Annotated in this window: 48 protein-coding genes and 6 tRNA genes (1 of these 54 only partly in view); 15 read left to right on the plus strand and 39 right to left on the minus strand. The window is 66.4% G+C overall.

Features of this window, described 5'->3' with window-relative positions:
* The 4 genes from DA1_RS16310 to DA1_RS16325 form a co-directional block, all read right to left on the minus strand.
* Window positions 1-768 carry the beginning of an acyl-CoA dehydrogenase gene (locus DA1_RS16310; protein WP_034391788.1) on the minus strand. Its footprint begins 1023 nt before the window's first position, so the window shows 768 of its 1791 coding nt (coding positions 1-768); the start codon lies at window positions 766-768; its stop codon lies beyond the left edge, outside the window.
* Window positions 765-2135 (minus strand): spinster family MFS transporter, encoded by a 1371-nt coding sequence (locus DA1_RS16315; protein ID WP_013803239.1) that lies wholly within the window; start codon window positions 2133-2135, stop codon window positions 765-767. Before DA1_RS16315 ends, DA1_RS16310 begins: the two co-directional genes overlap by 4 nt.
* A gap of 106 nt (window positions 2136-2241) precedes the next feature.
* Window positions 2242-4422, minus strand: a complete 2181-nt coding sequence (locus DA1_RS16320; RefSeq protein WP_034391786.1) for an acetate--CoA ligase family protein — start codon at window positions 4420-4422, stop codon at window positions 2242-2244.
* Window positions 4423-4492: 70 nt separating this feature from the next.
* Window positions 4493-5332 (minus strand): p-hydroxycinnamoyl CoA hydratase/lyase, encoded by an 840-nt coding sequence (locus tag DA1_RS16325; RefSeq protein ID WP_034391784.1) that lies wholly within the window; start codon window positions 5330-5332, stop codon window positions 4493-4495.
* 263 nt (window positions 5333-5595) lie between these two features.
* On the opposite strand from DA1_RS16325, the gene bfr reads away from it, so the two are divergent.
* Window positions 5596-6072 carry a bacterioferritin gene (gene bfr, locus DA1_RS16330; protein WP_013803242.1) on the plus strand — a complete coding sequence of 159 codons (477 nt, stop codon included), beginning with the start codon at window positions 5596-5598 and terminating at the stop codon, window positions 6070-6072.
* Between the two features lie 192 nt (window positions 6073-6264).
* On the opposite strand, the gene ilvD is transcribed toward bfr, so the two are convergent.
* Both ilvD and DA1_RS16340 read right to left on the minus strand, forming a co-directional pair.
* Window positions 6265-8124, minus strand: a complete 1860-nt coding sequence (gene ilvD, locus DA1_RS16335) for a dihydroxy-acid dehydratase (RefSeq protein WP_013803243.1) — start codon at window positions 8122-8124, stop codon at window positions 6265-6267.
* 189 nt (window positions 8125-8313) lie between these two features.
* Window positions 8314-8556: a TIGR04438 family Trp-rich protein gene (locus DA1_RS16340; RefSeq protein WP_034391781.1), complete on the minus strand. Its 243-nt coding sequence runs from the start codon at window positions 8554-8556 to the stop codon at window positions 8314-8316.
* Window positions 8557-8662: 106 nt separating this feature from the next.
* Between DA1_RS16340 and DA1_RS16345 the strand changes: the two genes are divergently transcribed.
* On the plus strand, window positions 8663-8968 hold the full coding sequence (locus tag DA1_RS16345) for a c-type cytochrome (protein WP_034398318.1): 306 nt from the start codon (window positions 8663-8665) through the stop codon (window positions 8966-8968).
* Between the two features lie 103 nt (window positions 8969-9071).
* On the opposite strand, the gene DA1_RS16350 is transcribed toward DA1_RS16345, so the two are convergent.
* Both DA1_RS16350 and acs read right to left on the minus strand, forming a co-directional pair.
* The gene (locus tag DA1_RS16350; RefSeq protein WP_034391779.1) at window positions 9072-9554 is read right to left on the minus strand and encodes a hypothetical protein; all 483 of its coding nucleotides are present in this window, start codon (window positions 9552-9554) and stop codon (window positions 9072-9074) included.
* Between the two features lie 175 nt (window positions 9555-9729).
* Complete coding sequence (acs, locus tag DA1_RS16355; RefSeq protein WP_013803247.1) at window positions 9730-11730, minus strand: acetate--CoA ligase; 2001 nt, start codon at window positions 11728-11730, stop codon at window positions 9730-9732.
* 231 nt (window positions 11731-11961) lie between these two features.
* On the opposite strand from acs, the gene DA1_RS16360 reads away from it, so the two are divergent.
* The 4 genes from DA1_RS16360 (at window position 11962) to proX (ending at window position 17001) form a co-directional block, all read left to right on the plus strand.
* Window positions 11962-12570 carry a TIGR00645 family protein gene (locus DA1_RS16360; RefSeq protein ID WP_012204594.1) on the plus strand — a complete coding sequence of 203 codons (609 nt, stop codon included), beginning with the start codon at window positions 11962-11964 and terminating at the stop codon, window positions 12568-12570.
* 743 nt (window positions 12571-13313) lie between these two features.
* Window positions 13314-14648, plus strand: coding sequence for a glycine betaine/L-proline ABC transporter ATP-binding protein ProV (proV, locus tag DA1_RS16365; RefSeq protein WP_155294342.1), 1335 nt, complete (start codon window positions 13314-13316; stop codon window positions 14646-14648).
* On the plus strand, window positions 14645-15844 hold the full coding sequence (gene proW, locus DA1_RS16370; protein ID WP_034391775.1) for a glycine betaine/L-proline ABC transporter permease ProW: 1200 nt from the start codon (window positions 14645-14647) through the stop codon (window positions 15842-15844). Before proV ends, proW begins: the two co-directional genes overlap by 4 nt.
* A 110-nt stretch (window positions 15845-15954) precedes the next feature.
* Window positions 15955-17001 carry a glycine betaine/L-proline ABC transporter substrate-binding protein ProX gene (proX, locus tag DA1_RS16375; RefSeq protein ID WP_012204550.1) on the plus strand — a complete coding sequence of 349 codons (1047 nt, stop codon included), beginning with the start codon at window positions 15955-15957 and terminating at the stop codon, window positions 16999-17001.
* Between the two features lie 58 nt (window positions 17002-17059).
* Here the strand turns inward: proX and DA1_RS16380 are convergent, their stop codons facing one another.
* From DA1_RS16380 to ptsP, 3 genes are read right to left on the minus strand one after another with little or no spacing between them, the layout of a single operon-like run.
* Window positions 17060-18787, minus strand: coding sequence for a PTS fructose transporter subunit IIC (locus DA1_RS16380; protein WP_034391773.1), 1728 nt, complete (start codon window positions 18785-18787; stop codon window positions 17060-17062).
* 23 nt (window positions 18788-18810) lie between these two features.
* A complete protein-coding gene (locus tag DA1_RS16385; RefSeq protein WP_034391771.1) occupies window positions 18811-19776 on the minus strand; it encodes a 1-phosphofructokinase family hexose kinase in 966 nt (321 codons plus the stop codon).
* Complete coding sequence (gene ptsP, locus DA1_RS16390; protein ID WP_034391769.1) at window positions 19773-22316, minus strand: phosphoenolpyruvate--protein phosphotransferase; 2544 nt, start codon at window positions 22314-22316, stop codon at window positions 19773-19775. Before ptsP ends, DA1_RS16385 begins: the two co-directional genes overlap by 4 nt.
* Window positions 22317-22450: 134 nt before the next feature.
* Here ptsP and DA1_RS16395 point away from each other — a divergent pair, with 134 nt between their 5' ends.
* Window positions 22451-23437: a LacI family DNA-binding transcriptional regulator gene (locus tag DA1_RS16395; protein WP_034391767.1), complete on the plus strand. Its 987-nt coding sequence runs from the start codon at window positions 22451-22453 to the stop codon at window positions 23435-23437.
* A gap of 53 nt (window positions 23438-23490) precedes the next feature.
* Here DA1_RS16395 and DA1_RS16400 read toward each other — a convergent pair whose 3' ends face one another.
* Window positions 23491-25116: a SulP family inorganic anion transporter gene (locus DA1_RS16400; protein WP_034391765.1), complete on the minus strand. Its 1626-nt coding sequence runs from the start codon at window positions 25114-25116 to the stop codon at window positions 23491-23493.
* Entirely contained in the window at window positions 25116-25754 is a 639-nt protein-coding gene (locus DA1_RS16405; protein ID WP_034391762.1) for a ParB-like protein, read from the minus strand. Before DA1_RS16405 ends, DA1_RS16400 begins: the two co-directional genes overlap by 1 nt.
* Window positions 25755-25894: 140 nt before the next feature.
* On the opposite strand from DA1_RS16405, the gene DA1_RS16410 reads away from it, so the two are divergent.
* The 4 genes from DA1_RS16410 (at window position 25895) to DA1_RS16425 (ending at window position 29515) form a co-directional block, all read left to right on the plus strand.
* On the plus strand, window positions 25895-26581 hold the full coding sequence (locus DA1_RS16410) for a DUF3334 family protein (RefSeq protein WP_012204543.1): 687 nt from the start codon (window positions 25895-25897) through the stop codon (window positions 26579-26581).
* A 150-nt stretch (window positions 26582-26731) separates the two neighbouring features.
* A complete protein-coding gene (locus tag DA1_RS16415) occupies window positions 26732-27241 on the plus strand; it encodes a MarR family winged helix-turn-helix transcriptional regulator (protein WP_034391761.1) in 510 nt (169 codons plus the stop codon).
* A gap of 1 nt (window position 27242) precedes the next feature.
* Complete coding sequence (locus DA1_RS16420) at window positions 27243-28469, plus strand: multidrug effflux MFS transporter (protein WP_034391759.1); 1227 nt, start codon at window positions 27243-27245, stop codon at window positions 28467-28469.
* 146 nt (window positions 28470-28615) lie between these two features.
* On the plus strand, window positions 28616-29515 hold the full coding sequence (locus tag DA1_RS16425) for an alpha/beta hydrolase (RefSeq protein WP_034391756.1): 900 nt from the start codon (window positions 28616-28618) through the stop codon (window positions 29513-29515).
* 64 nt (window positions 29516-29579) lie between these two features.
* On the opposite strand, the gene fumC is transcribed toward DA1_RS16425, so the two are convergent.
* Window positions 29580-30971 carry a class II fumarate hydratase gene (gene fumC, locus DA1_RS16430; protein ID WP_013803259.1) on the minus strand — a complete coding sequence of 464 codons (1392 nt, stop codon included), beginning with the start codon at window positions 30969-30971 and terminating at the stop codon, window positions 29580-29582.
* A gap of 313 nt (window positions 30972-31284) precedes the next feature.
* On the opposite strand from fumC, the gene DA1_RS16435 reads away from it, so the two are divergent.
* The 4 genes from DA1_RS16435 (at window position 31285) to murI (ending at window position 35104) form a co-directional block, all read left to right on the plus strand.
* On the plus strand, window positions 31285-32838 hold the full coding sequence (locus tag DA1_RS16435; RefSeq protein WP_034391754.1) for a fumarate hydratase: 1554 nt from the start codon (window positions 31285-31287) through the stop codon (window positions 32836-32838).
* A gap of 100 nt (window positions 32839-32938) precedes the next feature.
* The gene (locus DA1_RS16440; protein WP_034391752.1) at window positions 32939-33571 is read left to right on the plus strand and encodes a class I SAM-dependent methyltransferase; all 633 of its coding nucleotides are present in this window, start codon (window positions 32939-32941) and stop codon (window positions 33569-33571) included.
* The gene (locus DA1_RS16445; protein ID WP_034391750.1) at window positions 33568-34155 is read left to right on the plus strand and encodes a GNAT family N-acetyltransferase; all 588 of its coding nucleotides are present in this window, start codon (window positions 33568-33570) and stop codon (window positions 34153-34155) included. The genes DA1_RS16440 and DA1_RS16445 overlap by 4 nt, the downstream gene beginning before the upstream one ends.
* A 58-nt stretch (window positions 34156-34213) precedes the next feature.
* Window positions 34214-35104: a glutamate racemase gene (gene murI, locus DA1_RS16450; protein WP_034391748.1), complete on the plus strand. Its 891-nt coding sequence runs from the start codon at window positions 34214-34216 to the stop codon at window positions 35102-35104.
* 1 nt (window position 35105) lies between these two features.
* On the opposite strand, the gene DA1_RS16455 is transcribed toward murI, so the two are convergent.
* From DA1_RS16455 to DA1_RS16570, 25 genes are all read right to left on the minus strand, one after another.
* A complete protein-coding gene (locus DA1_RS16455; RefSeq protein WP_034391746.1) occupies window positions 35106-35717 on the minus strand; it encodes a M48 metallopeptidase family protein in 612 nt (203 codons plus the stop codon).
* Between the two features lie 32 nt (window positions 35718-35749).
* Window positions 35750-36376 (minus strand): DUF6806 family protein, encoded by a 627-nt coding sequence (locus DA1_RS16460; protein ID WP_013803265.1) that lies wholly within the window; start codon window positions 36374-36376, stop codon window positions 35750-35752.
* A gap of 329 nt (window positions 36377-36705) precedes the next feature.
* Window positions 36706-36796, minus strand: a tRNA-Leu gene (locus tag DA1_RS16465).
* Window positions 36797-36894: 98 nt separating this feature from the next.
* Window positions 36895-36970 (minus strand) — tRNA-Gly (locus tag DA1_RS16470).
* A 149-nt stretch (window positions 36971-37119) separates the two neighbouring features.
* Entirely contained in the window at window positions 37120-37884 is a 765-nt protein-coding gene (loiP, locus tag DA1_RS16475) for a metalloprotease LoiP (RefSeq protein ID WP_034391743.1), read from the minus strand.
* A 48-nt stretch (window positions 37885-37932) separates the two neighbouring features.
* The gene (locus DA1_RS30465) at window positions 37933-38121 is read right to left on the minus strand and encodes a hypothetical protein (RefSeq protein ID WP_155294197.1); all 189 of its coding nucleotides are present in this window, start codon (window positions 38119-38121) and stop codon (window positions 37933-37935) included.
* A 146-nt stretch (window positions 38122-38267) separates the two neighbouring features.
* Window positions 38268-38341, minus strand: a tRNA-Cys gene (locus DA1_RS16480).
* A gap of 43 nt (window positions 38342-38384) precedes the next feature.
* Window positions 38385-38460 (minus strand) — tRNA-Gly (locus DA1_RS16485).
* Between the two features lie 59 nt (window positions 38461-38519).
* Window positions 38520-38595, minus strand: a tRNA-Gly gene (locus tag DA1_RS16490).
* A gap of 67 nt (window positions 38596-38662) precedes the next feature.
* A tRNA-Gly gene (locus tag DA1_RS16495) sits at window positions 38663-38738 on the minus strand.
* 103 nt (window positions 38739-38841) lie between these two features.
* The gene (gene lon, locus DA1_RS16500) at window positions 38842-41256 is read right to left on the minus strand and encodes an endopeptidase La (RefSeq protein ID WP_012204531.1); all 2415 of its coding nucleotides are present in this window, start codon (window positions 41254-41256) and stop codon (window positions 38842-38844) included.
* 120 nt (window positions 41257-41376) lie between these two features.
* A complete protein-coding gene (gene clpX, locus DA1_RS16505) occupies window positions 41377-42639 on the minus strand; it encodes an ATP-dependent Clp protease ATP-binding subunit ClpX (protein ID WP_012204530.1) in 1263 nt (420 codons plus the stop codon).
* A 107-nt stretch (window positions 42640-42746) separates the two neighbouring features.
* Window positions 42747-43355, minus strand: a complete 609-nt coding sequence (clpP, locus tag DA1_RS16510; RefSeq protein ID WP_012204529.1) for an ATP-dependent Clp endopeptidase proteolytic subunit ClpP — start codon at window positions 43353-43355, stop codon at window positions 42747-42749.
* Between the two features lie 135 nt (window positions 43356-43490).
* Window positions 43491-44801 carry a trigger factor gene (gene tig / locus DA1_RS16515; RefSeq protein WP_012204528.1) on the minus strand — a complete coding sequence of 437 codons (1311 nt, stop codon included), beginning with the start codon at window positions 44799-44801 and terminating at the stop codon, window positions 43491-43493.
* A gap of 339 nt (window positions 44802-45140) precedes the next feature.
* Window positions 45141-45377: a hypothetical protein gene (locus DA1_RS16520; RefSeq protein WP_034391739.1), complete on the minus strand. Its 237-nt coding sequence runs from the start codon at window positions 45375-45377 to the stop codon at window positions 45141-45143.
* Window positions 45374-47278 (minus strand): hypothetical protein, encoded by a 1905-nt coding sequence (locus tag DA1_RS16525; protein ID WP_034391737.1) that lies wholly within the window; start codon window positions 47276-47278, stop codon window positions 45374-45376. Before DA1_RS16525 ends, DA1_RS16520 begins: the two co-directional genes overlap by 4 nt.
* A 4-nt stretch (window positions 47279-47282) precedes the next feature.
* The gene (locus DA1_RS16530; RefSeq protein WP_034391735.1) at window positions 47283-47702 is read right to left on the minus strand and encodes a hypothetical protein; all 420 of its coding nucleotides are present in this window, start codon (window positions 47700-47702) and stop codon (window positions 47283-47285) included.
* On the minus strand, window positions 47699-48001 hold the full coding sequence (locus DA1_RS16535) for a hypothetical protein (protein ID WP_230590746.1): 303 nt from the start codon (window positions 47999-48001) through the stop codon (window positions 47699-47701). The genes DA1_RS16530 and DA1_RS16535 overlap by 4 nt, the downstream gene beginning before the upstream one ends.
* Before the next feature lie 98 nt (window positions 48002-48099).
* Window positions 48100-49287 (minus strand): hypothetical protein, encoded by a 1188-nt coding sequence (locus DA1_RS16540; RefSeq protein WP_034391732.1) that lies wholly within the window; start codon window positions 49285-49287, stop codon window positions 48100-48102.
* Between the two features lie 17 nt (window positions 49288-49304).
* Window positions 49305-51209 (minus strand): hypothetical protein, encoded by a 1905-nt coding sequence (locus DA1_RS16545; RefSeq protein WP_034391730.1) that lies wholly within the window; start codon window positions 51207-51209, stop codon window positions 49305-49307.
* 20 nt (window positions 51210-51229) lie between these two features.
* Entirely contained in the window at window positions 51230-53092 is a 1863-nt protein-coding gene (locus DA1_RS16550) for a hypothetical protein (RefSeq protein ID WP_034391728.1), read from the minus strand.
* A gap of 12 nt (window positions 53093-53104) precedes the next feature.
* Window positions 53105-53494 carry a hypothetical protein gene (locus tag DA1_RS16555; RefSeq protein WP_013803271.1) on the minus strand — a complete coding sequence of 130 codons (390 nt, stop codon included), beginning with the start codon at window positions 53492-53494 and terminating at the stop codon, window positions 53105-53107.
* Between the two features lie 2 nt (window positions 53495-53496).
* Window positions 53497-56295: a phage tail tape measure protein gene (locus DA1_RS16560; RefSeq protein ID WP_034391725.1), complete on the minus strand. Its 2799-nt coding sequence runs from the start codon at window positions 56293-56295 to the stop codon at window positions 53497-53499.
* Between the two features lie 98 nt (window positions 56296-56393).
* A complete protein-coding gene (locus DA1_RS16565) occupies window positions 56394-57185 on the minus strand; it encodes a phage tail tube protein (protein WP_034391723.1) in 792 nt (263 codons plus the stop codon).
* A gap of 27 nt (window positions 57186-57212) precedes the next feature.
* Entirely contained in the window at window positions 57213-57665 is a 453-nt protein-coding gene (locus tag DA1_RS16570) for a hypothetical protein (protein WP_232625584.1), read from the minus strand.
* Window positions 57666-57671: the final 6 nt, after the last annotated feature.

A 57671-nucleotide genomic window follows, 5' to 3' on the forward strand; every position in this document is an offset into this window, starting at 1 on the left:
GTGAATGGCGTTGGGCAGGAACCCGCCGCCGTCCTGGGGAATGCCGCGCGGCGCCAGGAAGAGCGACAGCCCGCGCGTGCCTGCGGGCGCATCGGGCAGGCGCGCCAGTACCAGGTGGACGATGTTCTCGCTCATGTCCTGGTCGCCGCCCGAGATGAAGATCTTGCTGCCGTCCAGGCGGTAGCTGCCATCGCCCCGGGGCCGGGCCTGGCTGCGCAGCAGGCCCAGGTCGGAGCCGGCCTGGGGCTCGGTCAGGCACATGGTGGCCAGCCAGCGGCCGCTGACGATGTGGGGCAGGTAGGTGGCGCGCAGGTGCTCGTCGCCATGCGCATGCAGGCAGGCATAGGCGCCGTGCAGGATGCCCGGGTACATGGTCCAGCCATGGTTGGCCGAGGCCAGCATTTCGTGCAGCGCGGCATCCAGCAGCTGGGGCAGGCCTTGGCCGCCGGCCTCGGGCGCGCAGGCCAGGGCCGGCCAGCCGGCTTCCACGAAAGCCGCATAGGCCTCGGGAAAGCCGTCGGGCGTGCGCACCCTGCCCTCTTCCAGGCGGCAGCCCTGCAGGTCGGCCGGGCCGTTGAGCGGCGCCAGCACGTCGGCGCAAAAGCGCCCGGCCGCCTCGACCACCATGTCGGCCGTCTCCTGGTCCAGGGCTTCATGGGCCGGCATGCGGCGCCAGTCGGCCTCTGCGCCCAGCCAGTGCTGCTGAACGAAGCGGATGTCCTGCAGCGGCGGCTGGTAATGCGAGCAAATTGATGCCTGCGCGCTCATGCCCGACCCTCCATGGCCGCGACCAGGCGGCGGTAGGGGCCGATGGCGCTGGCCAGGCACAGCACGGACAGCAGCGCGGCCAGGGCGGACACCAGGCCCAGCGACAGGCCCACGAGCTTTTCGTCGTGGAAGACGAAGTCGGTGAAAAAGGCCACTAGGAAGGGACCGAGGCCCAGCCCGATCAGGTTGATCAGCAGCAGGTAGATGGAAGTCACCTGGCCGCGCAGCTGGTTGGGCGTGACCGCCTGCAGGATGGGCGGCGCCAGCGCCACCGGCATGCCCAGGAAGAAGGTGGTGGCCGCCACGGCCACCAGGGCCACCGTGGGCGAAGGCGCAAAGGCCAGCACCAGGCCGGTGATGATGAGCACGCCGGTGGCCACCAGCGAGATGACGATCGAGCCCACCTGCTTGCCACGCGCCGTGAGGTAGTCGGCCAGGAAGCCGCTGAGCAGCATGCCGCCAATGCCGAAGGTCAGGATGATGACGCCGTAGGCCGGGCCGATCTCGCCGGGCGTCCAGCCCCACTGGCGGATGAAGGTGGCCGGCAGCCAGGCCGTGACACCGAAGGTGATCATGGCCGTGATGCCCGGCGCCAGCAGCAGCGGCAGGAAGGCGCGCTTGTTGCGGAACACATGGGACAGATCGGGCGCGGGGCCTGCTGCAGCGGCGGCCCTGGCGGAGGCGCCTGCCGCCTGCAGGCCGCGGCGCACCGGCTCGCGCACGGTGTACATCAGCGCCACCAGCGGAATGCCGGGCAGGGCCACGAAGATGAAGGCCGCCTGCCAGGGCTTGAAGCTGCCCAGCAGCGGGAACACCACTTCTCCCGCCTGGCTGGTGGCCTGGATGACCAGGCCGCCCACGATGAAGGCCGTGGCCGAGCCGATGTACACGCCCGAGGTGTAGATGCTCATGGCGCGCGCGCGGCGCTCGGGCGGGAAGTAGTCGGCCAGCATGGAATAGGCAGCCGGCGACAGCGCCGCCTCGCCCACGCCCACGAACATGCGCGCCACGAACAGCGAGACAAAGCCCGTGACATAGCCACCGGCCGCCGTGGCCACCACCCAGATCGCCATGCCGATGACGATGAGGTTGCGGCGGTTCCAGCGGTCGGCCAGGCGCCCCAGGAAGATGCCGACGAAGGTGTAGAAGATGGCGAAGGCAAAGCCGTGGACGATGCTGAACACCCAGTCCGACAGCTGCAGATCCTTCTTGATGGGCTGCACCAGCAGGCCCAGGATCTGCCGGTCCACGAAGGACAGGGTGTAGGCCAGCAGCAGGATGATGGTGACGTAGTAGGCATAGCCGAGTCCGTTTGACTCGGCCGGCGCGGGCGTGGACACGCGGCCCGGCGGGTAAGGCAGGCTCATGGAGACCTCCTGTGGAGGAAGGGAAAGCGGAAAAAAGAAAGCGGGAAAGCGAGAAAGGGATGCGCATGAAAAGGGCCGGCGCACCGCGCCAGCCCTTGCGCGGGCATCAGCCGGCGCTGTGCTCGACCAGCATCAGCGCATCGAGCGCGACCACGCCCAGCCCTTCGGGCAGCACGATGACCGGGTTCAGGTCGATCTCGCGGATGGCCGGCGTGCCGCGCAGCACCTGGCCCAGGCGCACGATGAGTTCGGCCAGCGCCTGGCGGTCCAGCGCCGGGGCGCCACGGTAGCCGTGCAGCAGCGGCGCGCCCTGCAGGCGGTCCAGTTCGCGCAGCACCTCGCCGGTGGACAGGTCGGCGTCCAGCAGGCGCGCATCGCGCATGATCTCGGCCGTCACGCCGCCCAGGCCGGCCAGGATCACCGGGCCCCACTGCGGATCGTTGCGCGCGCCGATGATCATCTCCAGGCCACGTTGGCCCATGGCCTCGATCAGCACGCCGTCCAGCGCAATGGCGCTGTCATAGGCCGCCACGTTGGCATGCAGCCGGCCCCAGGCCTCGCCCATGGCCTGCGCATCGGCAATGTTCAGGATCACGCCGCCCGCATCGCTCTTGTGGCTGAGGTCGGCGGACTGCGCCTTGAGCGCCACGGGCCAGCCGATCTCCGACGCAATCGCCACGGCCTGCTCGGCCGAGGTGGCCAGCCGGCCGCGCGCAAAGGGTATGCCGGCCTGTGCCAGCACGGCCTTGGATTCGTACTCGGGCACCACCGTGCGGCCTGCGGGCAGGGTCAGGGCGACGGGCTGGGCATCGGTGCGCTCGAAACTGCGCTGGCTGAAGGCGGTCAGGCGCTGCACGGCGCGCAGGGCACGCTCGGTGCTGGGGAAGTACGGCACGCCCAGCGCACGCATCTCGGCGATGAACTCGGCAGGCACGGCCGCGCCCTCGTCCAGGCCCGCCACGATGACGGGCTTGGCCGGCCGCAGCTCGCGCACGGCGCGCAGCACGGGCGGCATCTTGATGCCGCAGGTCACCGGATCGCCCTGGATCAGGCCGACCAGGACGGTGGAAAAGCGCGCATCGCCAAACAGCGCATCCAGCGTGCGGAAATACAGATCCGGCTCCACCAGGCCCTGGGCCGTGAGGTCCAGCGGGTTGCTCACGCCCACGAACTCGGGCAGTGCCGCACGCAGCGCGGGCGAGTCGTCGTCGCCGATGGCGGGCAGGGCCAGGCCCAGTTCCTCGGCCCAGTCCAGCGTCAGCGCCTTGAAGGCGCCGGACTCGCCCAGCACGGCAACTCCCGCTGCAGCGGCTGCACCGGCTGCAGCGGCCGCACCAGCCGATGGCAGCACGGGGCAGCGGATGGCGATCTCGGCGATGTCGCCCAGCTCCTCCAGTGTCTCGGCAAACACGGCGCCTGCGCGTTCCAGCTTGGTGCGCATCAGCGCATAGTCGCCGGCCATGGCGCCGGTGTGCGTGGCGGCCGAGGCGCGCGCCGCGCTGCTCTTGCCCGGATGCAGCAGCACCACCGACTTGCCCAGGCTGCGCGCACGGGCCACGGCGGCCAGGATGCGCGCGGGCTGGCGGAACTGCTCGACGATCATGGCGACCACGCGCGTGGAAGGCTGCTCCAGCAGGAAGTCCACATAGTCCTCGGCATGGCTGGCGGCCTCGTTGCCCGTGGAGATGGCGTGCGACAGCGGCAGCGCGCGGCTGGCCAGCGTGGTGCACAGCACGGTCATCATGGCGCCGCTTTGCGAGACCACGCCAATGGCAGGCCGCGTGGCATCGGCCTGCTGCGCGTCGATGTTCACTTCGACAAAGGTCAGCGGCACGCGCTGTAGGTAGTTGATGCAGCCCAGGCAGTTGGGGCCTTCCACCACCATGCCGGCCTCGGCGGCAATGCGTGCGATCTCGCGCTGCTCGGCCATGCCGCGCTCGCCCGCCTCGGCAAAGCCTGCCGAGAAGATCACCGCCGCGCCCACGCGGCGCGCCGCCAGTGCGCGCACCGTGTCCAGCACAAAGGGCTGAGGGATGGCCAGCACGGCCACATCCACGCCTTCGGGCAGCTGATCGACCGAGGCCAGGCAGGCCCGCCCGGCGATCTCGCTGCGCTTGGGATTGATCAGGTGGATGTCGCCGGCAAAGCCGTTGCGCTCCAGGTTGCCCAGCACCGATGCGCCCAGCGCACCCGGCGTGGCCGAGGCGCCGACGATGGCGATGGAACGCGGCCTCAGCAGCCTGCCGATGTCGGGCCGCGGGGCGGCCGCCATCTCTGTCGTTGTCATTCTTGTCTCCAATGGGTTGGCGGCAGGCGCCCTAGCAGCGAGGGCGCGGCCACTCAGGATGTGCGGGTCTTCAGGACTTTTGCTTCGAGAGGTCGTAGGTGCCCAGGCCGGGCTTGTAGGTCTTGTCGTCGAGGAACTGGCGCATGCCTTCCTTGCGGCCTTCGTTGTCGTAGCTGTTGGCGGCTTCCTGGGCGCGCACCAGGTAGTCCTCGGCGTTGTCGTAGCTCATGTCGCGCACGCGGCGGATGGCGTCCTTGGTGGCCTTCAGGGCGCTGGGGTTCTTCTGCAGCAGGGCCTCGGCCACTTCGGTGACGCGGGTCTGCAGGCGATCGGCCGGCAGCGACTCGTTGACCAGGCCCCACTCGGCGGCCGTGCGGCCGTCGATGTTCTCGCCCAGCATGGCGTGGTACATGGCACGGCGGAAGGACAGCAGTTCCACCGCCACCTTGGAGGCGCCGCCACCGGGCAGGATGCCCCAGTTGATTTCGGACAGGCCGAACTTGGCGTCATCCGAGGCAAAGGCCAGGTCGCAGGCGAACAGCGGGCCGTAGCCGCCGCCGAAGCACCAGCCGTTGACCATGGCAATGGTCGGCTTCTGGAACCAGCGCAGGCGGCGCCACCAGCCATAGCTCTCGCGCTGGGCCTTGCGGGTTCCGGCCAGGCCGGTGGCCTCGGTCTCGCGGAAGTATTCCTTCAGGTCCATGCCGGCCGTCCAGGCCGTGCCTTCGCCTGCAAGCACGACCACGCCCACGTCGTCACGGAACTCCAGGTCGTCGAGCACACGCATCATCTGGCGGTTGAGCTGGGGGCTCATGGCGTTGCGCTTTTCAGGGCGGTTGAATTTCACCCAGGCCACGCGGCCTGTGACGGTGCAGGACACGGTCTGTTCTTCGGTACGTTCGGTGCTCATTGCGCTTCCTTGTGCAAAGGGGAAATGGGGTTTTGGACACCGATGCTTCGGCTCCATAATCGTTATGATAAATAACTATTATTGAAGCCCGCAATACAGCGTTTACCCTAGCCCCATCCCCCCGCCAGCCTGCCGCGATGCGAATGCTTCTGCGTCGCGCATGCATGCAATGCGCCGTCCACGGGGAATTGCAGCGCGCGCTTTGGCCCAAGGGCCGGTTCACGCGATACTTGCGGCGTTCACACAGTCAGGAGAAGAAGAACATGCAAGGCCAACCAGAAGTCATCGAATGCCTCATAGAGTTGCTGCGCGGCGAGCTTGCCGCGCGCGACCAGTACTTCATCCACTCGCGCCAGTACGAAGACCAGGGCCTGCTGCGCCTGTTCGAGCGCATCGGCCATGAGATGGAAGAGGAAACCCAGCACGCCGACGCCATCCTGCGCCGCATCCTGTTCCTGGGCGGCCGCCCCGACATGCGCCCGCACGAGTTCACGCCCGGCGAGACCGTCGAAGAGATGCTGCGCAAGGACCTGGCCACCGAATACCGCGTGCGTGACAGCCTGCGCTCGGCCATGGCCCTGTGCGAGCGCCACAGCGACTTCAACAGCCGTGACCTGCTGCTGGCCCAGCTGCGCGATACCGAGGAAGACCACGCCTACTGGCTGGAGAAGCAACTGGGCCTGATTGAAAAAATAGGCCTGCCCAACTACCTGCAAAGCAAGATGGGCGAGCCGGCCTGAAGACAAGTCGCCCCACGATGAAAAGCAAACCGGCAGCCACGATGAAACGGCAAGCCGGTCGCCCCGCGATGAAACAAGAGCCCTCAAGGGCCTGAGAGAAGAGAAAAGAAAAAGGGATGGAAAGCCGCAAGGCCTTCCATCCCTTTTCATTTTCATCGGGTGCGCACCGCCGGGCGGCGGTGCTGCCCGGTGTCAGTCGTCCAGCAGGGACAGGTCGCGCACGGCGCCCTTGTCGGCCGACATCACCAGCTTGGCATAGGCCTTGAGCGCAGCCGAGACCTTGCGCGGGCGCGGCTCGGCGGGCTTCCAGCCCTTGGCATCCTGCTCCGCACGGCGGCGGGCCAGCTCCTCGTCGGAGACCAGCACGTTGATGCTGCGGTTGGGAATGTCGATGCGGATGCGGTCGCCGTTGCGCACCAGGCCGATGGCGCCGCCAGCGGCAGCTTCCGGCGAGCAGTGGCCGATGGACAAGCCCGAGGTGCCGCCCGAGAAGCGTCCGTCGGTCAGCAGTGCGCACTCCTTGCCCAGGCCCTTGGACTTGATGTAGCTGGTCGGGTAGAGCATTTCCTGCATGCCGGGGCCGCCCTTGGGACCTTCATAGCGCACGACGACGATGTCGCCGGCCTTGACCTTGTCGTCCAGGATGTTCTGCACGGCCTCGTCCTGCGACTCGGTCACGTGGGCCGTGCCTTCGAACACATGGATGCTTTCGTCCACGCCGGCCGACTTGACCACGCAGCCGTCCAGGGCGATGTTGCCCGTCAGCACGGCCAGGCCACCTTCCTTGGAGAAGGCGTGCTCGTAGGAGCGGATGCAGCCTTCTGCACGGTCCAGGTCCAGGCTGGGCCAACGCGTGTTCTGGCTGAAGGCCACCTGGGTGGGAATGCCGGCCGGGCCTGCCAGGTAGAAGTGCCTGACGGCCTCGTCCTGGGTGGTGGTGATGTCCCACTGCGCCAGGCCTTCGCCCAGGGTCTTGGCGTGCACGGTGGGCACGTCGGTGTGCAGCTTGCCCGCGCGGGCCAGCTCGCCGAGGATGGCGAAGATGCCGCCGGCGCGGTGCACATCCTCGATGTGGTATTTCTGCGTGTTGGGCGCCACCTTGCACAGCTGGGGCACGGAGCGCGAGAGGCGGTCGATGTCGGCCATGGTGAAGTCGATCTCGGCTTCACGGGCAATGGCCAGCAGGTGCAGGATGGTGTTGGTGGAGCCGCCCATGGCGATGTCCAGCGTCATTGCGTTCTCGAAGGCCTTGAAGCCCACGGAGCGCGGCAGCACGGAGGCGTCTTCCTGCTCGTAGTACTCGCGGGCCAGCTCGACGATGCGGCGGCCGGCGCGCTTGAACAGTTCCTCGCGGTCGGCATGCGTGGCCAGCACCGTGCCGTTGCCGGGCAGGGACAGGCCCAGCGCCTCGGTCAGGCAGTTCATGGAGTTGGCGGTGAACATGCCCGAGCAGGAACCGCAGGTCGGGCAGGCCGAGCGCTCGACCTGGGCGACCTGCTCGTCGGTGTAGTTGGAGTCGGCCGCGATCACCATGGCATCGACCAGGTCCAGCTTCTTGAACTCCAGCTTGTGCGTGTTGGGATTGGCCAGCTTGGTCTTGCCCGCTTCCATGGGGCCGCCGGAGACGAAGATCACCGGAATGTTCAGCCGCATGGCGGCCATCAGCATGCCGGGGGTGATCTTGTCGCAGTTGGAGATGCACACCAGCGCGTCGGCGCAGTGGGCGTTGACCATGTACTCCACCGAGTCCGCGATGATGTCGCGGCTGGGCAGCGAATACAGCATGCCGTCGTGGCCCATGGCGATGCCGTCGTCCACGGCGATGGTGTTGAATTCCTTGGCCACGCCGCCTGCGGCCTCGATCTCGCGCGCCACCAGCTGGCCCAGGTCCTTGAGGTGGACGTGGCCCGGAACGAACTGCGTGAAGGAGTTGGCGATGGCGATGATGGGCTTGTCGAAGTCGCCATCCTTCATGCCGGTGGCACGCCACAGGGCGCGCGCACCGGCCATGTTGCGGCCGCCGGTGGAAGTCTTGGAACGGTATGCGGGCATGGGGAATCCAGTTGTCTGTCGTCTCGGTCCATCCCTGGTCCTGTGGGGAAGGCCAGGGTCTGGGCGAAGATTATGGCGCAGCGCCCGCCGCACCGCTGGGGCACAGGAATGCCCCGGCCGGCATGGGCTGCCCCTTTGCAGACCCCAGGCATCGCCTGCGGCGAAGCCTGCGCCGCCGTTCAAGGCCCCTCAGCGGCGCGAACGCGTGCCCGTGCCCATGGCTTCCTTGTTCTTTTCGATGCGCTTCAAGCGCCGCTGCTCGATCTTGTCGGCCGCGCGCCGCTTGGTGTAGCCAGAGGTGTCGGCCCAGGCCCACCAGGCTGCCGTCACGCCATAGGCGCCCAGGATGACGTACCAGGACCAGGAGGCCACAGGCTCGATATCGGCCAACTTCAGCAGGGTGAGCAGGACCGCGATTCCCAACAGATACATAACTTCTCCTTCACCAGACGGTGCTTCACACGAGGTAACGCATCAGGCATGCGCGCCCACTACAATGTTTCGCATAATTATTCCCGACAACCCCCAGGAACTCATGATGAAGCAGACATTGATCGCATTGGCCTTGACCGTCGTCACCGTGGCTCCCGCCATGGCCGACCAGGCTCTTGCCGCCTCCAAGAACTGCATGGCCTGCCACGCCGTGGACAAGAAGCTGGTGGGCCCGTCCTATAAGGATGTGGCCTCCAAGTACGCGGGCCAGAAGGACGCGGTGGACAAGCTGGCCGCCAAGATCATGAAGGGCGGCAGCGGCGTCTGGGGCCCGGTTCCCATGCCCGCCAACCCCCAGGTCAACGATGCCGACGCCAAGAAGCTGGCCGCCTGGGTGCTGTCGCTGAAGTAAGTTCCGCCGGCCTCCCGCCTCGGGGCCCGCAACGAAAAAAACCGCGCAACGCAAGTCGCGCGGTTTTTTTCATGGTCCGCCCATAAATCCGGGCGCGGGCCGCCTACCTGTAGTCCGGAGCGCCTGCGCCGGGCTGCTGGTACAGGCGAACCTGCTGCTCCAGCTGCCCCACATAGGCGGCCGTGCTGTTGTCCGACTCCTGGGCACGCTGCACCAGATGGGCCTCCAGCCCGTCCAGCCGCGCCATCAGCACTTCCTTGTCACGCGCATGCAGGTCCTCCAGCACGGTGCGCAGCTCGGTAAAACGCGAGGCCTCGGCCTTGTCGGCCAGGTCCCGCTGGGCCTGCATTTCCTTGGCGTGGCGGCGCGCCTCCATCAGTACCGAGCCCTGCAGCCACAGCACATAGGCGACGAAGAACACGCCCAGCAGGCAGGTCAGGGCCAGCATCAGCACGCCCAGCGGCGCCTGGACGTCGGTTACGCCCAGCGACACGACGGACGGCGCGGCCAGCGTGTTCCAGTTGAATGCCGCCAGCAGCGCAATCAGGGCCACGGTGATCAGCAGCGACAGGGTTCTCAGATTCATGGTGAAAGGCCTCCCTCGGCAGTGGTGAAAGCAACAGCTTCGGTTGTACTGCAACCATCATGCCTGAGCTGTCGGCCCACACAAAATAGGACTGCAAGACAGGGCGCCGCCCGCAGTCCAGCCAAGAAAAAACCGGAGCCAGGGCTCCGGTTCTTCATGGCGGTCGTGTCGGACCTCAGTTCGTCTCGGCCAACTGGTCGAGGATGGCCGGGTTCTCCAGCGTGCTCGTGTCCTGGGTGATGGCCTCGCCCTTGGCAATCGAGCGCAGCAGGCGGCGCATGATCTTGCCGCTGCGCGTCTTGGGCAGGTTGTCGCCAAAGCGGATGTCCTTGGGCTTGGCGATGGGGCCGATTTCCTTGGCCACCCAGTCGCGCAGCTCCTTTGCGATCTGCTTGGCCTCCTCGCCCGTGGGACGCGAGCGCTTGAGCACCACGAAGGCGCAGATGGCCTCGCCCGTCAGGTCATCGGGGCGGCCCACCACGGCGGCCTCGGCCACCAGGTCGGTCTTGGACACCAGGGCCGACTCGATCTCCATCGTGCCCATGCGGTGGCCCGAAACATTGAGCACATCGTCGATGCGGCCCGTGATGCGGAAGTAGCCACGGTCCTCGCTGCGCACCGCGCCGTCGCCGGCCAGGTAGGTCTGCCCGCCCAGCTCGGCCGGGAAATAGCTCTTCTTGAAGCGCTCGGGGTCGCCCCAGATGGTGCGGATCATGCTCGGCCAGGGCTTGGTGACGACCAGCAGGCCGCCCGCGCCGTTGGGCAGTTCGTGGCCTGTCTCGTCGACGATGGCGGCCATGATGCCCGGCAGCGGCAGCGTGCATGAACCCGGCACCAGCGGCGTGGCACCCGGCATGGGGGCGATCACGTGGCCGCCGTTCTCGGTCTGCCAGAAGGTGTCCACGATGGGGCAGCGCTCGCCGCCCACATTGCGGTGGTACCACATCCAGGCCTCGGGATTGATGGGCTCGCCCACGCTGCCCAGCAGGCGCAGGCTGGACAGGTCCGAGTTCTTCGGATGCACGGCGGCATCGCCGTCGGCGGCCTTGATCAGCGAGCGGATGGCCGTGGGCGCCGTGTAGAAGATGGTGCAGCCGTGGCGCTCGATCATCTGCCAGAAGCGGCCCGCGTTGGGGAAGGTGGGCACGCCCTCGAACACGATCTGCGTGGCGCCAGCGGCCAGCGGACCATAGGCCACGTAGGTGTGGCCGGTGATCCAGCCGATGTCGGCCGTGCACCAGAACACGTCGCTGGGCTTGAGGTCGAAGGTCCACTCCATGGTCTGCTTGGCCCACAGCACATAGCCGCCCGTGCAGTGCTGCACGCCCTTGGGCTTGCCCGTGGAGCCGCTGGTGTAGAGGATGAACAGCGGGTGCTCGGAATCCACGGCCACGGGCGCGCACTCGGTGCTCTGGCCGGCCAGGATCTCGCCGAAGGTCTTGTCGCGGCCGGCCGTCATGGCACAGGCCGTGGCCGTGCGCTCGTAGACGAAGACATGGCGCACGGCCTCGCAGCCGCCCAGCGCCAGCGCATCGTCCACGATGGCCTTGAGCGGCAGCTCCTTGCCGCCGCGCATCTGGTAGTTGGCGGTGATCACGGCCACGGCGCCCACGTCCACGATGCGCTCCTGCACCGCCTTGGCCGAGAAGCCGCCGAACACCACGCTGTGCGTGGCGCCGATGCGCGCGCAGGCCTGCATGGCGATCACGCCCTCGATGGTCATGGGCATGTAGATCAGGACACGGTCGCCCTTTTGCACACCCTGCGCCTTGAGCGCGTTGGCGAACTGCGAGACGCGCTCCAGCAGTTCGCGGTAGCTGACCTTGGTGACCTCGCCGCCATCGGCCTCGAAGATGATGGCCGTCTTGTGCTCGACGTCCGTGCCCATGTGCTTGTCCAGGCAATTGGCGCTGGCGTTGAGTTCGCCGTCGGCGAACCAGCGGAAGAACGGGGGATTGCTGTCGTCCAGCACCTGGGTGAAGGGCTTGGACCAGACCACGTTCTCGCGCGCCAGGCGGGCCCAGAAGCCCTGGTAGTCATTCTCTGCCTCGGCGCACAGCGCCTTGTACTGCTCCATGCCGGAGATGCGGGCCTTGGCGGCGAAGTCTGCCGGCGGCGGGAAGACCCGGTTCTCCACCAGTACCGATTCAATGGGGGATGCTGTTGCGGTGCTCATGCTTGCTTGTCTCCTGGGCTGGCCAAATAAAAATTGTGGTGTGACTGTCGGGGGCCGGTCTTACATGCCACTGACTGAAACCCCCTTGGGCGCGTCTACCTGGGGATTCCCCGCAGTTCCCGGCTGTCACTGGCAATGGCCTGTTTCGCCGCTAAAATCGCGCGCCCGTTTTCCACGGCCATTGTCCCCTCCCATCCACGCTCCCACACCAGACAAGCGCGACCGACCACCATGGCCCGCCAGCAAAACTCCAATCGAGCCCCCGGCTCCCCCCTGCGTCCCCTGCCTTCCCTGATCTTCGCCAGCCGCTGGCTGCAGCTGCCGCTGTACCTGGGCCTGATTGCCGCCCAGGGCGTCTATGTATGGCACTTCCTGCTCGAGTTGTGGCACCTGATCGAGGCCGCCTTCGGCAACCAGGAAGCGCTGCAGGCGCTGATCACCAGCATCGGCTACAAGCACGATGCGCCCATCGGCGCGCTCAACGAAACCATCATCATGCTGGTGGTCCTGGCGCTGATCGACGTGGTGATGATCTCCAACCTGCTGATCATGGTCATCGTGGGCGGCTACGAGACCTTCGTCAGCCGCCTGGGCCTGGACAGCCACCCCGACCAGCCCGAGTGGCTGGGCCACGTGAACGCCTCCATCCTCAAGGTCAAGCTGGCCCTGTCCATCATCGGCATCAGCTCCATCCACCTGCTCAAGACCTTCATCAACGCGGGCAGCTACGACGTCAAGGTGCTGATGTGGCAGACCATCATCCACGTCACCTTCCTGGCCAGCGCCCTGGCCATCGCCTATACCGACAAGCTGATTAACAGCACGGCCAGCAACCACTGAGCCCGTCGGCATCCCGCACCGAAGCCCCGCAGCGCCAGCCGCTGCGGGGCTTTTTTCATGGACGGAAGCGGACGACGGGTCGGACACCTGCTGGCGCCCGGCCGGCCAGCGCCCCAGGCACGCTTTTTGCCGCAGATCGGACCTGAAGCTTTCCTCAAGCTGACGCTTGACCGATTTTATTCATCGATGACAGCATATGCCTTGTGAATAATGGCTCATCCGCTCTCATTAAGTGAGCAAATACTGACCGGATTCCAGCCCCCAAGGGCTTGAAACAGCCCAAAACAGGCCTTCTTCGGCTCATGCGTTTTGACGCAGTAAAACCTGTTTTATATAATTTCGGCTTCTTTACAACCTGCCAAGCAGGTCATCGGCACCGTCTTCACGGCCTGCCGATACACCCCGGCGGATCGTTGTGCTCCCGGCACAGCCCCGTCAACCGGGCCGAAACTCGGTCCTGATGTTGTGGGGCATCGCGCTGGCTGATCTTCAGCCACGATGCCCGACTGAGACACCGCGCGCCTCGCCGCCGGCTGCTCTCGACTTCTGGCTCTTGCGCACCGCTTCGCGTGCCATCCGAGCCGCCTCGGGTGCTTTCGCACCTGTTTGAATCCCAGCAACGGGGGACGGCAGTCCTCTGCAGCGAACGGCATCAGGGCTTCATTTTTGGCTTGCGCGCCAGCGTCTTCGCTCGTCGAGGACGCTGGACTGTGTTCCATCTCACCCAAAAGGAGAACGCCACAGTGGCCAAGCAGATCATCATCGATCATGTGTTCAAGGTGTTCGGGGACGACCCCAAGACCGCACTCGACCTCGTCCAACAGGGCCTGAGCAAACAGGAGATCCTGGAGCGCACGGGCCAGTCCATCGGCGTGTTCGACGCCAATTTCACCATCGAGGCCGGCGAGATCTTCGTCGTCATGGGCCTGTCGGGCTCGGGCAAGTCCACCCTGGTGCGCATGCTCAATCGCCTCATCGAGCCCACGGCCGGGCGCATCGTGGTCGATGGCCAGGACATCAACGCCCTGAGCGAGCGCGATCTGCGCGCGCTGCGCCGCAAGGACATTTCCATGGTGTTCCAGTCCTTTGCGCTGATGCCGCACATGACGGTGCTGGACAACACGGCCTTCGGCCTGGAGCTGGCCGGCGCAGACAAGGCCGAGCGCCAGACACAGGCCCAGGCCGCGCTGGAGCAGGTGGGCCTGGGCGCCTGGGGCGCCAGCTACCCCGACGAGCTGTCGGGCGGCATGCAGCAGCGCGTGGGCCTGGCCCGGGCGCTGGCGTCCGATCCGTCCATCCTGCTGATGGACGAGGCCTTCTCGGCCCTGGACCCCATCATCCGCACGGAGATGCAGTCCGAGCTGCTGCGCCTGCAGCAGATCCAGCGCCGCACCATCGTCTTCATCTCGCATGACCTGGACGAGGCCATGCGCATCGGCGACCGCATCGCCATCATGAAGGACGGCCAGGTGATCCAGGTCGGCACGCCCGACGAGATCCTGCGCAGCCCTGCCGACGACTATGTGCGCAGCTTCGTGCGCGGTGTGGACGCGGCCTCGGTCTTCAAGGCCGGCGACATCGCACGTCAGGCGCTGACCGTGGTGTCCGAGCACAGCGACCGCGGCTGCCGCGCAGCCCAGCGCCTGCTGGAAGACTCCGACCGCGACTACGCCTATGTGGTCAACGCGCGCCGCCGCTTCCTGGGCGTGGTCTCCTCGCAGTCGCTGCGCGACGCACTGCATGGCCGCCCGGGCATGCTGGGCCTGAGCCACGCCTTCCTGCCCAACGTGCAGCCGCTGTCCGCAGGCACGCCGGTGGCCGAGCTGTTCGGCCCCGTGGCCGCCGCGCCCTGCGCGCTGCCGGTGACCAGCGACGACGGCCAGTTCATGGGCGTGGTCAGCCGCACCACCATGCTGCGCTTCCTGGACCGCGACACGCCGCCCGTGCCGCCGCCGCAGGAGATCGTGCCGCCGGTCACGCTCAACCCGCATTTCCCGGCCTCCAACGCTCCCACCGTCGCCCCCACCGTCGCGCCGACCGTGGAGCCGATTGAACAACGACAAGGAGATGCCGCATGAGCGATGCAACCAACAGCCTGAACCCGAACACCGCCGCTGCCGCCACCGATCCCTGGGCGGATGCGAGCGCAGCCCCTGCCTCCACCGATTCCGCAGCCTCTGCAGCCTCTGCAAGTGCCGATCCCTGGGCAACCGCCGCCACGCCGGCACCCGATGCCTCGGCCGATCCCTGGGGCGCCGCCAGCGGCGGTGATGCCGCAGGCGGTGACTGGCTGGGCGCCTCGGCCGGCTCGGGCGTTCCCGACGACGCCCATGCCAGCCTCTGGCACCAATTGACCACCGACGGCCTGCCCGTGCAGGGCTGGATCAACAGCGGCCTGGAATGGGTGGTCCACCATTTCCGTCCCTTCTTCCAGGCCGTGCGCACACCCATCGACGGCACGCTGTCGGGCATCACCGATGCCATGCTGGCCCTGCCCTGGCCGCTGCTGATCCTGATCCTGACCCTGGTGGCCTGGCAGTTCGCGGGCCGCGCCATGGCCATTGGCGCCGCCGTCTCGCTGGTGGTGGTCGCCATGCTGGGCATCTGGCCCGAGGCCATGGTGACGCTGTCCCTGGTGCTGACCTCGCTGGTGTTCTGCATGGTCATCGGCCTGCCCGCGGGGATTTTGCTGGCCTCCAGCGACCGTGCGCAGCGCTGGACACGCCCGCTGCTCGACGCCATGCAGACCACGCCGGCCTTCGTCTACCTGGTGCCCGTGGTGATGCTGTTCGGCATCGGCAACGTGCCCGGCGTGATCGTGACCATCATCTTCGCGCTGCCGCCGCTGATCCGCCTGACCAACCTGGGCATCCGCCAGGTGCGCCCCGACCTGATCGAAGCCAGCCGCGCCTATGGCGCATCGCCCTGGCAGTTGCTGTGGAAGGTGCAGCTGCCGCTGGCCATGCCGTCCATCATGGCGGGCGTGAACCAGGCGCTGATGCTGTCGCTGTCCATGGTGGTGATCGCCTCCATGATCGCCGTGGGCGGCCTGGGCCAGATGGTGCTGCGCGGCATCGGCCGCCTGGACATGGGTCTGGCCACCGTGGGCGGACTGGGCATCGTGCTGCTGGCCATCGTGCTGGACCGCATCACCCAGGCCATGGGGCAAACGACCCGTGGCGGTGCGCGCTGGTGGCACAGCGGCCCCGCCGGCTGCATTGCCCGCCTGCTGGGCGCCGGCAACAAGCCGGTCCATCGCGGCAGTACCAGCTGAATGCCTTCACTGCGGCGCGGATGGGCCCACTGCCGCGCCGCCTTCCCGAAAAGCGGCCAGCCACGCTGGCCGCCCACTCCCCTTTCATCACACAACGGAGGAACCCGAGGATGAACCAAGCCCTGAACCACAACCGACTGCCAACTGCCGCTGCCAGCCACTGGCTGCGCACCGCCACGATGGCTGCCGGCATCGCACTGGCCTGCGCAGGCGCATCGGCCGCCAGCGACCAGCCCGGCAAGGGCGTGAAGGTGTCGCCGCTCAAGAGCTCCATCGCCGAAGAAAGCTTCCAGACCCTGATCGTCATGAAGGCCCTGGAGAAGCTGGGCTACGACGTGCAGCCCTTCCAGGAAGTCGAGTACCCCACGGCCCACGTGGCGATTGCCAATGGCGACGCCACCTTCCTGGCCACGCACTGGAACCCGCTGCACGCCGACTACTACAAGAACGCGGGCGGCGACGCCAAGCTGTTCCGCAAGGGCGTGTACTCGGACAACGCCGCCCAGGGCTATCTGATCGACAAGAAGACGGCCGACGAATACAAGATCACCAATATCGGCCAGTTGAAGGACCCCAAGATCGCCAAGCTGTTCGACTCGGACGGCGACGGCAAGGCCGACCTCACCGGCTGCACGCCGGGCTGGGGCTGCGAGGCCGTGATCGAGCACCACCTGACGGCCTACAAGCTGCGTGACACCGTGACCCACAAGCAGGGCACGTACTCGGCGCTGATCGCCGACACCATCTCGCGCTACAAGGCCGGCAAGCCCATCCTCTACTACACCTGGACGCCCTACTGGGTGAGCAACGTGCTCAAGCCCGGCAAGGACGTGGTGTGGCTGGAGGTGCCCTTCTCCTCGCTGCCCGGCGAGCAGGCCAAGTTCGATACCAAGCTGCCCAACGGCAAGAACTACGGCTTCGTGGTGAACAAGCAGCAGATCGTGGCCAACAAGGCCTTCACCGACAAGCATCCCGACGCCGGCAAGCTGTTCGAGCTGATGCAGCTGCCCGTGGGCGACATCAGCGCGCAGAACCACATGATGAGCCAGGGCCAGAACAAGCCCTCGGACATCAACCGCCATGTGGACGGCTGGATCAAGGCCCACCAGAAGACCTTCGACGGCTGGCTCGAACAGGCCCGCGCCGCAGCCCGCTGAACGCTGCGGGGGGAGCCGCTCCAGGCGTTCCCCCGGCTTCCTGCTTCAAAGGCCCGCTTCAAAGGCCCGCTTCGGCGGGCCTTTTGAACATGCGCAGGGCGATGGCCGTGACCACCACGCCCGCCACCAGCGCCACCGCATACATGGCCACGTGGGTCACGGCGTTGGGAATGGGCGCGACGAAGATGCCGCCATGCGGCACCTTCAGCTCCACACCCGCCAGCATGGACACGGCACCGGCCACGGCCGAGCCCAGCACCAGGGCCGGAATCGTGCGCAGCGGATCGCGCGCCGCGTAGGGAATGGCCCCCTCGGTGACAAAGGCCAGGCCCAGCACGCCGGCCGAGGCGGCGCTGCCGCGCTCCTCGCGCGTGAAGCGGTCGGCGAACAGGCGCGTGGCCAGGGCCAGCCCCAGCGGCGGCGTCATGCCGGCGATCATGGCTGCGGCCATGGGCGTGTAGACCTGGCTCGCGATCATTCCCGTGGAAAACGCATAGGCGGCCTTGTTCACCGGCCCGCCCATGTCAAAGGCCATCATCGCGCCCAGCAACAGGCCCAGCAGCAAGGCACTGGCGCCCTGCATGCCGCGCAGCCAGGCGCTCAGCCACTGCAGCAGCTCGGCCACGGGCGCACCAACCAGATAGAACATCAGCAGCCCCGTGAACAGGCTTCCCAGCACAGGCAGGATCAGCATGGGCAGCAGGCCCTTGAGCGCCTGCGGCAGCCGGATGTGCGCCGCCATGAAGGCCACGGCATAGCCGGCGATGAAGCCGGCCGCGATGCCGCCGATGAAGCCTGCGCCCATGCTGGACGCGATCATCCCGCCGATCATGCCCGGCGCAATGCCGGGCCGGTCGGCAATGGAATAGGCGATATAGCCGGCCAGCGCCGGCACCATCAGCGCAAAGCCGCCCTTGGCGCCGATCTGGAACAGCGTCCATCCCAGCGTGCCCTGGTGCGCATCGTCATGGACATAGATGCCGCCCAGCGCAAAAGCCATGGCGATCAGAATGCCGCCCGCCGTGACGAAGGGCAGCATGAAGGACACGCCGGTCATCAGGTGGCGATAGGCACCGCCCTGGGTCCGGGCCGGCGTGGGCGCGGCGCCGCCTGCAGCAGCGCCCACGGCGGCACCATGCACGGTGGCTTCGGCCAGCGCCTTGGCGATCAGCCCCGAGCCGTCGCGTATGGCCGGCTTGGTGCCGCTGCGCAGCAGCGGCTTGCCCGCGAAGCGCGAAAGATCGACCTCGCGGTCGGCGGCGATGATGACCAGGTCGGCCTCGGCAATCTCCTGCGGCGTCAGCGCATCGAGCGCGCCCACCGAGCCTTGCGTCTCCACGCGCATGGCGTGGCCCAGCGCCGCCGCGCCGCGCTGCAGTCCCTCGGCCGCCATGAAGGTATGGGCGATGCCCGTGGGGCAGGAGGTGACGGCCACGATCCGCTTGCCCGTGCGCTGTACTGCGGGACTGGCGGCAGCGCAGCGTGCAAGCACGCCGGCTGGATCGTCGAGCGCCTCGCGCAGGCTGCAGCGCTCGACGGCGGCCTGCACGAAGCGGGAGGCATCGGCGGCGGTGTCTGCATCGTCATCGGTGCCGGCATCCCCCACGATCAGCAATTGCCCGGCCTGCGCGGCGGCATCGGCCGCATGCAGCCCGATCACACCGCCGCTGGCGCGCACTTCCACGGCCAAGGGACGCTGTCCGGCCGCATGGCGCAGGGCTTCGGCGGCCAGCAGCGCTTCGGCGTCGTGCCCGGCCGCTGCGATCACCACAAAAAGAGGGTTCATGAGAGCTCCTGAAGAATGGGGGATCACGGCCACTGGCATGGCTCCAGCAGCACGCTGGCGGCCAGGGCCTGGACGCGGTCGGCATCGACTTCGCGCGCGGGCGCTGCCTGCAGCCAGGCCAGCGCGCTGGCCGTGGACAGGCGTGCGGTGTCCGCCAGATCCAGTCCGCGCAGCCGCGCGGCCACCATGCCCGCGACCATGGCATCGCCCGCGCCCACGGAGCTGCCGCGCGCGCGCTGCGGCGGCCACGCGATCACCGCGCCTTGCGCGCTGGCAAACAGCGCGCCCTCCTCGCCCATGGAAACCACGGCCAGCCCCAGCCCCCTGTCCAGCAAGCTGCGCGCGGCGGCCAGCAGCGCGTCGCGGCCGTCCAGGCGCAGGCCGGTGGCGGCCTGCAACTCCTCCCGGTTGGGCTTGATGGCCCAGGGCATGGCCGCATGGGGGGCCGTCGCCAGGGCGGCGGCCAGGGGGGCCTCGCTGGTGTCCAGCAGCACATAGGCACCGGCGGCCACGGCCTGAGCCTGGAGCCGGGCCCAGCTGTCCGCAGGCAGGCCGGCCGGCAGGCTGCCCGACAGCACCACGGCCAGGCCGGGCCGCAGATACCGGGCCAGCGCGGCCATGACGGCGTCCAGATGCGCTTCGGCCAACACCAGGCCCGGCAGGTTGATGTCCGTGGTCTGGCGTCCGCCGTCGGCCACCAGCTTGATGTTGGTGCGCGTCTGGCCCGGCACGCGCAGGCAGGCGTCGGCAATGCCGCGCTGGGCGAACAAGGCCTCGAACATGCCGGCGTTGTCGCTGCCCAGCACGCCCAGCGCGGCCGTGGAAACGCCCAGGCCCGCCAAGGCGGCGGCGACATTGATGCCCTTGCCGCCCGGCGCCTGCACGCTGCCCAATGCGCGCTGCACTTGGCCGGGCAGCAGCGCATCCAGGGTCACGAGCTGGTCTATGGCCGGGTTCAGGGTCATGGTGATGGCTTGCGGGGCGTTCATGCCGTCACCTCCTTGGCCAGTGCCCGCACCTGCGCGGCATCCTCGCAGCCGAGCGCCCTGTCTGCGAGCGCCTGCAACTGCCGCAGGCTGGCCGCGCGCAGGCCGGCCTTGACACCGGCGATGTCGTTGGGGGTCATGGACAGCTCGCCCACCCCCAGCCCGGCCAGCAGCAGCGCACCGAACGGGTCGCCGGCCAGTCCGCCGCAGACGCCCACGGGGCGCGCGTGGGTGGCAGCGCCCTGCACGGTGGCGCGCACCATCCGCAGCACGGCCGGATGCAGGCTGTCCGCCTCGGCCGCCAGTTGCGGGTTCTGGCGGTCCATGGCCAGCACGTACTGGGTCAGGTCGTTGGTGCCTATGGAGAAGAAGTCCGCATGGCGGGCCAGTGCGTCGGCCTGCACGGCGGCGGCGGGCACCTCGATCATGATGCCCAGCGGCAGGACAGGGGCGTCCAGTTCGGCACGCAGCCGTTCGCAGGCCGCGCGCAGCGCCAGCAGCTCCTGCACGCTGGTGACCATGGGAAACATCACGGACAGCCTTGCGCCATCGCGGGCCGCCCGGTACAGGGCGCGCATCTGGGGCTCCAGCAGGTCGGGGCGGCGCAGCAGCAGCCGCGCGCCGCGCACGCCCAGAAAGGGGTTGTCCTCGCGGGGCAGCTCCAGGTGGGCGACCTGCTTGTCGCCGCCGATGTCCAGCGCGCGAACGATCAGCGGCCGGCCCTCCAGCGCCTGCGCCATGGCGCGGTAGGTTTCGTACTGCTCGTCCTCGCCGGGCGTGCTGCCGCGCTCCAGGAACAGGAATTCCGTGCGCATCAGACCCACGCCCTCGGCGCCCTGGGACAGGGCCAGCGGCACCTGCTCGGGCAGGTTGACGTTGGCGCAGACTTCGATGCGCACGCCATCGGTGGTGATGGCAGGCAGGCTGCGCTGCGCGGACACGCGTTCCTGCAGCGCCCGCTGCCCGGCCATGTGGGCACGCGCCGAAGCCAGGTCCTGCTCCGAGGGATCAAGGTAGATGCGGCCATTGGCGCCATCGACGATGGCCAGGGCCCCATCGGCCATGCCCAGCACGCCGCCGCCCGCCGCCACGGCGGCCGGCAGCCCCAGCGTGCGCGCGAGTATGGCCGTGTGCGAGGTGGGACTGCCCTGCGCCGTGACCAGCGCGGCCACGCGCGCCGTGTCCAGCTGGGCGGTTTCCGAGGGCGAAAGATCGGCCGCGACCAGGATGCAGCCGCCTTCCGGCAGGCCCTCCGGTCCCGCCGCTGCCAGCGAGGGCTGCAGTTGCACGAGCACGCGCCGGCCCACGTCGCGCAGATCGGCGGCACGCGCGGCCAGCGCGGGGTTGTCCAGCGCCTGGAGACGGGCAGCGCCCTCCTCCACGGCCTGGTCCCAGGCCCAGGCCACGCCGTGGCCCTGGACCATGAACTGGCAGGCGCGCGTGATGAGTCCGGTGTCGCCCAGCCACTCGGCCTGCGCGCTGAAGATGGCCGCATCGCCTTCGCCCAGGCGGCGGCGGGTGTCGTCATGCAGGGCGCGCAGCTGGCCCTGCGTCTCGGCCAGCGCCGCATGCAGCCGCGCACCGCCCACGCTGAGCGGCTCGGGCAGGTCGGGAATCTCGGCGGCCTCCACACGACACTGGTGGATGCGGGCCACGGCCAGCCCCGGGCTGGCGCCCAGGCCCACAAAGGCAGGCCGCGCCAGCGGCGGCAGCCAGCCCGTGGCGGGCGATTCGGCCGCCTTGCGCGCAGCGGCGTCGGCATCGGCACGTTCCTGGGCCACCAGGGCCTGGGCCACTGCACACAGGCGCTGGACCGCGGCACTGGCGTCGGGGCCCTCTGCCGAGACGGTGACCTTGTCGCCTTCGCGCAGTCCCAGCTGCAGCAGGCTGGCCATCTGCCGCGCATCGGCCACCTCGCCGCCATGGCGCACCTGGATGCGCGAGGCAAAGCCGCGCGCCGCCTCCGCCCAGCGCGTGGCAGGCCGCGCATGCAGGCCGTTGGGATAGGCAATGGTCCATTCGCGCGCCTCGGCCAGGTCCACTGCCGCCGGGCGGGCGGCAGGCGGCGCCGGGTCCGCTTGCCCCTGGAGTACATCGATGACCTGCTGCGCATCGCCGGTGGTGAACAGCGCCTGCAGCCGGGGTGTCTGCAGCAGGCCGGCCAGGCGGCGCAGCAAAGTGATGTGGGCATCGGAGCGTGCCGCCACCGCCACGACCAGATGCACGTTCTGGCCTGCATTCCAATCCAGGCCCTCGCGCACCTGGAGCACGGCCACCGCGTCGCGCAGCACCAGGGCCCGGTCTTCGGCGCGGCCGTGGGGAATGGCCACGCCGTGGCCCAGAAAGGTTTCGGCCTGGGCCTCGCGCGCCTGCATGCCGGTGGCATAGCCAGGGGCCACGCAGCCGCTGTCCTGGAGCAGCCGGGCCGCCTGGGCGATGGCGTCGGCCTTGTCGCGCACCCTGGCGTCCAGGCGTACGGCGATCTGCAGGCCCGCAGGAGCGGTGGGTGCAACCGCCGGGAGAGATGAATGGGCATTGATCATGGCGCGGATTGTGGGAACGTTCCCAACCATCAGTCAATCTGCACTGCAACATAACCCGGCCATAATCCGGCAATAACTCGGCATTTCTTTGGAGTTATCCTCTGCGGCAACCACAACCAACGGGAACGATTGCATTGAGCATCAGCATCAACGATGTGGCCCGTGCGGCCGGGGTTTCCAAATCGACGGTATCGCGCGCGCTGGCGGGCGGCTCGGTCAGCGAGGAGGTCCGGGCGCGGGTCGCGGCCGCCGTGCAGGCCACGGGTTACCGGCCCAATCTGATGGCGCGCCGGCTGCGCGCGCGCGACGCAGGGCCCATGGGCGTGCTGGTGGCCGACATACGCAACCCGTTTTTCACGGCCCTGATCCGCGCGGTCGAGGCCGAGGCCTATCGCCAGGGCCGGCGCGTGCTGTTGTGCAATACCGACGAAGACCCGCAGCGCGAAGCCATGTACCTGCAGCTCATGCAGGAAGAGCGCATCGCGGGGCTGATCTTTGCGCCCACCCAGGCCAGCCTGCACAAGCTGGAGCGCATGCAGCTGGAGTTTCCCGTCGTCCTGGTGGACCGGGCGGGCGCCCCGGCCTTCCATGACAGCGTGGTGCTGGACAACGCCCAGGCCTGCGCCACCCTGGTCAGGCATCTGGTGGGCCAGGGCCGCCGCCGCATTGCAGGCGTCTTTGGCAGCACCAGCAGCACGGCGCGCGAGCGCTGCGACGGCTATCTGGCCGCCATGCACGATGCGGGCCTGGCGCCCGACTTGCGCCAGTTGCCTCCGACCAGCGATGCCGCCGAGGCCGAGGTCGCGCAATGGCTGCGCCAGCCGCAGCGGCCCGATGCCTTCGTGGCCAGCAACAGCCTGCTGCTGGAAGGCTGCCTGCGCGCGATACGCGCCGCAGGCCTGCGCATCCCCGGTGACGTGGCGCTCGCCGGTTTCGACAACGAGCGCTGGACAGAACTGGTGGCCCCCGCCATCACCGTGATCGAGCAGCCGGTGGAGGCCATGGGCCGCGCCGCATTCGGCCTGCTCATGGAGCGGCTGCACACGCCCGACCTGCCGCTGCGCAAGGTGATCATGCAGGGGCGCTGCATCGTGCGCGAGTCCACCCAGGCGGCGGGCTGAGGTGCTACGCCGGGGCGGGATCACATCGGAATCACGCCGGGGTCACGCCGGAATCACGCAGGGATCTGCAACTGGCGCACGGCGTCGTCCACACTCCAGCCCGCATAGCTGGCGTGCGGCAAGGCCGGATTGCCCACGCGCGCCAGCAGGTCGCGCACGGGGTCCTTGACGCGGGCCAGGGCCAGCGGCACGCCCAGTTGCCGCAACTGGGCCGCGAAGTCGCACAGCGCCTCGACACTGGTGGCATCCAGATCGGCCGAATCTTCCAGGCTCAGCACCACGCCGCGGGGCGAAGGCAGGGATTGCAGCCGCTCCCGGATGGCCGCAAACACCGGGTCGGCATTGCCGAAGAACAGCGGCGCCTCGGACCGCGCGATCAGCAGGCCGGCCGGCACCACCGCGTCGGGGTGGCGTGCGGCATCGACAAAGTCATGCGTGTCCCCCAGCCTGCCCAGCCAGCTCACATGCGAGCGCGACAGCGTTTGCAGCAGCATGAGCAGGCTGGCCGCGATGGCCAGCAGCAGCCCGTCGAGCACGCCCAGCGCCAGCACGGCAAAGAAGGCCAGCACCACGATCAAGCGATCCCGCCGCCAGGCGAAGTAAGGGCGCAGCGCGGCAGGGTTCAGCGTGTGGCCCACGGCGTGGATGACGATGGCGGCCAGCAGCGGCTGCGGCGTGCGCTCTATCCAGGGCAGCAGCAGCCAGACGGCCAGGCCCACCACGGCGCAGGCCACCAGGCCTGCAGCGCGGCTTTGCGCGCCCGCCACCTTGTTGGCCGATGTGGCCGAGTAGCCCGCGCCCACGGGCATGCCATGGAACACGCTCGACAGCAGGTTGGCCGCGCCCAGCGCCATCAGGTCGCGGTTGGCATCGACGCGGTCGCCATGGCGCAGCGCAAAGGTACGGATGGAGCCATAGGACTCGGCATAGAGGATGAGCGCCATCGCAAAGGCCAGCTCGCCCAGGCGCAGCCATTCGGCGCGCGACAGCGAGGGAATGCCGGGGTTGGAGAAATCCAGCCGTATCGGCCCCACGGCCGCAATGCCCCAGCGCGCGCACCAGCCGCTCGCATCCAGCGCAATGCCGGCCGCAATCACCAGCAAGGCCGCAGGCAGGCCACGCCAGCGGGCCAGCGCACGCATCAGCAGCAACGCCGCAACGGCCATGGCCAGGCCCGCTCCATTCCAGTGCCGCCAGCCGGCCAGCAGCTCCCAGACAAAGCGCGGCAGATCGCCATGCACAGGCTGGAAGGCGACGGCATGCGGGATCTGCTTGACCACGATGGTCAGCGCCAGCCCCAGCGCAAAACCGCGCAGCACGGGCTTGGCAATGAAATTGGAGACCGCGCCCAGCCGCGCCAGCCCCGCCACCACGAAGAACAGGCCCGTCAGCAGCACGATGCCCACGCCCAGCAGCATGCGCTGCTGCGGCGAGGTGCCGGCCATGGACGCCGTGGCCGCCAGCAGCACGGCGGCAGAGGAGGATGTGGCCGAGACGATGGCGAAGCGGCTGGTCCCCAGCAGGCCATAGGCCAGCAGCCCGGCGAACAGCGCAATCACCCCGGCCTGCGGCGGCAGGCCGGCGATGCCGGAATAGGCCACGGCCTCGGGCAGCAGCAGGCCGGCGATGGACAGGCCGGCGCCCCAATCGGCCAAGGCAGGCAGGCCAGGCGCACGCATCAGGATTGCGGAGCAACGACGCCGGACCAGCCCGGCAGGTAGCGCGCCTCGGCGCCGTGCGCCAGGCCCAGGGCCTCGTGCAGGGCCTGATCGGGCAAGGCGACATCGCTCTTGCCACTGCGCAGGTCCTTGGGTGCAAAGCGCGTGCGGAAAAAATCGGCCCAGAGGAATTCGACGAAAGGCGCCGTGTCCTTGGCATAGCCACCGGCCTTGCGCACGGCGCCGGCCAAGCTGCGGTAGGGGTCGTCGCGCAGGCGGTCCAGCTGCTCGGGCATCTTGGCCCAGTCGCATCGGCGGCCGCGCTCGTCATACGGATGGGCCCATTGGTGGAACTCCATCAGGCGCCAGAACATCAGCGGATCGGCCTCGCTGAAATCGGCCAGCTGCATGACCCAGACCTGCTCCACGGACTCCTGCGTCAGCGCCAGCCCCAGGTGGTGATGGTCAACGATGTAGTGCAGGCCGCGCGGCCCCAGCACGGCAGGAAACCAGTGCGAGGCCAGAAGGCCTTCGCGCTCCTTGCGCTTGAGGTGGCCCCACTGGGCGCGCTTGGTCTGCACTTCGGCGGCGCCTATGGTCATCTGCGTGGGACGCAGTGCGTCCAGCGGAACCCGGGTCAGATGCTGCTGTGCTCTCATCGTCCAAACCTCCGTTGCATCAAAGGTGCGGACCCGGCGGGCTGCCCGGTCCGACATCCAGAATACGCCTTCGGAGTTACAAATGGTCGCAACAACGGACTTGCACCCATAATCGCTCACAATTTTGTCCCGTTGACCTCATGAACCAGCCCCAACATCCCATCGTCCATGGCACGGAAGACGTGCTGATCAGCCTCTGCAACTCCGTCTCGCGCGTGCTCCAGGTGGCCACGCAGTGCCAGATCCAGTATTCGGGCATGGTGCAACGCATCACCAAGACCAGCCTCAAGCCCGACATCGGCTGCTTTGTCCTGGTGGACGGCGGCTTCTCGGGCCTGGTGATCATCAATTTCTCGGCCGCCGCCGCCATGGAGCTGTACCGCAGCTACATGCTGAGCATGGGCATGGGCGAGGACGACCTGGCCACCTCCTATACCTCGGACGATGTCAGCAACGTCATGGGCGAGCTGATGAACCAGGTGGTGGGCGACTTCACCAGCAAGGTCCAGCGCGAGCTTCAGACCTACATCACCCAGAGCCAGCCCAAGATGATCCGCCTGAACAAGCAGGTCAACCTCAGCGTGGACGCCAACCTCGACTCCCCCGAGGCGCGCCGCGTGACCTTCTACACGGGCAACAACAACATCTTCTATCTCGAACTGGCCATGGACCGCACGGAGTTCATCAAGGTCGTTGACTTCGAGCCCCAGGAGCGCCCCGATCCCGATGCGCTCATGGCCCAGACCGCCGCCAGCGCCCCGGCCGCAGCGCCCGCGCCGGCCGCCAGCACCGACACCGACGAACTGCTCAAGTCGCTGGGCATGTAACTGCCGGCACGCGGCTCCGGCATACAGCCCGGCATACGGCCCCGGCACCGCGGGCAAGACCCTGATGCATGCGGATGTATCAGGGCGGCCCCGCAAACGACATCGTTGATATGCAGATAATTGGGATGCCAACTATTTGAATATCACCCGATGTCGTCCCCTTTCGCCCCCTCACCGCCCACGCAGGCCGACCCCGCCGCCGTGCAAAGGCATTTCATGTTCACGCTGGGGCAGGTGAACAAACAGTGGCGCCGCACGCTGGACCGGCTGCTGGCACCCATGGGACTGACCCAGGCACTGTGGATGCCGCTGATGCACCTGGCGCGCTCGCCCGAGGCCATGCGCCAGAAGGATCTGGCCCACTCCCTGGCGCTGGACAGCTCCTCCGTCGTGCGCTTGGTGGACGGCCTGGCCGCCCAGGGCTGGATAGAGCGCGTGGACGACAGCGACCGCCGCGTCAGGAAAATCCAGCTCACGCCAGCCGGCCATGCCCAGGTAGAAGCCGTGCAGGGCCTGCTGCAGCAGGCGCGTGCCCAGGTGCTGGGCGCCGTGCCGCCCGAGGAACTGGATGCGGCATACGCCACGCTGCAGCGCCTGCTGCAAGCCATGGCCGCCGAGCCCGCCTGCGACGCGGACCTGCCCGACGAGCAGGCTGCCTGAGATGGCGGCCGAGCACTCTTCGCTGCCACCCGCCCAGGACCATACAGCGGCCAGCCGCAAGGCGCCGCTGTGGCTGCTGGTGATCGTGACCATCGTCGGCACGCTGGCCATGCACATGTTCCTGCCCGCCCTGCCCGATGCCGCACGCCAGCTCCAGGCCGGGGCCAGCCAGATGCAGCTGACCATCACGGTCTACATCCTGGGCCTGGGCGTGGGCCAGCTGATCTATGGCCCGCTGTCGGACAGCCTGGGTCGCCGCCCCATGCTGCTGGCCGGGCTCATCCTCTATGCGCTGGCCAGCCTGGCGGCCTTTCTCGCCCCGTCCGCCCCCTGGCTGATCGGCGCGCGGCTGCTCCAGGCGCTGGGCGGCTGCGCGGGCCTGGCCCTGGGCCGCGCCATTGCGCGCGATTCAAGCACGCCCGAGAACGCCGTGGGCAGCCTGGCGCTGCTCAACCTGATGATGATGATCGGCCCCGGCATCGCGCCGGCCATCGGCTCGGCCATCGACGACGCCCTGGGCTGGCGCGCCATCTTCGGCACGCTGGCCGTGGTCGGCGGCGTGACGGCCTTCGCCATCTGGAAGCTGCTGCCCGAAACCGGCCAGCCCACGGGCCGCCTGCACCTGGGCACCATCCGCGACGACTACCGCAGCCTGCTGCGCTCGCCTGCCTTCGTGGGCTTTGCCGTGGGCGGCGGCTGCGCCACCACATCCATCTATGCCTTCCTGGCGGCCGCGCCCTTCGTCTTCATCGAGCAGCTGCATTCCACCAAGCATGAGGTGGCCATCTACCTGGGCCTGCTCATGGGCGGCATGGCCGTGGGCAATGCGCTGGCCCGTCAGCTGATACGCCACTGGCCCCTGGAGCGGCTGATGCTCAACGGCAATCTGCTGAGCCTGGCCAGCGCGGCCATGCTGCTGTTGCTGGCCCTGTTCAACCAGCTCACGCCGGCCATCGTGGTGGGGCTGATGGTGCTGTTCGCGCTGGGCTCGGGCCTGACCAGTCCTGCGGCGCTGGCCAGCGCGCTGAGCGTGCATCCGCGCCTCACGGGCTCGGCCGCCGGGGTCTACGGCAGCACCCAGATGGCCGTGGGCGGCCTGTGCACGCTGGGCGCCAGCCTGGGCAGCAACCCGGCGCTGTCGGCAGCGCTGGCCCTGGTGGTGGCCTGCGTGCTGGGGCAACTGGGCTTTCGCAGCGCGCTGCGCCACGCGCAGCGGGCGCCCGGCTGAGGGGCGCCCCGGCGAGGGCCTCCCCGGCTGAGGGCCACAGTCCCCCAGGCGACGCTCCGGCCGCATGCGGGCCCGAGGCGCACAGGCCCTCGATTACATTGGCGCAGCCGTGGCCAGCCGCCACGGCCCACAGGAGACAAAAAACCATGCGCCAACTTTCCTTTTCCATCGTCCTGCGCCAGGCCGCCACCGGCACGCTGGCAGCCGCCGCGCTGCTGGCCGGCACAGCCGCCCAGGCCGGCTCCATCGAGGCCGCCGAGTTCAAGAGCGCCACGCTGCAGCGCAGCTGGGCCTACAACGTCTACCTGCCCACGGGCTACGACGCCCAGTCCAGGCTGCGCTATCCCGTCATGTACCTGCTGCACGGCAATGACGGCCAGCGCAATGACTGGCCCGTCAAGGGCAATCTGCTGCGCACGGTGGACCAGCTGATCCAGAACGGGGAGATCCCGCCCGCCATCATCGTCATGCCCGACGCGGGAACGACCTGGTACGTGGACCTCAAGGAGCCCATGGAGACGGCCTTCTTCCAGGACCTCCTCCCCCATGTCGAGAAGAAGTACCGCACCCTCACCAGCCGCGATGGCCGCGTGATCGGCGGCCTGTCCATGGGCGGCTATGGCGCGCTGCGCTACGTGCTCAAGTACCCCGAGAAATTCCAGGCCGCCGCCCTGCTGAGCCCCGCCATCTACAACCCCGAGCCGCCCGCCGATTCCTCGGCACGCTCGGTCAAGGTCTTTGCCGAACCCAACACGGGCGGCCAGTACAGCACCACGGTCTGGAAGAGCTACAACTACCCTGTGCTGTGGGACAGCTTTCTCGCCCGCAAGATCAGCGTGCCCATGTACATCAACTCGGGCGACGACGATGAATTCATGATCGAGTCCGACGCCGCCCAGCTCTACGCCCAGCTGCGCAGGAACAAGCAGCCTGCCGAGCTGCGCATCGTCAACGGCAAGCATGAATGGCCGGTCTGGGAAAGCACCATCGGCGACGCGCTCAAGTACGTGTTCCGCACCGTGCGCCGCCCGCAGGCGGACAACTGAGCCAGGCCATGAAGCAAAAAAAGGGGAGCCGGCCGGCTCCCCTTTTTGATTGCATCAGCAGGTCTTACAGATTGCCGACCATCTTGGCAGGGATCACCCAGGCGTCGAACTGTTCGCCGGTCAGGTGGCCGGAAGCCACGGCGGCTTCACGCAGGCTGGAGCCTTCCTTGTGCGCCTTCTTGGCGATGTAGGCCGCCTTGTCGTAGCCGATGTGCGGGTTCAGCGCCGTCACCAGCATCAGCGAGCGCTGCACCAGCTCGGTGATGCGCTCGCGGTTGGGCTCGATGCCCACGGCGCAGTGGTCGTTGAAGCTCTTCATGCCATCGGCCAGCAGGCGCACGCTCTGCAGGAAGTTGTGCGAGACCATGGGGCGGAACACGTTCAGCTCGAAGTTGCCCGAGGCGCCGCCGAAGTTGATGGCCACGTCGTTGCCGAAGACCTGGGCCGCCAGCATGGTCACGGCTTCGCTCTGCGTGGGATTGACCTTGCCGGGCATGATGGACGAGCCGGGCTCGTTCTCGGGGATGGAGATCTCGCCCAGGCCGCTGCGCGGGCCCGAGGCCAGCCAGCGCACGTCGTTGGCGATCTTCATCATGCTGGCGGCCAGCGTCTTGAGCGCGCCGTGGGCGTGGACCAGGCCGTCGCACGAGGCCAGGGCCTCGAACTTGCTGGGCGCCGTCACGAACGGGTAGCCGGTGAGCTGGGACAGCTCGGCCGCCACGCCCTCGGCATAGCCCTTGGGCGCATTCAGGCCCGTGCCCACGGCCGTGCCGCCCAGCGCCAGCTCGTACAGGTGCGGCAGCGCGGCGCGCACATGCTTTTCGCCATGGGCCAGCTGGGCTACCCAGCCCGAGATTTCCTGGCCCAGCGTCAGCGGCGTGGCGTCCTGCAGATGGGTGCGGCCGATCTTGACGATGTCGGCATAGGCCTCGCTCTTGGCCTGCAGCGTATTGCGCAGCAGGGCAATGGCGGGCAGCAGCTTTTGCTCGATGGCCGTGACGGCAGCCACGTGCATGGCCGTCGGAAACACGTCGTTGCTCGACTGGCTCTTGTTCACATCGTCATTGGGGTGGACCAGGCGCGACTCGCCGCGCTCGCCACCGAGGATTTCGCTGGCGCGGTTGGCCAGCACCTCGTTGACGTTCATGTTGGTCTGCGTGCCCGAGCCGGTCTGCCAGACCACCAGCGGGAACTCGTCCGGGTGCTTGCCGGCGATCACCTCGTCGGCGGCGGCCAGGATGGCCTGGGTCTTCTTCTCGTCCAGCAGGCCCAGCTTGTGGTTGACGGTGGCCGAGGCCTTCTTGACCTGGGCCAGCGCGTGGATGATCTCGCGCGGCTGCTGCTCTCCGCTGATGTCGAAGTTCTGCAGCGAACGCTGCGTCTGCGCACCCCAGAGCTTGTCTGCGGGGACGGCTATGGGTCCGAAAGTGTCTTTTTCCTGGCGGGTCGCGGTCATTGGTATGGACTCCTTGGTGAAAACAACGCGGCGCAGTTGGCTGGAGGCAGGTCGGCGGGCCGCGCAGGACGTGGCTCGGGGATATCTGGCTGGCAGGGCCGCAATGGCAAAAACCCGCTCATGGTAACTCCGTAAATGGGAACCTCTCGCATCCGTCCCCCACTGAGGTGTCGCCGAGGCGGGCTTGTCCAGGCAAACCCCTTGACTCTTGTACAAGACTGCGCCCATTGCGTGCACTTTTCCCCCTGCAGCGCCGATAATCGCCCCCGGGATTCCCCTCCCCTGTTCCCCCGATCAAAAAGACACCCCACCGATGACCACCACGATCCGCCAGCAGGACCTGATCGATTCGATCGCAGGCGCCCTGCAGTACATCAGCTACTACCACCCCGCCGACTACATCGCCCACCTGGCCCGCGCCTACGAACGCGAGCAGAGCCCGGCGGCCAAGGACGCGATGGCCCAGATCCTGACCAACTCCAAGATGTCGGCCACCGGCCACCGCCCGATCTGCCAGGACACCGGCATCGTCAACGTGTTCCTGAAGGTGGGCATGGACGTGCGCTGGGAAGGCTTCACGGGCGGCCTGGAAGACGCCATCAACGAAGGCGTACGCCGCGGCTACAACCACCCCGAGAACACGCTGCGTGCCTCGGTCGTCGCCGATCCGCTGTTCGCGCGCAAGAACACCAAGGACAACACGCCTGCCGTCATCAACGTGCAGATCGTGCCCGGCGACAAGCTGGACGTGACCGTGGCCGCCAAGGGCGGCGGCTCGGAGAACAAGTCCAAGATGATCATGATGAACCCCAGCGACAACCTGGTGGACTGGGTGCTCAAGACCGTTCCGACCATGGGCGCGGGCTGGTGCCCGCCGGGCATGCTGGGCATCGGCATCGGCGGCACCGCCGAGAAGGCCGTGCTGCTGGCCAAGGAAAGCCTGATGGAAGACCTGGACATGTACGAGCTGCAGGCCAAGGCCGCGCGCGGAGAAAAGCTCGACCAGGTCGAGGAACTGCGCCTGGAGCTGTACGAGAAGGTCAACGCCCTGGGCATCGGCGCGCAAGGCCTGGGCGGCCTGGCCACCGTGCTGGACATCAAGATCAAGATGTACCCCACGCACGCGGCCTCCAAGCCCGTGGCCATGATCCCCAACTGCGCGGCCACGCGCCACGCGCACTTCGTGATGGACGGCTCCGGCGCGGTCTACATGGACGCACCCTCGCTGGACCTGTGGCCCAAGATCGACTGGGAGCCTGACTACAACAAGTCGCGCCGCGTGGACCTCAACGCCCTGACCAAGGAAGAAGTGGCCAGCTGGAAGCCCGGCGACACCCTGCTGCTCAACGGCAAGATGCTCACGGGCCGCGATGCCGCCCACAAGCGCATCCAGGACATGCTGGCCAAGGGCGAGAAGCTGCCCGTGGACTTCACCAACCGCGTGATCTACTACGTCGGCCCGGTGGACCCGGTCAAGGACGAAGCCGTGGGCCCCGCAGGCCCGACCACGGCCACCCGCATGGACAAGTTCACCGACATGATGCTGGAGCAGACCGGCCTGATCGCCATGATCGGCAAGGCCGAGCGCGGCCCGGTGGCCATCGAGTCCATCAAGAACCACAAGTCGGCCTACCTGATGGCCGTGGGCGGCGCCGCCTACCTGGTGTCCAAGGCCATCAAGAACGCCAAGGTCGTGGGCTTCGAGGACCTGGGCATGGAAGCCATCTACGAATTCGACGTGGTGGACATGCCCGTGACCGTGGCCGTGGATGCCGGCGGCACCAGCGCCCACATCACAGGCCCTGCCGAATGGCAAAAGCGCATTGCATCCGGCGAGTTCAAGACCATTGAGATCGCTTCGGCCTGAAGCCGGCACCAAGCGCAAAGGGACCGCCTTCGGGCGGTCTTTTCATTGGTGCGGGCATTTGTGACAGACTGCCCGCTGCCTGCAACACAGCCCATTCAACATGACCATCGCGCTCGTCCTCATCGCCCTGCTGGCCGTGACCAGCCTGGCCTGGCGCCTGTCCTCCCGCCGCCATGTCCTGCCCTGCCCGTCCTGGCTGCGCTGGATGGTCGAGCTTGACAACCCCTTCGCGGCCAGCAACAAGGCCGCCTTCATCGTCGGGCAACTGCAGATCCAGCCGGGCATGAAGGTGCTGGACGCGGGCTGCGGCCCGGGCCGCGTCACCCTGCCATTGGCGCGTGCCGTTGGCCCGCAGGGACAGGTGCTGGCCGTGGACCTGCAGCCGGCCATGCTTGAACAGGTGGCGGCCAAGGCGCGCGCCCAGGGGCTGGAGAATGTGCGCACCCAGGCGGCTGCGCTGGGCCAGGGGCAGCTTGAAGCACAGCAGCACGACCGCGCCGTGATGGCCGCCGTGCTGGGAGAGATTCCGGACCGCCAGGCCGCGCTGGCCGATATCTTCCAGAGCCTGCGCCCCGGCGGCCTGCTGGCCGTGGCCGAGCTGGTCTTCGACCCGCATTTCCAGCGCCGCACCAGCGTGGAAAAGCTGGCAGGTGAGGCAGGCTTCATCCCCCACTCCTTCCACGGCCATGCAGCCGCGTATCTGCTGGTACTGCAGCGCCCTCTCCAACCATGACCACCACACATTCCCCTGTAGCGACCCTGCGGACACCGCGCCTGGTACTGCGCCAGTGGCAGGCTGGCGACCGACAGCCCTTTGCCGCGCTGAATGCCGACCCACAGGTCATGGAGCACTTTCCGGCACTGCTCAGCCGTGAACAAAGCGATGCCATGGCAGACAGGATCCAGGCACTGATCGAGGAACGCGGCTGGGGCTTCTGGGCGGCAGAGCACCTTGCCAGCGGCGAGTTCATGGGCTTCATCGGGCTGCATACTCCCGCCGCGTCTTTGCCGTTCTCGCCCTGCGTGGAAATCGGCTGGCGGCTCGCCCGGCCTTTCTGGGGCCAGGGCCTGGCCAGCGAAGGTGCACGGGCGGCGCTGGAGCACGGCTTCGGCGCGTTGCATCTGGAGTCCATCGTCTCGTTCACCGCGCTGTCCAACCTGCGTTCGCAAGCGGTGATGCAGCGCCTGGGCATGGAGCGCGACGCCCATGACTTCGACCATCCGCAGGTGCCGGCAGGCCATGCGCTGCGCAGGCATTGCCTGTATCGCCTGACACATGCCCGATGGCTGCAGCAGCAAGCCATGGCCCAAGCATGAACGCGCCCGAGCGGGCATACTGGGCGCCGCCTCCAAAAGCCTTTATCCGCATCTCCACATGACCTCCCCGGCCTCTCCCATCGGCGTCTTCGACAGCGGCATCGGCGGCCTCAGCGTGCTGCAGGCGCTGCGCCATGAACTGCCGCATGAGCGCTTCGTCTACCTGGCCGACAGCGGCAATGCACCCTATGGCGATGCGCGTGGCGATGCCTTCGTTCAGCAGCGCACGCGCACCATTGCGCGCCATCTGCGCGAGCAGCACCAGATCAAGGTGCTGGTGATCGCCTGCAACACAGCCACGGCAGCGGCCGTGGACATGCTGCGCGCCGAAATGCCCGAACTGCCCCTGATCGGCGTGGAGCCCGCCATCAAGCCCGCTTCGCTGTCGAGCCAGACCGGCCATGTGGGCGTGATGGCCACACGCGGCACGGTGAGCAGCGCACGCTTTGCACGCCTGGTGGCCGACCATGGCCAGCGCGTGCAATTCCATGTCCAGCCCTGCGACGGACTGGCCAAGGCCATCGAGGAAAGCACGGAGCAACCCGTTCCCGCCGACCCCATGGCCACCGAGGTCGCGCAACTGTGCGCCAGGTACGTGAATGCCCTGGGCAGCTTCGGACAAAAGACGGGTGAGATGGATTCCCTGGTGCTGGGCTGCACCCACTACATATTCGCCCGCGAGCAGTTGCGCACGCTGCTGGGGCCGGACATCCAGTTCATCGACACAGGTGCCCCGGTAGCCCGCCAGACGCGGCGCGTGCTGGATCGCCTGGGCACCCTGGCCAGCGAATCAGGACCCTTGCCCGCGGCAGAGGGCCAGGTCCAGTTGATGACCACGGGATCGCTGCAGGCCCTGCAGTCCGCCGCATCGCGCTGGCTGGAGCTGCCCGCGCAATGCTGCTCGTCCGTTCAGGTCGGCGAATCCAGCGCTGTCCCCACGGCCGCTTGAATCAGGGCTGCGCCAGCCACAGGCGCCGGCCCGAGTGGTCCATCCAGCTCAGGTACAGGCGCAGCTCGAACTCCAGCTGGTGGTAGTCGGGCTCCATGTGGGTGCACAGCTGGTAGAAGGCCTTGTCGTGGTCGGGCTCGCGCAGATGGGCCAGCTCGTGGACGACGATCATGCGCAAGAAAGCCTCGGGCGCCTGCTTGAACAGTGCGCCGATGCGGATCTCATGCCGTGCATTGAGGCGGCTTCCCTGCACCACGGTGCGGCGCGTGTGCAGGCCCAGGGCGTTGTGGACCACATGGATGCGGCCGTCGTAGGCCACCTTGTTCAGCGTGCCGGCATTGCGCATGTGCCGGCCCTTGAGGGCATCCACGTAGTCATAGAGGCTCTTGTCCGTGCGCACGGCATGGGCCTCGGGATGCTTGCGCAGCAGCCAGGCCTCGGCCTTGTCATCGGCCAGCCAGCCACGCACCTGTAACTGCAGCGCGGCGGGGTAGGCGGACAGGTAGGGAAGCGGCAGCGCGCCACCGGCCACCTCGCGCCGCTGCTCGCGCTGGCGGCGCACGGTCTCGGTGACTGCTCCGGAATACTTGGGCGTGCTGGCCTGTGCCGCCATGGCTGTACGCTGCGCGGGGCAGCGCCTTGCGCTCAATGCAGGTGGCGTGGGCGGCGGTTGCCGCCGTGGCCCGAACCCGATCCACCCATGCCGCGCGGCGGCTTGCCGATCTCCAGCGAGCTGACCAGGGCGTCGAAGCGCTGGGAGAACAGCTTGTCGATCTCCTGCACCACGCCACCCAGCTCGGAGCCGTCGAAATGGCGCTCCATCAGGTTGACCACGTCCTGCACCAGCAGATCGCGCTGCACCTGCATGATGGCCGCGGGCGTCGGACCAACGAAGAGCATGACGAAGTCGTCGCGCGACTCGGCCTCTTCGGACTCTTCTTCCTCGTCGAACTCGGTGTCGTAGAAGGTCACCTCGATGGCCGCGCCCTGCTCGGCCAGCTCGTTGATGCCCATGCACATGTCGTCCAGCGACTGGCGGAAATCCTCGTCACCACGCACGGTCCAGCACACCTGGAGCAGGCGCTCCTTGGTATCGAACTGGATGCCTGGCTCTTCCTCATAGACGCTGCCAGCGCCATCGGCCAGGGAACGGGCCCCCGCATACTTCCACAGCGGACCCAGCGCTTCCTGCAACTGCTCGTAGGTCGTGTCGGGGCGCAGCAGCACTTGGCCGTGCACGTGGATTTCAAATGGAGCGTTGTAATTCGACATGTTCTCGTCTGGGATGAGTTTGGCCACACCTGTCACGCCGCACCATGTGCCACGATCAACGTCAACGGAACGCATGCAGGCATCGCCATCACTGTCTGCCCGAGCCGCGCCATCCAGGCAAGCAGCCCGGGGCCTGATGAATGGATTCTCGCACGTTATGCCAACGGGCAAGGACTTGGCAACGCATGGACACCGTGCAGCGCAGCAAGCGGGCAGGACCGTCGATGCACATTGCGGCCCGACGCCTGAATTTGCGGAACAGCAGGCGCCTTGGCTGCTTCAATCCGCTACCGTATAGATAGCAACAATGCTTAGTACGTATTGGGTTGTGGTGCCCCGAGCCGGGATCGAACCGGCACGCCCCTGTTCGGAAGCGGCGGATTTTAAGTCCGCAGTGTCTACCAATTTCACCATCGGGGCCCTGCACCGCAGCGTCACAGGTCAGCGCGAACTGCTCACACCTGCAACTGCAGCACCAACGAAAAAGGGAAGCGTTACCGCTTCCCTTTTTTCTGAATTGGAGCGGGAAAACGGGTTCGAACCGTCGACCTCAACCTTGGCAAGGTTGCGCTCTACCAACTGAGCTATTCCCGCGTATCTGTAAAGCTGTGCGCTTTACAGAGCAGACTTGAATTCTAGCGCAGATTTTTGGTGCTTCGGAAGAAGCCCGTAAAAAATCTGCACCAAGGCAGATCACAGCCTGCCTTGCACCTTGCGGCGGCAGGCTGCTTCACCGTCGAAGCCTACTTGCCGTCGATGCGATCCTGCATGCGCTTGGCCCGCTGTTCGGACGGCGGATGGGAGCTCAGGATGGAGCTGCCGCCGCTGCCGGCGCTGAGCTTGGCCAGCTTCTGGAACGATGTGACCAGTCCCTGGCGGCTCATCTTCTTTTCCGTGAGCAGATCGAAGGAGTAGTCATCAGCCGCCGATTCCTGCGACTGCGAGAACTGGGCATTGATGAACTTTTCACCCAGATCACCCGCCTGCGAACGCGACAGCGAGGCCAGCGCCGAATTGCCGCTATTGGCCGCAATAGAGCGTGCAGCCGAAGCCGCATAGGCCGTCTGCATGCGCTTCTTGCTGTGACCCAGTGCCACGTGCCCGATCTCATGACCAATCACGCCACGCAGCTCGTCATCGTTCATCAGGTCCATCAGGCCGCTGTAGACACGGATGCAGCCATTGGCCATGGCCCAGGCATTCACGTCCTGCGTCATATAGACCTTGTAGACAGCCTTCTTCCCATTGACAGCCTGCGGCATGCCGGCAATCACCTTGTTCAGCCGCAGCGTGTACTTGCTCTTTGCATCTGCCACCTTGTTCTGGGCATCCATGGCTGCACAGGAATCATTGGACAGCGTGACCACGTCGTCATCCGTGAGCGTCATGGCCTTCATGGCCGTGGAGCCCGAATCCAGCAACCCGCCCACATCGGCAGACTCCATGGTTTTACAGCCCGCCAGCACCACGCCCCCGGCAACAATCGCCGTCAATAACTTGATCTTCATAATCCCTCCCGATAAATGAAGCGCGCATCATATCCACGACCCGCCAACTCAATCTACCGGCAATGACAACCCATTTGCAATTTCTTGCAATTTCTCAATGGATAAGCAATGCCAAATTTCAATGACGGCTGTCCATTCAAAACAAATGGAAACAATTAAATTCACCAGATCAGCAATGGATGACCAAAACAGGCATGCAGCCATGCTGTCGATGCACAGAGCGTGAAGCACTGCCACGGCACTGAATCGAAAGAGAAGAAGATGCGCCAGCCAAGTCGAGGCCGCTGCGGAGACATGGCACCAAGGACGAACACCGATCCGTGATGCAGAAAAAGAAAAAGGCCCCGAGGGGCCTTTTGAACAATGTGTCTGCAATGAATTTTTGGAGGCGCGAACCAGAGTCGAACTGGTCTAACCGGATTTGCAATCCGGGGCATAACCGCTTTGCTATCGCGCCAAGATCACTATCAAACATGCAGCATTGCTGCAGTTTTTAAAACTGGAGCGGGAAAACGGGTTCGAACCGTCGACCTCAACCTTGGCAAGGTTGCGCTCTACCAACTGAGCTATTCCCGCAAAAAATTCAAGCAACCAACCGTCACCTGAATCGGATGTGCACCAGGCACATCCAAAACTGGAGCGGGAAAACGGGTTCGAACCGTCGACCTCAACCTTGGCAAGGTTGCGCTCTACCAACTGAGCTATTCCCGCTTGAATCATCCATTCTGGCAGCCAACCGCCACCAAAACCGAACAAACCCGAAAGCATGTTCAAAATCTGGAGCGGGAAAACGGGTTCGAACCGTCGACCTCAACCTTGGCAAGGTTGCGCTCTACCAACTGAGCTATTCCCGCATTTCCACCGAAGCCTGACATTCTACAACGTCGTTTGCTGCGATGGGATGAATTGTAGCGTAGTTCTTGGAGGGTTCAGGAAAAACGCTACATTTTTTCATCTTCAGTGCTTGACGGCTGGCTCCACAGGCTTGGATTCCGCTGGCGGCGGCGCTGCGGCCTCCTCTTCGGACAAGGGCTCGGGCACACGCTCCAGCGCCACCTTGAGGACCTGGTCGATCCACTTGACGGGGATGATTTCCAGGCCGCTCTTGACGTTGTCGGGGATCTCCTGGAGGTCCTTGACGTTCTCTTCGGGGATCAGCACCGTCTTGATGCCGCCACGCAGGGCCGCCAGCAGCTTTTCCTTGAGACCGCCGATGGCAGTGACCTCACCGCGCAGCGTGATTTCGCCGGTCATGGCGACATCGGCACGCACCGGGATACCGGTCAGCGCAGAGACGAAGGCCGTCGTCATGGCCGCACCCGCGCTGGGGCCGTCCTTGGGCGTGGCGCCATCGGGCACGTGCACGTGGATGTCCTTCTTCTCGAAGGCCTCGTCCTTGATGCCGAGCATGCGCGAGCGGCTGCGCACCACGGTGCGGGCGGCTTCCACGGACTCCTTCATCACGTCGCCCAGCGAGCCGGTGCGCGAGATCACGCCCTTGCCGGGCATGATGGCGGCCTCGATGGTCAGCAGATCGCCGCCGACCTCGGTCCATGCCAGGCCCACGACCTGGCCGACCTGGTTGTTGTGCTCGGCCCGGCCGTAGCTGTACTTGCGCACACCCAGGTAGTCGGTGAGGTTGTCGGCATTGACGACGACGGTGGGCTCCAGCTTCTTGAGCTGCAGTCCCTTGACCACCTTGCGGCAGATCTTGGAGAGCTCGCGTTCCAGCGAGCGCACGCCGGCTTCACGCGTGTAGTAGCGCACGATGTCGCGGATGGCGGACTCGTCGACCTGCATTTCGCCGTCCTTCACACCGTTGTTGGTGAGTTGCTTGGGCAGCAGGTAGCGGATGGCGATGTTGACCTTTTCGTCCTCGGTGTAACCCGACAGGCGGATCACTTCCATGCGGTCCAGCAGCGCCGGCGGGATGTTCATGGAGTTGGAGGTCGCCACGAACATCACGTCGCTGAGGTCGAAGTCCACCTCGACGTAGTGATCGCCGAAGGTGTGGTTCTGCTCGGGGTCCAGCACTTCCAGCAGGGCGCTCGACGGGTCGCCACGGAAGTCCATTCCGAGCTTGTCGATTTCGTCCAGCAGGAACAGCGGGTTGCGCGTGCCGACCTTGTCCAGGCTTTGCAGCACCTTGCCCGGCATGGCGCCGATGTAGGTGCGGCGGTGGCCGCGGATTTCCGCCTCGTCACGCATGCCGCCCAGCGCCATGCGCACGTACTTGCGGCCCGTGGCCTTGGCGATGGACTGGCCCAGCGAGGTCTTGCCCACGCCCGGAGGTCCGACCAGGCACAGAATGGGCGCCTTGACCTTGTCCACACGCTGCTGCACAGCAAGATATTCAAGGATGCGGTCCTTGACCTTTTCGAGGCCGAAGTGGTCGGCATTGAGCACGTCCTCGGCATTGGCAAGGTCGTGCTTGATCTTGGTCTTCTTGCTCCAGGGCAGGCCCGTGAGCACATCGATGTAGTTGCGCACCACGGTGGCTTCGGCCGACATGGGCGACATGAGCTTGAGCTTCTTGAGCTCGGCCTCGGCCTTCTTGCGCGCCTCGGCGGGCATGCGGGCCAGCTTGATCTTCTTTTCGATCTCTTCGATGTCGGCGCCGTCTTCGCCCTCACCCAGTTCCTTCTGGATGGCCTTGACCTGCTCGTTCAGGTAGAAGTCGCGCTGGTTCTTCTCCATCTGGCGCTTGACGCGGCCACGGATGCGCTTGTCAACGTTGAGGATGTCGACTTCGCGGTCCAGTTGCTCGAAGAGGTTTTCCAGGCGCTCCTTGATGTCCACCAGGTCGAGCACGGCCTGCTTGTTCTCAAGCTTGAGCGGCAGGTGCGCGGCAATGGTGTCGGCCAGGCGGCCGGCATCGTCGATGCTGGCGATGGAGGTGAGGATCTCGGGCGGGATCTTCTTGTTGAGCTTGACGTACTGGTCGAACTGCTGCGTCACGGCGCGGCGCAGGGCCTCGATCTCGCTGGGCTTGTGGGTTTCGGCCTCGGGCGCCACGGGCACGACGGAGCCCACGAAGTGGGTCTCCTCGTCCATGACCTGCTTGACCAGCGCGCGCTGCTGGCCTTCGACCAGCACCTTGACCGTGCCGTCGGGCAGCTTGAGCATCTGCAGGATGGTGGAGACGCAGCCGACATCGAACATGTCAGCGGCCGTGGGCTCGTCCTTGGAGGCGGTCTTCTGGGCCACCAGCATGATGCGGCGGTCGCCCTCCATGGCCAGCTCCAGCGCCTTGATGCTCTTGGCACGCCCCACGAACAGCGGGATCACCATGTGGGGGAACACGACCACATCGCGCAGCGGCAGCAGCGCCAGGTCTAGGGGGGTGGAAGGCAAAGGGGTATGTCCTGACATGGGAATCCTCGGTTTGTCAGCGGAAGATGGTCCGCACACCGGTGTATTTCAACCCTGCGGCCCGAAAGGATTTCGGGACGCAGGGACTTGCGCTGCCGGACCTTTGCAGGCGGCGGCGCATCAGGCCTTCTTGGCCGCTTCGCGGTAAACCAGCAGCGGCGCCTTTCCGTCTTCGATGGTGGACTCGTCCACCACTACCTTTTCGACATTGTCGGCATTGGGCAGCTCGTACATGGTGCCGATCAGCGATTGCTCCAGGATGGAGCGCAGGCCACGGGCACCCGTCTTGCGCGCCAGCGCCTTGCGGGCGATGGCCTTGAGCGCGGCAGGCCGGATCTCCAGCTCCACGCCTTCCATGGCCAGCAGCTTGCTGTACTGCTTGACCAGGGCGTTCTTGGGCTCGGTCAGGATCTGCACCAGGGCGTCTTCGCCCAGTTCGGCCAGAGCCGTGACCACGGGCATGCGGCCGACCAGCTCGGGGATGATGCCGAACTTGATCAGATCTTCAGGCTCGATCTCCTGGAACACTTCCGAGATGGAGCGCTGCTTCTTGCTCTTGACCGTGGCGCCAAAGCCGATGCCCGACGCCTCGGTGCGGTTCTCGATGACCTTCTCCAGGCCCGCGAACGCGCCGCCGCAGATGAACAGGATGTTGGTTGTGTCGATCTGCAGGAAGTCCTGGTTCGGATGCTTGCGGCCGCCTTGCGGGGGAACGCTGGCCATGGTGCCTTCGATGAGCTTGAGCAGGGCCTGCTGCACGCCCTCGCCCGACACGTCCCGCGTGATGCTGGGGTTGTCGGACTTGCGCGAGATCTTGTCGATCTCGTCGATGTAGACGATGCCACGCTGTGCACGCTCGACGTCGTACTCGCAGCTTTGCAGCAGCTTCTGGATGATGTTCTCGACGTCCTCGCCCACGTAGCCGGCCTCGGTCAGCGTGGTGGCATCGGCCATGACGAAGGGCACGTTGAGCATGCGCGCCAGCGTCTGCGCCAGCAGCGTCTTGCCGGAGCCCGTGGGACCGATGAGCAGGATGTTGCTCTTGGCCAGCTCAATCTCATCCTTGCCGGCCTTGTCCTTGTGACGCAGGCGCTTGTAGTGGTTGTAGACGGCAACGGCCAGCGTGCGCTTGGGCAGGTCCTGGCCGATCACGTAGTTGTCCAGGTTGGCCTTGATTTCGGCGGGCGTGGGCAGGTCGCCTCGGCCGTCCTTGGCCTCGGTGCTGGGCTGCTCGTCGCGGATGATCTCGTTGCAGAGATCGATGCACTCGTCGCAGATAAAGACTGACGGACCCGCGATCAGCTTCTTGACCTCATGCTGGCTCTTGCCGCAGAAGGTGCAATAAAGGTTTTTTTCGCTGGAGGAGCCTTTTTTCTCGGCCATGGGGTCGGTGCCTTGTTACAGAAATATGGAAAAGGATGATAACCAAATGGAAAGCGGCGTTTTCCGTAGGGGGAAAACGCCGCCCATTCTCATGCAGCCTCCGGACTTCAGGAGCGCTTGTTGATCACCTGATCGACCAGGCCGTAGTCCTTGGCTTCCTCGGCGGACAGGAAGTAGTCGCGCTCGGTGTCGTGCTGGATCTTTTCCAGCGGCTGGCCCGTGCGCTCGGCCAGGATCTTGTTCAGGCGCTCGCGGGTCTTGAGGATCTCGCGGGCGTGGATTTCGATCTCGGTGGCCTGGCCCTGCATGCCGCCCAACGGCTGGTGGATCATGACCTGGGAATTGGGCAGCGCAAAGCGCTTGCCCTTGGTGCCAGCGGCCAGCAGGAAGGCGCCCATGCTGGCTGCGATGCCGGTGCACAGCGTGGACACATCGGGCTTGATGAAGTTCATCGTGTCGAAGATGGCCAGGCCGGCGCTCACGGAGCCGCCGGGGCTGTTGATGTAGAACGAAATGTCCTTGTCGGGGTTTTCGCTTTCAAGGAACAGCAGCTGGGCCACGACGAGGTTGGCCGTCTGGTCATTGACAGGGCCCACCAGGAAGATCACCCGGTCCTTGAGCAGGCGCGAGTAGATGTCGTACGACCGCTCTCCGCGGCCGGACTGTTCGATGACCATTGGGATCATGCCCAAACCCTGAGTTTCCAATGCGCTCATGTTTTCTCCAGTACTAGGGGGCTACTTTAGCCGTATCCGGAAAGAAAATGGGGCTTGTGCGCCAAAGCACAAGCCCCGCAGATGCCAACCCGCCCGCCGATCTCACGAAGCGGCAGGCAGGCGGTGCTCAAACCCTCAGGCCTGGCCCATCAGTTCGTCGAAGGACACGGCCTTGTCGGAGACCTTGGCCTTGCCCAGCACGAACTCGGTCACGTTGTTTTCGATGACAACGGCTTCGACTTCAGCCAGGCGTTGGCGGTCGCCGAAGTACCAGCGTGCCACGTCTTCGGGCTTTTCGTAGCTGGCGGCCAGCTCTTCCACGTGGGCCTTGATCTGGTCGGGCGTGGCGTGCAGCTCGTTGGCACGCACCAGCTCGGCTACCACCAGGCCCAGGCGCACGCGGCGCTCGGCTTGGGGCAGGAACACGTCTTCAGGGATCTCAGCCTTCTCGGCGTCCTTGATACCGCGCTGCTGCAGCTCGGCGCGGGCGCCTTCCAGCAGACGGGCGACTTCAGCCTGCACCGAAGCCTTGGGCAGTTCCAGCTCGGCCTTGGACACCAGGGCGTCCATCACAGCCTGCTTGTTGCGGCCCTGGACGCGGAACTTGACTTCACGCTCCAGGTTCTTCTTGATGTCGGCGCGCAGGCCTTCGACCGTGCCTTCAGCCACGCCCAGTGCCTTGGCAAAGGCCTCGTCCACTTCGGGCAGGTTGGCGGCTTCGATCTTCTTGACCGTCACCAGGAAGTCAGCGGTCTTGCCGGCCACGTCCTTGCCGTGGTAGTCGGCGGGGAATGCCAGCGGGAAGGTCTTGGACTCGCCAGCCTTCATGCCGCGCACTGCGTCTTCGAATTCCTTGAGCATCTGGCCTTCGCCGACCAGGAACTGGAAGTCTTCAGCCTTGCCGCCGGAGAAGGTCTCGCCGTCGATCTTGCCTTCGAAGTCCACGGTCACGCGGTCGCCGTCCACGGCCACATCGGCCTGGGCGCGCTGCGCGAAGGTGCGGCGCTGCTTGCGCAGGATGTCCACGGTCTTGTCGATGGCGGCGTCGTCCACTTCGGCGGTCAGCTTCTCGACTTCGGCCGAGGTCAGGTCACCGATCTTGACTTCAGGCATCACTTCGAAGATGGCTTCGAACTGGGCCTCGCCCTCGGGAGCGCCTTCCTTTTCGGAGATGCGGGGCTGGCCAGCCACGCGCAGCTTGGCTTCGTTGACGGCCTGTGCAAAAGCCTCGCCAACCTTGTCGTTGAGCACTTCGTACTGCACCGAGTAGCCATAACGCTGGGCCACCACACTCATCGGCACCTTGCCGGGACGGAAGCCGTCCATCTTCACGGTGCGCGCCACTTGCTTGAGGCGGTTCTCGACTTCGCTCTGGATGGAGTTCAGGGGCAGGCTCAGCGTGATCTTGCGCTCGAGCTTTTCAAGGGTTTCAACAGTAACGGCCATGTTTGTTCCTATGAGGGATTGGACCGTGCCGGCTGACATGCAGCCCGCACCGTATTGCGCAAAGTCACGGTGCATCGCGGACCGAAGCCAGTCGGCCGCGCGGCACCTCAGATTTCAAGGGCTTACATCGCATGCGCCTGGCCGCCTGGACCTCGCATGGTTCGCTCAACCCGTGATAAGCGAAGCCAAGTATTATAAACGAGGCGCTTTTCCCATCAGAAAGGCCGCATTGGGGATTTGCCCTCGGTTTTCAGTGTGCGGCGGCAGCGCGGGGACCGCGCCTCCCCGCAGCACGACCCAGTTACCCGGTCACCCTGCATCGAAGCCCTGGCGCACCCCTTAGATATCAATGAGCACATAGGTCAATTGAGGGGCTTCACCCGTGATCGCCTGCCCCTGGACATAGACGCTGCCGCCCTCCTGGCTGCCCAGGGGATTGCGTACGCGCAATCGGCCATTGCCAGGCAGATCGACCGTGGCTGTTCCGTCGCCATGCACCGCGCTGATCCGCCCGGTGAGCACAGGCTCGTCAGGCAACAGTTGGACAAGACGCTTGAAGAGATTGACAGAGGTCATACGGTTGCGCGCTCCACGGTAATCTGCTGCCGCACCACGGGCATGGCAGCGCTGAGACGGGTTCCACGGACCAGGCCGCGCCAGGATTCGTCGGTATCGACGACTTCGATCAATTGGCCGGGCCGGATCAGGCCTGGTGCCGTCCCACCGGAAAGCAAGGGCATGGTGATGGACTGGACCAGCTTGCTGCCCGATGCTCCCAGCACGGCCTCGCCACGCTGGCGTGCAGCCACGGCCTCGGTGATCAGGGCATCCGTGACCTGGGGAGCCAGCCTGTTGCCAGCCGTCCCGGCCCGGCGCACGTGGCCGAGGATGCCGCCCGCCTGGCCGCTGACATAGATCGCGTTGTAGGCGGCACGCGGCTCGGGCCGCAGCTCGTCCGTCACGATGACGTCCGCCGGCATGCGCACGTCCGGCGTCGCATCCGCCCACTTCCATGGCAGATGTGCGAAGCGCGGCGCGACGATCAGGCGCTCCTGCGTACGATGGCTGCTCACCACCGCGCCAATCGAAGCAGCCACACGCATCACGGCCGACAACGGCGTGCCACGGTGGCTCCAGGCGCCGGCCGGCACCAGCCAGTCCGACACCTTCCAGTCCAGCTGCACGCCGGTGAACTCCAGCGCATTGCGGATCAGTTGCTGCGCCGTGGCCGGCGCCGTGTTCAGCCAGGTCTGCTCCGGCATGTAGGGACTGCTCAGCAAGGCGGTGGCACTCACGCCCTGTACGGCCACGCGGTGGTTGCCGAAGCTGCGCGTGCGGCTCAGGCTTTGTACGACAAAGACGAAGTCGATGCCATCGACCACCACGCGCAGCCGTGCAGGCAGTCCCCCGGACGGCGCCAGTTGATCCAGCAGGTGTTCCGGACCATTGGCCGAAAAGCTCCATCCGAAGCCGTCGTCATCGCTGGCGATCGTCACATCGCTCAGCGCAACGGCTTCCATGCCCGGCAGCAGGGCTGCCTCCATCGTGTGTACTGTCATGTAAACCTTCAGTTGCGGGATGACATAGCGGGGTGGTTGGGGATCCGTGCCCGGCCTGCAGCAGATGAACACGAGTTCGGAGCTTTCGCTCCAGACGCTCGAGAACGCCAGCTCGACGGCCCCACCCGGCGGCGGCCGATAGCACGGTGGCGGCTTGGGCGGATCGACAGAGCGGCCCGGCGTGACGCCTGGCAGCGGCGCCATGGCGTCCTGATGGCGGGCACCGCCCATCACGATGCCCAGCACCCGGGCATCGCCCATGCTGCTGGCGTGCCAGGCACCTTCGCAGAGGCCGTCGGTGAAAGCCTGCCGCATGGCACGGCGCAAAATGATGCCCTCCTGGAACCTCTGCAGCACAACCGCCTGGCCAGCCAGTGCGTTGGCCAGGCCCTGGCGCGTGGCCAGGCGCAAGCGCGTACCCTCTTGCCAGGCCTGGGCCGTGAGTCCCCCCACGTCCATGGCAAAGCCCATGCCTTGGCGCGTGGTCAGGCGCAGGCGCGCCGAGTCCTGCCAGCGCTGCACGGCGGCCGCGCCTGCGTGCAGCGCTCGCCAACCGCGAATCTGCGTGACCCTGTCGGCAATGGCTGCCTGCTGGTAGACAGACACCAGGCCGCCCTGTGCCGGGGCGGCCTCTTCAAATCCCGACAATGTGCCCCCCACGGCCGGCCTGTCGGTGCGCGTCTGGTACGCCGCTCCAAGCGCCATGCGCGCCCCAGGCAGGCGAATGCCGGCGCCAGCGGTCTTGCGACGCAAGGCACCGATGGCCACGCTCGTCCCCGGCAGCCGGATGGCCATCCGTGCGACTGCGTCCTGAGTCGAGCCCGGGTCCGGGCCCGAATCGTCCTCGTTGCCGAACACCATCTGGCTGGGTGAGCCAGCGGCCCGTGGGCGATGGAAGATCAGCTCAATGCGTGCCATGGCGCTACTCGATGTAGCTGGTTAGTGCCAGCGTCAGATAGCCGCCCGCGTACAGCTGGGTGCTGTCCGGGATCTGGATCTGGCCCTCGCCACCTTCGATCGACACATCCGCGTCGAGCACCAGCGCACCGCTGGCCGAGACGACGCGGCCCCAGGTGGCGATGCCGGACTCCAGGATCATGGCGCCGGCCGCATCACGGGCCAGCAGCCGCAGCCGGCCGGCCACGATCTCGCCACAGGGTCTGGCCAGCGGCAGCTCCACCAGCATGGGCAGGGCCGAGGGCTCGCCGAAGGCGGGCCGCTGGGCGTCCGCAAAGAAGCGCACGCAGGCCGTGCCCGGACCCACGTCCAGCAGCAGATCGCGCAGGCCCTGCAAGCGGGCCTCGTTGGCCTGCACCGTGATTTCAACACTGCGCTGTGTCATGGCATGGCCTCCGGCGTGACGCGGTCGGCGACCACGGCGCGGAAGTCGCCCTCATGGTCGTAGCTGAGCACGGTGTATGCAATGGTGCTGTCGATGCGCGGGAAGTCGTACTCGCCCTGGGCATTGCTCCAGGCCTCGCGGATCAGCAGACCATCGCGGTCGCGGTACAGCCGCACGCGGCGCGAGACAGGCACCTTGGGGCTGTTCTTGTCTTGCTGCTCGACAGTGCGGCCGCGCACTCGGCCCCGGCCGTTGCCGCCGAGCACGAAGTCCAGTTGACCGGCGCTGAGTGCGCGCACCAGCCGGGCAGTCCCGAGGTAGATTTCTCGCCCCCCTACCCCTACCACAGCTGTAGGCCCAAGCAAGGTGACTCGATACGTTACTTCCGCCATAGCTGTTACCGCCAAGGGCCAGTGATATCGACAAAACCGTAACCTGCAGGCCCCCCTGCAACCGTCGAATGCGGCGATGCGAGCAGGCGTCGTCCGGTCCCCTCCTCAATGAGATAGGTATCCCGCTCGAAGTACGCCGTCAGCCCCCCTTGAGGCACATATCGGATGCCTGGCACCAAAGCTCGCGGGGTACCGGTGGAAGCCGGAGAGTTGTCCACAAAGGTGCGCGAGAACTTGAGCTCCCCATCCACTTCACTTGGGAAAGTGCCGAGAGCAGTGTCTGCGCCGGAACCAGAACTTGAAGTTCCGATATAGCTGAAGTAGCGAGGATTCACGCCACTGCCTAGCCCTGTCATCGCCCTCGGCATGAAGAATGTCGTTGCGCTGGAGTACTCAAGAGATCCCACATTTGGATTTGAATAGGCGGTCGATTCCGAACCAGCCCCCGAAATCACACAGGCGAATGCATCACCGGCACGCCGCAACGCCAGCAGGTCACCAAAACAGCGAGAGCCACCGCCGGTGTTGGTCACGGTGCCCGACGAACCAGTGGCAACGTTCTCGAAGAAGAAGCGCGCATCGCCAGCCAGGCTCCAGCGCACAGCATTTGTATTTGCTGACACACTCTTGCCCCACCAGATGCCTGTGGCTGCTTGGGCCGTCGTCGGAAACGGGCCTTGGCCCACATCGATGGCCGACATGCTCTCGTAACCGCGCATCGCGGTCCCCCGGGCATTGCGGTCATCGACATAGAGGTACATGCCATAGCTTTGCGGATCGGTTGAGCGATACACGGCCTGGTTGGTCCCTGAAAACGGCTTGGCCCAGCCCAGCGGCGCATACTTGAACGTGATGCCCGCGCCCGTGTCCACGCCATCGGGCGCGGCCGTGCGGAACTTGAACACGCCGCCGCCCGACTCGGACACACGCTGCTCGCCATTGAGCAAGGCCTGCGCGGCACCCTCGATCAGCAGCACGCTGTCCGGCGGCGGCGGCAGTGCCGCACTCACGGAAAACTCCACAGTGGCGACGCCGGCCGCCACCGTGACGCGCGTGGCCGCGCGCAGGCCGAAGCCCGTGACGAGGCAGGCATCGAGCACGGCGATCTTGCTGCCGGCCTGGCCGTTTTGCACGGGCGCACCGTACATCGTTGAGAGGAAGTGTTTGACGCTGGTATCGACAAGGGATGCCATAAGTGATCTCCAAAAAATCAGGGACGGTCGACGCTGCCGCGCACCAGGTGTTCGAACTGGTAGTCGTCGGCCACAGCCTCGCTGGGCTGCACGGTGCGGATGAGGGCATGGGGGGCAATGCCGCCCTCGGTGTTGATGCGCAGCACGTTGCCCGCGCTCCAACCCTGGCCCCAGCCCAGGGCGCGGATCGTGATGTAGGGCACGCCGCTGATCGGGTTGATGGGCGCGAAATCCACGTTGGTGGAGCCCGTGCCCAGGTTGCCCACGTGCTCGCCGATGAATTCAAAGGTCGTGGCGCTCAAGAAGCGGCACATCCAGCGCTCGGGCAGCGCGCCGGCATTGGTGACGAGCAGGGGCGCGATGGTGTCGTTGTAGCTAGCCAAGGCCTCGGTGCCGTCCACCGTGTCCTGCCATTTGTTGGTCCAGGTGGTCTGGTCAAACATCAGGCTGACGCGGGCGCGCAGCGTGCCGGCCATCAGCGCGCTGGAGACCACGCTGCCCACGGGGAACTCGTGGCTCAGCTGCTTGGTGATCGCCAGCATGCCGTTGATCTGCACATCGCTGACGCGCGCCATCTCCTCGATGCGGTGCTGGAACGTGACCGGCTGGGCCCAGCCCGTGATGTCGCTAACCGTGATCTTGCCCGCCTCAAGATCCACGCTCCAGCCCTGTTGGATGCGCTGGCCATCGGCGCCGATGACGAAGGCGCGGGACAGCCGCACGCGCCCGCAGTTGATGACCTGGCCGTTGGTCACGGTGACCGGGCCTATCTGGCCGGTGTGGCCGATCACGATGTAGCTGCCCACGCGGTAGATAGGCACACGGCCATCGGGGGGCAGGCGCACGGGGTCCAGGCCGATGACGTCCGCGTCCAGCGGCAGGTAGAAGTAGCTGACGCTGTTGTAGCGCAGCGTGGTCGGTTCCACTGGCCAGGGGCGCCAGATGCGGTTCGGCTGCACTGCACCGATGTCGTCTGCCGAGTACCACCATTCGGTCTTCTGGGCAGCGGTCAGCGAGGTGTCCAGCACATAGTCGCCGAACTGCAGCTCGACCACGCCGCTCTGGTAGTCGATCTTGCCGCGCAGGTGTGTGCCCGAGATCACGCCGTCGATGCCGGCCGAGGCCGTGATCTGCTCGCCCGTGGCGTCGGACAGGTTCATGACAAAGCCGGAGGGCTTGATGGGCGCGGCGGCCGTGCGCATGAAGAGGCTGGCCGTGGTCCAGTTCTGGCGCACGGTCCACAGGCTCTCGACCATCAGGTCGGTGGCCGGACCATCGACCACATAGTCGAAGATCCGCGCCACGCCGCTGGAGTAGTCAAGCGCGCCAGCCACGATGCCCAGCGCCGTGGACGTGCGGTCGCGCACCAGCACGCCGTCGTAGTCCTCATAGACGTGGCCCATCCACCGAAACCGCACGCTGCCCGGCACGATGTAGTCGGTGGTGTAGGGGCACAGGTCCAGCACCACGGGCTCCGGTGTGAAATTCATCACATGGTGCTGCGCGCTGGTGAAGTCCTCGGCGTAAGTCACCGTCACCGTGCTGGCCGCCAGCAGTTCTTCGCTCACCGAGGTATCGCGGCGGTCACCGCCCTTGGACACGGTGGAGAAGCTGGGGTCGCTGCCATTGCCGCCCATCGTGGTTTCTTCAAAACTCAGGGCGTTTTCGTAGTCACTGTTGTAGCCCTCGGTCTTGCTGTCCAGCTGGACGAACTTGATGTTGAGGAACTTGCCCGCGTAGTTGATGGTGCCGTCCGGGCCGAACGTGCCCTGGCCGTCATCGGTCAACAGGTGGCGCACCGTGTCCTGGGTCTTGCTTGTCTGGTAGCTGGACCGGCTGTGTGTCGAAGACGAGCTTGCCGATGTCCTTGTTGTCTGCATGACAACGCCGCCCGATACGCGGCCCACTGATACTTCTGCCATGGTTTTTCTCCCTTAATTGATCAGGCGCCCCAGCGCCGGTAATCCACGCCGCCGATGGACTTGACGCCCGCCGTGTACTCGGCGTCGGTCCAGACCACGCCATCGACGTCGGGCGGCACGTAGTGGTTGCCCTCGGGCGAGCTGGTGGCGCCGACCTCGATATAGACGGCCCCGCCGCTGGCGCGCGCGCCGCCCTGGGCCATGTACTTGCCTGTGGTCGATCCATCGGATAGAGGCACACGCGAAGTGATGACGGGCGCAGGCGCCGGGGGCACCTGGGGCAGGTAGCTAAATTTGCCGCTGCCGCCGTTTTTGGAGGCCGAGGTACCACCGGATGAGGCGCCGGAGCTGGCCGAGAGATTGCGCACGGTGATCCACGCCACGGACACGGTGCCGGGCGCAGGGATGGTGTCCAGGGTGATCGCGCCGTAGCCGCCTGCGTCGAGGACGACCGAGACGTTCTTGCTCACCGTCACGGCATAGTCGTACTCGATGGCGAACTGCCCGCCTGCATCGATCATGAATTGCGGGCGCAGTAGCAGCGCGGCTGATGCGTAGTTGATCTCGCCCGTGGCGGCGCCCTGCAGGTCACCCTGGCCGTTGTCCGTGGCCGTGCGCAGCACGCCGCCCGAGGTCCACTTGATGACCAGCGAGCCCGGCTTGATGCCCTGGTGCGGCAGGCGCATGGCGTGCTCGGGCAGTCGCCAGCCCGTGGCGCTGGAGCGGTTGACGAAGGCCGAGGCCTCGCCCCACTGGAAAATGATTGAGCTGCCCACATCAGGCAGCGCAGGCAGCGTCACGGACACCGAGCCGTTCGCATAGTTGACCGTCCCCACGGCCGAGCCGGTCAGCTCGCCCTGGCCGTTGTCGGAGGCGGTGTACCAGACGCCCATGACCTGGAACGAGACCGCCAGCGTGTTTGGCGCCGGGAAAGGCTTGAGGATGGCCACCCAGCTGAAACTGCGGTTTTCCTGGCCGACCTTGATGCGGCGCGTGTGCGGCGCATTGGGCACGCGGATCTCGCGCGGCGAGGTGGCGAGCACCAGCTGCCGCACGCCGGCCGGGCGCTGGTCCAGCGCCGCAGTCTCGGTGCGTGAGTTGGGCACCAGCTGGGTGTAGATGCTGGCCACCCGCAGCATGCTCTCGCCCAGCTGCACAGCTGCCGTCAGGGGCTGGGCGCCATAGAAGCTGGCCGCGTCCGCCACGGTGGTGTCCCGGATGCGCGTCTTGCTGGGGTCCATTGACCAGCCCCGGTTGGGAGGCGACCCTGGGAAGGCGCTGCGCAGCCGGGGGGTGATCTCGCACGTAGTGACGCTAGCCGTGTAGTCCGTGTAGCCGCCGCTGCTGGAATAGGAAAACTGCAGGGTCTCGGTCTCGGCGCGCAGCACGCGCACGTACTGCAGCGCCTGGCTGGCCAGCCCCTCGTTGTAGACGAGGATCAGCGTGCGGCCGATGGTCGGCGCCGGTGTGCCGGGACGGTGGAAGATCTTGATTGAGGCCTGGCCCTGGACATGGTTCTCCAGCAGATAGCCGCCCCACTCCGTGCCCGGGATGAGGTAGGCCGCGATGGCCGCGGCGATCTCCGAACGACGCGCGAATACGCCGCAGGGCGCGATGGTGATGGACACATTCGGATCGTTGGGCACGGCCGAGACAATGATGTTGGTGTCCATCAGCGGCTCAGTGGTGGGCGTTTGCACGGCCGCGTGCACCTGGCGGATGGACACGTCGCCGCCGGCCCGGTCGACCTCGGTGATGTCCTCGAAGACGCCATTGCTCTTGCCCCAGGCGATGACGTTGCCCGTAGGGCCGCCGCCGCCATTGGGGTCATCGGTCATGACCTTGGATTCGAGCAGGCGGATATCGCCGTCTCTGACTGTCATATTTTCAACTCCTCAAACTGTGATGAGCCGCAACGTTGCGACATAGGGATTGGCGAGCGCGGGAAGCTCGGGCCTGCCGACGGGCCGGGCCGTGATGGGTTCGTCGCCGGAAAACTGCACGTCGAAGGCGCGGCCATCCGCCAGCCGCAGGCTGTAGACCTGGCCTGCGGCGCCAGCCATCTGCAGCAGCACGAGCAAGGTGGCGCGGCGGATCCAGCCATGGGACTCATCCCCCTCCAGAGTGATCGGACGTCCCGCAGACTTGCCGGCTTCGTCCACGATCAGCGCCCCCGTGATGCTGCGCGCCGTACTGCGCGCCACGGCGGACCATGTGAATTCATCCGTCCAGGTCATCCCGCGGGGAATCTCAAGCGTTCCCAATAGGTGGTTCTTGGCTGTCATCGTCATATTCCGGAAAGGTTCTTGCTTCGCTCAAGCTCCGACAGCAGGCGTTCGATCGCCCGTTCGCCATCGGCGTCGGTCCTTACATTGCCCAGCGAGCTGCCGTTGATCCGCAGGTCGATGACCCGAGCTGCGGCCCCAACCGTGGACGTGTTGGTGGGAGACTCCAGCGGTGCCCTCTGCGCTTGGGCAACCTTGTCCCTCGCCTGCTGCAAAACAGCATCGGCGATAGCCTTGTTCACCTCGTTCGGATTCACGCCGCCCTGGATCCCGCCGAAAATGCCGGCGGGTTTGTCGTACTGCTGCTCGAACTGGTCCACGACGCGCAATGCGGCCGCGTCATCCAGCCCCTGGCCTTTGGCCATTTCGAGCACGGCCGTGCGCGAAAGAATGGTGAGTGCCACTCGCTCGCCTGCGGTGTTCAGGCTGTGGCCTTCCTTGTCGATATTCCATTTCTTTCGGTACAGCTCCAGCTCTCGTTCCTTGAGCTCGTTGGCCTTTTCCTGCGCGGCGATCTCTCGCTCACGCTCGGCATTCAAGCGCTCCAGTGCAGTACGCTGGTCGTTCACGGCACGGGTTACCTGATCGTTCGAGCCTTTCGTCTTGTCGGCAGCGTCTTTCAGGTCCCTGGTGCTTTTCCCTGTCTTGTCCACCTCGGACTTGAGGCCTTGCAAGGAGGCTTTGCCCTTGTCCAGGCCCGTATAGGCTTCATCCACCGCCTTGGCCGCCTGCTGCGCGCTCTGAGCGGACTCGGGAAGCGCCTTCTGGATCTTGTTGATTTCCTCCAGCTTCTCTGCAGCGGCCTGCAGGTTGCCCGCCTCCATCAGTTGCCGATATTCGGAACGCAACTGGCTGACGCTTTGTGACGCGGTGGCCGTCGACGCAGCCGTACTCTCCAGCGCCACCTTGGTTTCCATGCTCTTTCGGCCGGTCTCCTCGATGGAAGCAGCCATCTGCCTGAAGGCGCGCTCCGATTCCCCGCCAGCTGTACCGGCCTCCTGGCTGCCTTGCACCAGGCCGGCGAAGCCATTGCGCGTCGTCTGAGCGGCGTCGGTCACGGCCTGCAGGGACTCGGTGGCCTTGTCGCGCATGGCCTGGGCCGAAGCCCCGAAGCCGCCCGCCATCACCTCGGCGTCTTGCGCGGCCTGCTTGAAGGACTGGGACAACTGGCCAAACGAGACCTTCGCGAGCTGCTCGTTAAGCCATGCAATCCCACTCGAGACACCGCTCGCGATTTCGGCGAAAACTGCACCCAGGCCATAGATGACGGTCATCACGCCATTGACGCCAGCGCTCATCGTGCCCCAGGCAATCTTCAGCACGTTGCCGGTATTCGTGCCGTACTCCTGCACCCGCGTCAGGGCGTCCTTGGCCTGGTCTGCGAAGGCCTGCAGCTTCTCGCCCACGGCCTTGAAATCGATCGTGGAAATGAAGCCCTTGGCGAATTCCAGGCCGGAGCGGAAGGCCGCGGCAATCGATTCGCCGAAGCGCCCGATGGCGCCGTCAGCAACGGCAGTGCGGAAGCCCTCTGCCACCGCATCCACCGCCTCCTTGAGAACAGGCAGCACGGGCGTGCCCAGCGTGGTCTTGACACCCTCCCAGACATTTTCGAACCCCTTGACCGAGCCATTGAGGTTGTCCGACATGGTTGCTGCCATGTCGGCGGCACTGCCGGAAGCGTTGCCCAGCGTGGTGGAGAGAGCATTCAGTGAGCCCATGCCCTGGCTGAGCAGCCCGGACAGCACGGGACCGGCCTCCGTCCCCAGTGCCTTGATGGCCTGCGCACCTTCCGGGCCCTTGCCGGCCAGTTGCTGCAATGCCTGCTCGAAATCGTCGGTGACAATGCCGGCCTCGCCCAGCTCCTTGCGGAACGCGCTGGCCGGATCCGCGAACTGGCCCAGGATGGTGTTGAACGCCGAGCCGGCCTTCCCCGCATCGGTCCCAGCCTGCGAGAACTGGCCGATCATGGCCACCGTGCTCTCCAGGCTCAGTCCCACGCGTCCGGCAGCAGGGCCCACCGTGCCCAGGGTCTCGGCCAGGCTGCCGATACTGGTGCCGGTGAGCACCGACCCTTTGGCCAGCACATCCGCCACGCGCCCTGCATCCTCGAATTGCAGGCCCATGCCCGAAACCGCCTTGGTCACGGCTTCGCTGGCGGCGGACAGTTCCATGCCGCCGGCCTGCGCAAGGTTCAGGACCGCCGGCAACGTGGCAATACTCTCCTGGGCCGTCAACCCCGCCTGCGCCAGGCTTTCCAGCGCGCCGGCAGCCTGCACGCCGGAGTACTGCGTGGTGAGTCCGGCATCCGTGGCCGCCTTGGTCAGCGCGGCCATCTCCTCGGCCGAACTGCCGGTGGCGACCTGGACACGGTCCATTGCCGACTCGAAATCCGCCGCAGCCGTGACGGCATTCTTGAAGGTCTCTCCAGCCGAAGCACCAAAGCCCTTGAGCATGGATGCCCCCACCTCGGACAGTTTGGTGGCAAGACTGTCCAACGAGGCCGCGCCCCGGCTCACCATCCCGCTCACCGCAGAGCCGGCCGCCGTGCCGAGCGCCATGAAGGACTGGGCTCCCTGGGCGCCCTTGTCCGCCAAACTTTGCAACACGGCCTGCACACCGTCCATCACCGTCTGGAAATTGCTGAGCGCTTTGGCCGCGCTGTCGAAAGCAGACCTGGCCGCAGCACCAAAACTCTGGAGCATTGATGTGCCCACCTCGGCTGCCTTGGCCTTGAGGCTATCGAACGCCTTCTCTGCGGCGTCCTTGGCGCGGGTGAGCATGGAAATGGGTTTCTCGTCCATGATTCAGGGTTCTTTTGTAGGCATGTCTGGTTGGCGCTGCCGCCTGTCCAGGCGGCAGGGCGAACCACCCGGCACGCGGCCAGGTGGGATGGTTCACATCAGGGGATGGACACGGGACGGCCGTCGCGGTAGATGGCCTGCGCGTTGGGACCCTTGAGAACTTCCAGCGAGAACTGCATGCTCACGGGCTTGGTGTCCTCGGTGATCAGAGGCATCTCGCCCGTGGGCGTGAGCGCCACCAGCGGCATGTACCAGTCGCTGTCCAGGCCGGCAGCGCTGTCGGACACGATGCGGATCGCACAGGTCATGTCGGTCTTGGCGCCCGTCATCACCGACTCGAACTGGCCGGCCACGGGCGTGTAGCCGAAGACCACCTTGCCGGCGGCGATCTGGCCGCCTTCGATGATCTGGACACGGCCGGTCTCCAGGCTCAGGTTGTAGTCGCGGCCCGCGACGTAGCTGGTCTGGCCGTCCTCGCTCTTGATGGACACGGTGGAGACGTTGCGCACACCCAGCGGATTGGCAGCGGTGGCGCCCAGCTGGTACTGGCGGCCGGGGACCACGGCGCGGATCTCGTTGTCCACGGGGGTGGCGTCCTGAGTCTTCAGCGCATGGGTGCCGGACAGCCAGGAGGCCACGTTGCGCGCGCTGATGTTGTCGCAGGTCAGGGCGCCGGTGCGGGTGACCTTGATGGGCCAGCTGCCGTCCTTCTCGGACATGCCCTCTTCGCTGCTGAAGTGCTCAGCCTTTTCTGCCGCGACGGTGAGGGTGAAGCCCGGGCAGTTGCCCATGGGAATCTCGCCCGTCAGTTGCTCGTTGGCGTCATAGAGGTCGATGTAGACGCGGCCTCGTGGAATCTGGTAGTCATTTTTCGGGTGTGCAATCGGCATGTCGCTGCTCCAATCAAAGGTAAGAAATCACGGCTGGCCGTCGAACAGGGCCGTGGTGGTGAATGCGACCTCGTACCCCACGAGGCCTGGGTCGGGGAAAACCGCCTCCTGGATGGAGGCGAACTGGAAGGGGGTCCAGAAGCGGTCATCGACCGCTCCCGGCGACCAGTTGTGCAGTGCTTCGACCAAGGCCGCGAGTGCCTCGCCCAGCGCGGCAGCAGCCTGTGCGCCGCGCGGCACCATCAGGGCGGCAACCCAGGTCGGCTGCAACTGCGCCGCGGTCCTCATGGCTGCCACCCCTGTGGCAGATGCCATGCGCACCTGCGCAGCAGGCACGGCCGAGCCGTCGACGGACTCACTGGCTCCGCTGACGCGCCAGCCCCCGAAGGCCGGCAACGACTTGAGGCGGGAGGCCAGGATGGATTCGAGCTGCAGCATCAGGCGCACGCTCTGATGGCGGCCGTCTGGCTGCGGACACAACCGTCC

It is taken from the genome of Delftia acidovorans NBRC 14950 (genome assembly GCF_001598795.1).
Classification (GTDB): Bacteria; Pseudomonadota; Gammaproteobacteria; order Burkholderiales; family Burkholderiaceae_C; genus Comamonas; species Comamonas acidovorans.

Coding starts and splice junctions, on each gene's coding strand:
- clpX (WP_012204530.1), bottom strand. CDS start 42,639: ATGGCCGAGAAAAAAGGCTCCTCCAGCGAAAAAAACCTTTATTGCACC.
- fumC (WP_013803259.1), bottom strand. CDS start 30,971: ATGACCGCGACCCGCCAGGAAAAAGACACTTTCGGACCCATAGCCGTC.
- DA1_RS16340 (WP_034391781.1), bottom strand. CDS start 8,556: ATGTATCTGTTGGGAATCGCGGTCCTGCTCACCCTGCTGAAGTTGGCC.
- DA1_RS16380 (WP_034391773.1), bottom strand. CDS start 18,787: ATGAACCCTCTTTTTGTGGTGATCGCAGCGGCCGGGCACGACGCCGAA.
- DA1_RS16425 (WP_034391756.1), top strand. CDS start 28,616: ATGCGCCAACTTTCCTTTTCCATCGTCCTGCGCCAGGCCGCCACCGGC.
- DA1_RS16460 (WP_013803265.1), bottom strand. CDS start 36,376: ATGTCGAATTACAACGCTCCATTTGAAATCCACGTGCACGGCCAAGTG.
- DA1_RS16385 (WP_034391771.1), bottom strand. CDS start 19,776: ATGAACGCCCCGCAAGCCATCACCATGACCCTGAACCCGGCCATAGAC.
- DA1_RS16540 (WP_034391732.1), bottom strand. CDS start 49,287: ATGGCATCCCTTGTCGATACCAGCGTCAAACACTTCCTCTCAACGATG.
- DA1_RS16320 (WP_034391786.1), bottom strand. CDS start 4,422: ATGACAACGACAGAGATGGCGGCCGCCCCGCGGCCCGACATCGGCAGG.
- DA1_RS16440 (WP_034391752.1), top strand. CDS start 32,939: ATGACCATCGCGCTCGTCCTCATCGCCCTGCTGGCCGTGACCAGCCTG.
- bfr (WP_013803242.1), top strand. CDS start 5,596: ATGCAAGGCCAACCAGAAGTCATCGAATGCCTCATAGAGTTGCTGCGC.
- DA1_RS16555 (WP_013803271.1), bottom strand. CDS start 53,494: ATGACAGCCAAGAACCACCTATTGGGAACGCTTGAGATTCCCCGCGGG.
- DA1_RS16435 (WP_034391754.1), top strand. CDS start 31,285: ATGACCACCACGATCCGCCAGCAGGACCTGATCGATTCGATCGCAGGC.
- clpP (WP_012204529.1), bottom strand. CDS start 43,355: ATGAGCGCATTGGAAACTCAGGGTTTGGGCATGATCCCAATGGTCATC.
- murI (WP_034391748.1), top strand. CDS start 34,214: ATGACCTCCCCGGCCTCTCCCATCGGCGTCTTCGACAGCGGCATCGGC.
- DA1_RS16415 (WP_034391761.1), top strand. CDS start 26,732: ATGTCGTCCCCTTTCGCCCCCTCACCGCCCACGCAGGCCGACCCCGCC.
- ilvD (WP_013803243.1), bottom strand. CDS start 8,124: ATGCCCGCATACCGTTCCAAGACTTCCACCGGCGGCCGCAACATGGCC.
- DA1_RS16360 (WP_012204594.1), top strand. CDS start 11,962: ATGGCCCGCCAGCAAAACTCCAATCGAGCCCCCGGCTCCCCCCTGCGT.
- acs (WP_013803247.1), bottom strand. CDS start 11,730: ATGAGCACCGCAACAGCATCCCCCATTGAATCGGTACTGGTGGAGAAC.
- DA1_RS16400 (WP_034391765.1), bottom strand. CDS start 25,116: ATGCGTGCGCCTGGCCTGCCTGCCTTGGCCGATTGGGGCGCCGGCCTG.
- proX (WP_012204550.1), top strand. CDS start 15,955: ATGAACCAAGCCCTGAACCACAACCGACTGCCAACTGCCGCTGCCAGC.
- DA1_RS16525 (WP_034391737.1), bottom strand. CDS start 47,278: ATGGCACGCATTGAGCTGATCTTCCATCGCCCACGGGCCGCTGGCTCA.
- DA1_RS16325 (WP_034391784.1), bottom strand. CDS start 5,332: ATGAGCACCGAACGTACCGAAGAACAGACCGTGTCCTGCACCGTCACA.
- DA1_RS16545 (WP_034391730.1), bottom strand. CDS start 51,209: ATGGCAGAAGTATCAGTGGGCCGCGTATCGGGCGGCGTTGTCATGCAG.
- DA1_RS16550 (WP_034391728.1), bottom strand. CDS start 53,092: ATGACAGTCAGAGACGGCGATATCCGCCTGCTCGAATCCAAGGTCATG.
- DA1_RS16405 (WP_034391762.1), bottom strand. CDS start 25,754: ATGAGAGCACAGCAGCATCTGACCCGGGTTCCGCTGGACGCACTGCGT.
- DA1_RS16445 (WP_034391750.1), top strand. CDS start 33,568: ATGACCACCACACATTCCCCTGTAGCGACCCTGCGGACACCGCGCCTG.
- DA1_RS16345 (WP_034398318.1), top strand. CDS start 8,663: ATGAAGCAGACATTGATCGCATTGGCCTTGACCGTCGTCACCGTGGCT.
- DA1_RS16410 (WP_012204543.1), top strand. CDS start 25,895: ATGAACCAGCCCCAACATCCCATCGTCCATGGCACGGAAGACGTGCTG.
- DA1_RS16530 (WP_034391735.1), bottom strand. CDS start 47,702: ATGACACAGCGCAGTGTTGAAATCACGGTGCAGGCCAACGAGGCCCGC.
- DA1_RS16350 (WP_034391779.1), bottom strand. CDS start 9,554: ATGAATCTGAGAACCCTGTCGCTGCTGATCACCGTGGCCCTGATTGCG.
- ptsP (WP_034391769.1), bottom strand. CDS start 22,316: ATGATCAATGCCCATTCATCTCTCCCGGCGGTTGCACCCACCGCTCCT.
- loiP (WP_034391743.1), bottom strand. CDS start 37,884: ATGAAGATCAAGTTATTGACGGCGATTGTTGCCGGGGGCGTGGTGCTG.
- DA1_RS16565 (WP_034391723.1), bottom strand. CDS start 57,185: ATGCCGATTGCACACCCGAAAAATGACTACCAGATTCCACGAGGCCGC.
- tig (WP_012204528.1), bottom strand. CDS start 44,801: ATGGCCGTTACTGTTGAAACCCTTGAAAAGCTCGAGCGCAAGATCACG.
- lon (WP_012204531.1), bottom strand. CDS start 41,256: ATGTCAGGACATACCCCTTTGCCTTCCACCCCCCTAGACCTGGCGCTG.
- DA1_RS16455 (WP_034391746.1), bottom strand. CDS start 35,717: ATGGCGGCACAGGCCAGCACGCCCAAGTATTCCGGAGCAGTCACCGAG.
- DA1_RS16520 (WP_034391739.1), bottom strand. CDS start 45,377: ATGACCTCTGTCAATCTCTTCAAGCGTCTTGTCCAACTGTTGCCTGAC.
- proW (WP_034391775.1), top strand. CDS start 14,645: ATGAGCGATGCAACCAACAGCCTGAACCCGAACACCGCCGCTGCCGCC.
- DA1_RS16315 (WP_013803239.1), bottom strand. CDS start 2,135: ATGAGCCTGCCTTACCCGCCGGGCCGCGTGTCCACGCCCGCGCCGGCC.
- DA1_RS16420 (WP_034391759.1), top strand. CDS start 27,243: ATGGCGGCCGAGCACTCTTCGCTGCCACCCGCCCAGGACCATACAGCG.
- DA1_RS16560 (WP_034391725.1), bottom strand. CDS start 56,295: ATGGACGAGAAACCCATTTCCATGCTCACCCGCGCCAAGGACGCCGCA.